Annotated in this window: 59 protein-coding genes and 1 other annotated feature (2 of these 60 running past the window's edge); of the genes, 45 read left to right on the forward strand and 14 right to left on the reverse strand. The window is 46.5% G+C overall.

Going from position 1 to position 57,671, the window contains the following annotated elements; genetic code table 11:
- The 15 genes from ftsA to BP97_RS0111895 all read left to right on the forward strand — a co-directional run.
- Window positions 1–134: the final stretch of a cell division protein FtsA gene (gene ftsA, locus BP97_RS0111825; RefSeq protein ID WP_028549288.1), read on the forward strand. It extends 1,117 nt beyond the left edge of the window; only the last 134 of its 1,251 coding nucleotides appear in the window; its start codon lies beyond the left edge, outside the window; it ends in the stop codon at window positions 132–134.
- Between the two features lie 45 nt (window positions 135–179).
- Complete coding sequence (ftsZ, locus tag BP97_RS0111830; protein ID WP_028549289.1) at window positions 180–1,319, forward strand: cell division protein FtsZ; 1,140 nt, start codon at window positions 180–182, stop codon at window positions 1,317–1,319.
- A 229-nt stretch (window positions 1,320–1,548) separates the two neighbouring features.
- Complete coding sequence (locus BP97_RS0111835; protein WP_028549290.1) at window positions 1,549–2,004, forward strand: flavodoxin; 456 nt, start codon at window positions 1,549–1,551, stop codon at window positions 2,002–2,004.
- A 118-nt stretch (window positions 2,005–2,122) separates the two neighbouring features.
- Window positions 2,123–3,040, forward strand: a complete 918-nt coding sequence (spoIIGA, locus tag BP97_RS0111840) for a sigma-E processing peptidase SpoIIGA (RefSeq protein ID WP_028549291.1) — start codon at window positions 2,123–2,125, stop codon at window positions 3,038–3,040.
- 74 nt (window positions 3,041–3,114) lie between these two features.
- Window positions 3,115–3,837 carry an RNA polymerase sporulation sigma factor SigE gene (gene sigE / locus BP97_RS0111845; protein ID WP_028549292.1) on the forward strand — a complete coding sequence of 241 codons (723 nt, stop codon included), beginning with the start codon at window positions 3,115–3,117 and terminating at the stop codon, window positions 3,835–3,837.
- A 172-nt stretch (window positions 3,838–4,009) separates the two neighbouring features.
- Window positions 4,010–4,792 (forward strand): RNA polymerase sporulation sigma factor SigG, encoded by a 783-nt coding sequence (sigG, locus tag BP97_RS0111850; protein WP_028549293.1) that lies wholly within the window; start codon window positions 4,010–4,012, stop codon window positions 4,790–4,792.
- 181 nt (window positions 4,793–4,973) lie between these two features.
- The gene (locus BP97_RS0111855) at window positions 4,974–5,276 is read left to right on the forward strand and encodes a YlmC/YmxH family sporulation protein (RefSeq protein WP_028549294.1); all 303 of its coding nucleotides are present in this window, start codon (window positions 4,974–4,976) and stop codon (window positions 5,274–5,276) included.
- Between the two features lie 176 nt (window positions 5,277–5,452).
- A complete protein-coding gene (gene pgeF, locus BP97_RS0111860) occupies window positions 5,453–6,310 on the forward strand; it encodes a peptidoglycan editing factor PgeF (protein WP_028549295.1) in 858 nt (285 codons plus the stop codon).
- Window positions 6,311–6,339: 29 nt separating this feature from the next.
- Window positions 6,340–7,023 carry a YggS family pyridoxal phosphate-dependent enzyme gene (locus BP97_RS0111865; RefSeq protein WP_028549296.1) on the forward strand — a complete coding sequence of 228 codons (684 nt, stop codon included), beginning with the start codon at window positions 6,340–6,342 and terminating at the stop codon, window positions 7,021–7,023.
- 97 nt (window positions 7,024–7,120) lie between these two features.
- Entirely contained in the window at window positions 7,121–7,555 is a 435-nt protein-coding gene (locus BP97_RS0111870; protein ID WP_028549297.1) for a cell division protein SepF, read from the forward strand.
- A gap of 20 nt (window positions 7,556–7,575) precedes the next feature.
- On the forward strand, window positions 7,576–7,845 hold the full coding sequence (locus BP97_RS0111875) for a YggT family protein (RefSeq protein WP_028549298.1): 270 nt from the start codon (window positions 7,576–7,578) through the stop codon (window positions 7,843–7,845).
- A 9-nt stretch (window positions 7,846–7,854) separates the two neighbouring features.
- Window positions 7,855–8,637 (forward strand): YlmH family RNA-binding protein, encoded by a 783-nt coding sequence (locus BP97_RS0111880; protein WP_028549299.1) that lies wholly within the window; start codon window positions 7,855–7,857, stop codon window positions 8,635–8,637.
- A 116-nt stretch (window positions 8,638–8,753) separates the two neighbouring features.
- Window positions 8,754–9,233: a DivIVA domain-containing protein gene (locus BP97_RS0111885; protein ID WP_028549300.1), complete on the forward strand. Its 480-nt coding sequence runs from the start codon at window positions 8,754–8,756 to the stop codon at window positions 9,231–9,233.
- An 84-nt stretch (window positions 9,234–9,317) separates the two neighbouring features.
- Window positions 9,318–9,573 (forward strand) — a binding site (T-box leader).
- A gap of 71 nt (window positions 9,574–9,644) precedes the next feature.
- Complete coding sequence (ileS, locus tag BP97_RS0111890) at window positions 9,645–12,419, forward strand: isoleucine--tRNA ligase (protein ID WP_028549301.1); 2,775 nt, start codon at window positions 9,645–9,647, stop codon at window positions 12,417–12,419.
- 76 nt (window positions 12,420–12,495) lie between these two features.
- Entirely contained in the window at window positions 12,496–12,816 is a 321-nt protein-coding gene (locus BP97_RS0111895) for a DUF5665 domain-containing protein (RefSeq protein WP_156043198.1), read from the forward strand.
- On the opposite strand, the gene BP97_RS0111900 is transcribed toward BP97_RS0111895, so the two are convergent.
- Window positions 12,813–13,571: a TraR/DksA C4-type zinc finger protein gene (locus BP97_RS0111900; protein ID WP_028549303.1), complete on the reverse strand. Its 759-nt coding sequence runs from the start codon at window positions 13,569–13,571 to the stop codon at window positions 12,813–12,815. The two genes, BP97_RS0111895 and BP97_RS0111900, sit on opposite strands and share 4 nt — an antisense overlap.
- Window positions 13,572–13,678: 107 nt before the next feature.
- Here BP97_RS0111900 and lspA point away from each other — a divergent pair, with 107 nt between their 5' ends.
- The 5 genes from lspA (at window position 13,679) to BP97_RS0111925 (ending at window position 17,271) form a co-directional block, all read left to right on the forward strand.
- Window positions 13,679–14,170, forward strand: coding sequence for a signal peptidase II (lspA, locus tag BP97_RS0111905; RefSeq protein ID WP_028549304.1), 492 nt, complete (start codon window positions 13,679–13,681; stop codon window positions 14,168–14,170).
- Between the two features lie 5 nt (window positions 14,171–14,175).
- Window positions 14,176–15,123 (forward strand): RluA family pseudouridine synthase, encoded by a 948-nt coding sequence (locus BP97_RS0111910; protein WP_051620522.1) that lies wholly within the window; start codon window positions 14,176–14,178, stop codon window positions 15,121–15,123.
- Window positions 15,124–15,137: 14 nt separating this feature from the next.
- Window positions 15,138–16,292, forward strand: coding sequence for an aminotransferase A (locus BP97_RS0111915; RefSeq protein ID WP_028549306.1), 1,155 nt, complete (start codon window positions 15,138–15,140; stop codon window positions 16,290–16,292).
- 176 nt (window positions 16,293–16,468) lie between these two features.
- Window positions 16,469–16,891 carry an SRPBCC family protein gene (locus BP97_RS0111920; RefSeq protein ID WP_028549307.1) on the forward strand — a complete coding sequence of 141 codons (423 nt, stop codon included), beginning with the start codon at window positions 16,469–16,471 and terminating at the stop codon, window positions 16,889–16,891.
- Window positions 16,888–17,271: an ArsR/SmtB family transcription factor gene (locus tag BP97_RS0111925; RefSeq protein ID WP_028549308.1), complete on the forward strand. Its 384-nt coding sequence runs from the start codon at window positions 16,888–16,890 to the stop codon at window positions 17,269–17,271. The genes BP97_RS0111920 and BP97_RS0111925 overlap by 4 nt, the downstream gene beginning before the upstream one ends.
- A gap of 76 nt (window positions 17,272–17,347) precedes the next feature.
- On the opposite strand, the gene BP97_RS0111935 is transcribed toward BP97_RS0111925, so the two are convergent.
- Both BP97_RS0111935 and dapD read right to left on the reverse strand, forming a co-directional pair.
- Window positions 17,348–18,508, reverse strand: coding sequence for an N-acetyldiaminopimelate deacetylase (locus BP97_RS0111935; protein WP_036745753.1), 1,161 nt, complete (start codon window positions 18,506–18,508; stop codon window positions 17,348–17,350).
- An 86-nt stretch (window positions 18,509–18,594) separates the two neighbouring features.
- The gene (gene dapD, locus BP97_RS0111940; RefSeq protein WP_028549310.1) at window positions 18,595–19,305 is read right to left on the reverse strand and encodes a 2,3,4,5-tetrahydropyridine-2,6-dicarboxylate N-acetyltransferase; all 711 of its coding nucleotides are present in this window, start codon (window positions 19,303–19,305) and stop codon (window positions 18,595–18,597) included.
- Window positions 19,306–19,703: 398 nt separating this feature from the next.
- Between dapD and pyrR the strand changes: the two genes are divergently transcribed.
- The 8 genes from pyrR to BP97_RS38790 all read left to right on the forward strand — a co-directional run bounded on the left by pyrR (window position 19,704) and on the right by BP97_RS38790 (window position 29,505).
- The gene (gene pyrR, locus BP97_RS0111945) at window positions 19,704–20,240 is read left to right on the forward strand and encodes a bifunctional pyr operon transcriptional regulator/uracil phosphoribosyltransferase PyrR (RefSeq protein ID WP_036745774.1); all 537 of its coding nucleotides are present in this window, start codon (window positions 19,704–19,706) and stop codon (window positions 20,238–20,240) included.
- A complete protein-coding gene (locus BP97_RS0111950) occupies window positions 20,237–21,145 on the forward strand; it encodes an aspartate carbamoyltransferase catalytic subunit (protein WP_028549312.1) in 909 nt (302 codons plus the stop codon). The genes pyrR and BP97_RS0111950 overlap by 4 nt, the downstream gene beginning before the upstream one ends.
- 92 nt (window positions 21,146–21,237) lie before the next feature.
- Window positions 21,238–22,524: a dihydroorotase gene (locus tag BP97_RS0111955; RefSeq protein WP_028549313.1), complete on the forward strand. Its 1,287-nt coding sequence runs from the start codon at window positions 21,238–21,240 to the stop codon at window positions 22,522–22,524.
- 93 nt (window positions 22,525–22,617) lie between these two features.
- Window positions 22,618–23,805, forward strand: a complete 1,188-nt coding sequence (locus tag BP97_RS0111960) for a carbamoyl phosphate synthase small subunit (protein ID WP_028549314.1) — start codon at window positions 22,618–22,620, stop codon at window positions 23,803–23,805.
- A complete protein-coding gene (gene carB, locus BP97_RS0111965; RefSeq protein ID WP_028549315.1) occupies window positions 23,792–27,007 on the forward strand; it encodes a carbamoyl-phosphate synthase large subunit in 3,216 nt (1,071 codons plus the stop codon). Before BP97_RS0111960 ends, carB begins: the two co-directional genes overlap by 14 nt.
- Before the next feature lie 141 nt (window positions 27,008–27,148).
- A complete protein-coding gene (gene pyrF / locus BP97_RS0111970; protein ID WP_036745775.1) occupies window positions 27,149–27,841 on the forward strand; it encodes an orotidine-5'-phosphate decarboxylase in 693 nt (230 codons plus the stop codon).
- A 42-nt stretch (window positions 27,842–27,883) separates the two neighbouring features.
- Entirely contained in the window at window positions 27,884–28,546 is a 663-nt protein-coding gene (pyrE, locus tag BP97_RS0111975) for an orotate phosphoribosyltransferase (protein ID WP_028549317.1), read from the forward strand.
- 170 nt (window positions 28,547–28,716) lie between these two features.
- The gene (locus BP97_RS38790) at window positions 28,717–29,505 is read left to right on the forward strand and encodes a DL-endopeptidase inhibitor IseA family protein (RefSeq protein WP_028549318.1); all 789 of its coding nucleotides are present in this window, start codon (window positions 28,717–28,719) and stop codon (window positions 29,503–29,505) included.
- 67 nt (window positions 29,506–29,572) lie between these two features.
- On the opposite strand, the gene mtnB is transcribed toward BP97_RS38790, so the two are convergent.
- The 7 genes from mtnB to BP97_RS0112015 form a co-directional block, all read right to left on the reverse strand.
- Window positions 29,573–30,214 (reverse strand): methylthioribulose 1-phosphate dehydratase, encoded by a 642-nt coding sequence (gene mtnB / locus BP97_RS0111985; RefSeq protein ID WP_028549319.1) that lies wholly within the window; start codon window positions 30,212–30,214, stop codon window positions 29,573–29,575.
- Entirely contained in the window at window positions 30,211–30,873 is a 663-nt protein-coding gene (locus BP97_RS0111990) for a 2-hydroxy-3-keto-5-methylthiopentenyl-1-phosphate phosphatase (RefSeq protein ID WP_028549320.1), read from the reverse strand. Before BP97_RS0111990 ends, mtnB begins: the two co-directional genes overlap by 4 nt.
- Complete coding sequence (locus BP97_RS0111995) at window positions 30,870–32,141, reverse strand: 2,3-diketo-5-methylthiopentyl-1-phosphate enolase (RefSeq protein ID WP_028549321.1); 1,272 nt, start codon at window positions 32,139–32,141, stop codon at window positions 30,870–30,872. The genes BP97_RS0111990 and BP97_RS0111995 overlap by 4 nt, the downstream gene beginning before the upstream one ends.
- Window positions 32,142–32,160: 19 nt before the next feature.
- On the reverse strand, window positions 32,161–33,027 hold the full coding sequence (proC, locus tag BP97_RS0112000) for a pyrroline-5-carboxylate reductase (protein WP_028549322.1): 867 nt from the start codon (window positions 33,025–33,027) through the stop codon (window positions 32,161–32,163).
- A gap of 37 nt (window positions 33,028–33,064) precedes the next feature.
- Window positions 33,065–34,333, reverse strand: a complete 1,269-nt coding sequence (locus tag BP97_RS0112005) for a glutamate-5-semialdehyde dehydrogenase (RefSeq protein WP_028549323.1) — start codon at window positions 34,331–34,333, stop codon at window positions 33,065–33,067.
- Between the two features lie 38 nt (window positions 34,334–34,371).
- Window positions 34,372–35,487 carry a glutamate 5-kinase gene (gene proB / locus BP97_RS0112010; RefSeq protein ID WP_028549324.1) on the reverse strand — a complete coding sequence of 372 codons (1,116 nt, stop codon included), beginning with the start codon at window positions 35,485–35,487 and terminating at the stop codon, window positions 34,372–34,374.
- 366 nt (window positions 35,488–35,853) lie between these two features.
- On the reverse strand, window positions 35,854–37,059 hold the full coding sequence (locus BP97_RS0112015) for a pyridoxal phosphate-dependent aminotransferase (RefSeq protein WP_028549325.1): 1,206 nt from the start codon (window positions 37,057–37,059) through the stop codon (window positions 35,854–35,856).
- A gap of 199 nt (window positions 37,060–37,258) precedes the next feature.
- Here BP97_RS0112015 and BP97_RS0112020 point away from each other — a divergent pair, with 199 nt between their 5' ends.
- The 4 genes from BP97_RS0112020 to BP97_RS0112035 all read left to right on the forward strand — a co-directional run bounded on the left by BP97_RS0112020 (window position 37,259) and on the right by BP97_RS0112035 (window position 40,106).
- Window positions 37,259–38,044 (forward strand): class I SAM-dependent methyltransferase, encoded by a 786-nt coding sequence (locus BP97_RS0112020; RefSeq protein WP_028549326.1) that lies wholly within the window; start codon window positions 37,259–37,261, stop codon window positions 38,042–38,044.
- A gap of 60 nt (window positions 38,045–38,104) precedes the next feature.
- Complete coding sequence (locus BP97_RS0112025; protein WP_028549327.1) at window positions 38,105–38,902, forward strand: carbon-nitrogen family hydrolase; 798 nt, start codon at window positions 38,105–38,107, stop codon at window positions 38,900–38,902.
- A 161-nt stretch (window positions 38,903–39,063) separates the two neighbouring features.
- Window positions 39,064–39,573 carry a GNAT family N-acetyltransferase gene (locus tag BP97_RS0112030; RefSeq protein WP_028549328.1) on the forward strand — a complete coding sequence of 170 codons (510 nt, stop codon included), beginning with the start codon at window positions 39,064–39,066 and terminating at the stop codon, window positions 39,571–39,573.
- Window positions 39,570–40,106 carry a GrpB family protein gene (locus tag BP97_RS0112035; RefSeq protein WP_028549329.1) on the forward strand — a complete coding sequence of 179 codons (537 nt, stop codon included), beginning with the start codon at window positions 39,570–39,572 and terminating at the stop codon, window positions 40,104–40,106. Before BP97_RS0112030 ends, BP97_RS0112035 begins: the two co-directional genes overlap by 4 nt.
- A 26-nt stretch (window positions 40,107–40,132) precedes the next feature.
- Here the strand turns inward: BP97_RS0112035 and BP97_RS0112040 are convergent, their stop codons facing one another.
- Entirely contained in the window at window positions 40,133–41,035 is a 903-nt protein-coding gene (locus BP97_RS0112040) for a LysR family transcriptional regulator (RefSeq protein ID WP_028549330.1), read from the reverse strand.
- Window positions 41,036–41,195: 160 nt separating this feature from the next.
- Between BP97_RS0112040 and leuC the strand changes: the two genes are divergently transcribed.
- The 4 genes from leuC (at window position 41,196) to BP97_RS0112060 (ending at window position 45,648) form a co-directional block, all read left to right on the forward strand.
- The gene (leuC, locus tag BP97_RS0112045) at window positions 41,196–42,614 is read left to right on the forward strand and encodes a 3-isopropylmalate dehydratase large subunit (protein ID WP_028549331.1); all 1,419 of its coding nucleotides are present in this window, start codon (window positions 41,196–41,198) and stop codon (window positions 42,612–42,614) included.
- 31 nt (window positions 42,615–42,645) lie between these two features.
- Window positions 42,646–43,251, forward strand: coding sequence for a 3-isopropylmalate dehydratase small subunit (gene leuD, locus BP97_RS0112050; RefSeq protein ID WP_028549332.1), 606 nt, complete (start codon window positions 42,646–42,648; stop codon window positions 43,249–43,251).
- Window positions 43,252–43,384: 133 nt separating this feature from the next.
- The gene (locus BP97_RS36015) at window positions 43,385–44,251 is read left to right on the forward strand and encodes a GNAT family N-acetyltransferase (protein ID WP_197035452.1); all 867 of its coding nucleotides are present in this window, start codon (window positions 43,385–43,387) and stop codon (window positions 44,249–44,251) included.
- Window positions 44,252–44,280: 29 nt separating this feature from the next.
- Window positions 44,281–45,648, forward strand: coding sequence for a UTP--glucose-1-phosphate uridylyltransferase (locus BP97_RS0112060; protein ID WP_051620524.1), 1,368 nt, complete (start codon window positions 44,281–44,283; stop codon window positions 45,646–45,648).
- Window positions 45,649–45,723: 75 nt separating this feature from the next.
- Here BP97_RS0112060 and BP97_RS0112065 read toward each other — a convergent pair whose 3' ends face one another.
- Both BP97_RS0112065 and BP97_RS0112070 read right to left on the reverse strand, forming a co-directional pair.
- Window positions 45,724–46,140, reverse strand: a complete 417-nt coding sequence (locus BP97_RS0112065) for a YjdF family protein (protein ID WP_028549334.1) — start codon at window positions 46,138–46,140, stop codon at window positions 45,724–45,726.
- A 179-nt stretch (window positions 46,141–46,319) separates the two neighbouring features.
- Window positions 46,320–47,225: a helix-turn-helix domain-containing protein gene (locus BP97_RS0112070; RefSeq protein WP_331281307.1), complete on the reverse strand. Its 906-nt coding sequence runs from the start codon at window positions 47,223–47,225 to the stop codon at window positions 46,320–46,322.
- 50 nt (window positions 47,226–47,275) lie between these two features.
- Here BP97_RS0112070 and BP97_RS0112075 point away from each other — a divergent pair, with 50 nt between their 5' ends.
- From BP97_RS0112075 to BP97_RS0112100, 6 genes are all read left to right on the forward strand, one after another.
- Window positions 47,276–48,046, forward strand: coding sequence for a sugar phosphate isomerase/epimerase family protein (locus tag BP97_RS0112075; protein WP_028549336.1), 771 nt, complete (start codon window positions 47,276–47,278; stop codon window positions 48,044–48,046).
- A 22-nt stretch (window positions 48,047–48,068) separates the two neighbouring features.
- Complete coding sequence (locus tag BP97_RS0112080) at window positions 48,069–49,088, forward strand: Gfo/Idh/MocA family protein (RefSeq protein ID WP_028549337.1); 1,020 nt, start codon at window positions 48,069–48,071, stop codon at window positions 49,086–49,088.
- A 230-nt stretch (window positions 49,089–49,318) separates the two neighbouring features.
- Window positions 49,319–50,191, forward strand: a complete 873-nt coding sequence (locus BP97_RS0112085) for a 3-hydroxyacyl-CoA dehydrogenase family protein (protein WP_028549338.1) — start codon at window positions 49,319–49,321, stop codon at window positions 50,189–50,191.
- On the forward strand, window positions 50,188–51,402 hold the full coding sequence (locus tag BP97_RS0112090) for an acetate/propionate family kinase (RefSeq protein WP_028549339.1): 1,215 nt from the start codon (window positions 50,188–50,190) through the stop codon (window positions 51,400–51,402). The genes BP97_RS0112085 and BP97_RS0112090 overlap by 4 nt, the downstream gene beginning before the upstream one ends.
- 37 nt (window positions 51,403–51,439) lie before the next feature.
- On the forward strand, window positions 51,440–52,738 hold the full coding sequence (gene asnS, locus BP97_RS0112095; RefSeq protein ID WP_028549340.1) for an asparagine--tRNA ligase: 1,299 nt from the start codon (window positions 51,440–51,442) through the stop codon (window positions 52,736–52,738).
- Window positions 52,739–52,808: 70 nt separating this feature from the next.
- Entirely contained in the window at window positions 52,809–53,474 is a 666-nt protein-coding gene (locus BP97_RS0112100; protein ID WP_028549341.1) for a DnaD domain-containing protein, read from the forward strand.
- A 97-nt stretch (window positions 53,475–53,571) separates the two neighbouring features.
- Here BP97_RS0112100 and BP97_RS38795 read toward each other — a convergent pair whose 3' ends face one another.
- Complete coding sequence (locus BP97_RS38795) at window positions 53,572–55,305, reverse strand: PdaC/SigV domain-containing protein (protein ID WP_051620525.1); 1,734 nt, start codon at window positions 55,303–55,305, stop codon at window positions 53,572–53,574.
- Between the two features lie 370 nt (window positions 55,306–55,675).
- On the opposite strand from BP97_RS38795, the gene BP97_RS0112115 reads away from it, so the two are divergent.
- The 3 genes in view from BP97_RS0112115 to BP97_RS0112125 are tightly spaced (at most 5 nt apart) and all read left to right on the forward strand, a layout consistent with a single transcriptional unit that may run on beyond the window.
- Complete coding sequence (locus BP97_RS0112115) at window positions 55,676–56,500, forward strand: ABC transporter ATP-binding protein (protein WP_081824076.1); 825 nt, start codon at window positions 55,676–55,678, stop codon at window positions 56,498–56,500.
- Window positions 56,460–57,578 carry an efflux RND transporter periplasmic adaptor subunit gene (locus tag BP97_RS0112120; RefSeq protein ID WP_028549343.1) on the forward strand — a complete coding sequence of 373 codons (1,119 nt, stop codon included), beginning with the start codon at window positions 56,460–56,462 and terminating at the stop codon, window positions 57,576–57,578. The genes BP97_RS0112115 and BP97_RS0112120 overlap by 41 nt, the downstream gene beginning before the upstream one ends.
- 5 nt (window positions 57,579–57,583) lie before the next feature.
- Window positions 57,584–57,671: the 5' end (the start) of an ABC transporter permease gene (locus BP97_RS0112125; protein ID WP_028549344.1), read on the forward strand. It continues 2,846 nt past the right edge of the window; the window shows 88 of its 2,934 coding nt (coding positions 1–88); it begins with the start codon at window positions 57,584–57,586; its stop codon lies off the right edge, out of view.

Consider the following 57,671-nt stretch of genomic DNA (forward strand, 5'->3'; position numbering starts at 1 on the left):
AGTATTTAAAAATTGCCAAACAAACGAGTGTAGTAAAAAAATCCGTCTCGAATCCAAAAAAATCAACCGCTACCAGCGAACAAAGGCCTTCGGTCATGGAACGATTTAAAAATTGGTTGAGTGAGTTTATTTAAGGTACACATGACTTTTTAGGCTTAATGAGGGGGAAAATGAAGGCTATGTTTGAATTTGATATGGACATGGATAGTCTTGCCAAGATAAAGGTAATCGGAGCTGGCGGCGGCGGAAGCAATGCTGTCAACCGAATGATTGACAACGGAGTAAAAGGCGTAGAGTTTATTACCGTGAATACGGATGCTCAAGCACTTCACTTATCCAAATCGGATCAAAAGATGCAAATCGGCGATAAGCTGACACGCGGTTTGGGAGCAGGAGCCAATCCTGAGGTTGGTAAAAAAGCGGCTGAAGAATCAAGAGAATTGATTTTCAATACACTTAAAGGCGCCGATATGGTATTCGTCACTGCAGGTATGGGAGGCGGTACAGGAACAGGAGCGGCTCCGGTTATCGCTGAAATTGCCAAAGAGTGCGGAGCTTTAACGGTTGGCGTTGTAACTAGACCGTTCACATTTGAGGGACGTAAACGTGCTTTGCAGGCGGAGCAAGGGATTGCTGCTCTGAAGGAAAAGGTGGATACGCTGATCGTTATTCCTAACGACCGTTTGCTTGAAATCGTCGATAAGAAAACGCCAATGCTTGAAGCGTTCCGCGTAGCAGATAACGTACTTCGCCAAGGTGTACAAGGGATTTCTGACTTGATCGCTGTACCTGGTCTAATCAACCTCGATTTCGCTGACGTAAAAACGATCATGACAGAGCGTGGCTCTGCGCTGATGGGTATTGGTTTAGCAACCGGTGAGAACAGAGCAGCCGAAGCGGCCAAGAAAGCGATCCAAAGCCCGTTGTTGGAAACTTCCATTGACGGAGCTAGAGGCGTTCTCATGAACATTACGGGTGGAGCCAATCTGTCTTTGTACGAAGTTAACGAAGCTGCCGATATCGTGGCATCCGCTTCCGACTTGGAAGTAAACATGATCTTCGGAGCAGTGATTGACGAGAAGTTCAAGGATGAAATTCAAGTTACGGTCATTGCAACCGGGTTTGAACATAAACCGGAGACTCAACAGCAGATTCGCAAGCCAATGGGTAACAATGCGACGACATCTAATGAAGCTTCAGCTAATGACAATCGCGGTGGTTTAAATAATCTACGTCCATTTGGTGGACAAGCATCCAGCGATCAACTGGATATTCCAACCTTCCTTCGCAATCGCGGCAAAAACAGTTTTGATAAATAATCCATAATCTTTGTACTTATAAAATTATGAATGTAAGAAGCCCCTTAACCATTTGCTAATGGATCGAGGGGCTTTTGTTGTGTTTACAGGTTAGATAAATGATAAAAAGTGAGGAAACTATTGACAACAATTATGAGAATGATTATCATTTACAACGATGGATTAAGTGATAATAAGAATCATTATCATTCAATCTATAATAATCTACAGATCTGCGGAGGGAATGGGAATGTCAAAAATAGTAATGATTTTTGCAAGCATGACAGGAAATACAGAGGATATTGCAGATGCAATAGCTGATGGAATACGTGAAGCCGAGGGAGAGCTAGTACTGAAAAACGTGATGGATTCTAGTGGAAATGAGCTGTCAGACTATGATGGAATATTGCTAGGTGCTTACACTTGGGGAGATGGTGACCTTCCTGACGAGTTTCTTGATTTCTATGACGAGATGGATGAACTTGATTTGAAAGGTAAGGTAGCTGCCGTATTTGGTTCATGCGACTCTTCCTATTCGGAGTATGGGGCTGCAGTAGACACTTTAATTGCTAAGTTGCAGGAGCTTGGAGCGGAAGTTGTGTTGGATGGTCTAAAGATTGAACTCTCTCCTTCTCAAGCGGAGAAGGAAACGTGCAAGCAGTTCGGGATTCAATTTGTAGAGAAGTTTATAAATTCCATAACTTGACAAAAAAAGTTACACCTAATCGGCAAGTTTAGACAGACTTTGGAATAAGCTTACTATATACTTGTCTCATTCGTATAAAGCTAGTTCTAATAGAGAGACCGCCGGGAGGTTAGGGGAAATGATTGTATATGTCGATATCATTTTCCTGGTCAACATGTTGATCGATGCGGTCCTTCTTATAGCTACGGCGAAAATGAGAAGGCTGCAGTTCCGTTGGTGGAGGCTGCTGTGCTCTGCCGCTATTGGAGGGGCTTACGTCGTACTTTTGTTTTTTCCGCCGTTATCGTTTTTGTTTACGTTTGCCGTTAAATTTCTATTGTCTTTAATCATGATTTTGACGGCTTACGGCTATGGCGGGCTTCAGCATTTTTGGCGGAATGTCGGAGCATTTTACATTATTAACTTTGTAGCCGCTGGGGCGATAGTAGGTGTGCATTACTTTTGGATGTCGTCCGGCGAGGTCATAAACGGTATTTTATTTACGCAATCTGGCGGTGTAGAGCATAGGCTGCAAGTAGGTCTGTTGTTTATGATTGTGGTTCTGTTCTTTGCGATTTGGTTATTCCGCCATGTTCAGCAAGCTTCCAAACGAAAGGAAGAGCTGGCCTCTTTTTTTGCAAAAGTGGACGTGCATATCGATCAGTTCGAATCCAGCTGTACCGGATTGATAGATACGGGAAATCAGTTGTATGATCCGTTGACGAAAACACCGGTCATGGTTATGGAGCTTTCCCAGTGGAAAGAGAAAATTCCGGAATCATGGAAGCAACGGATTGAACGGGCTGAGGTAGACCAAATTGTGAGCGCTATTGGAACCGACGAATTTGAATGGCAGGACCGGCTGAGGCTTGTTCCTTACCGTGGAGTTAATCGAAGCACGCAATTCATGCTGGCGATTAAACCGGATCGTGTAGTCATTACCCATAATGACAAGCAATTTGAAGCGCTTAAAGTACTGATAGGCTTAGATGGCGGCAAATTAAGCGCAGACAACGCCTATCAAGCTATTATTCATCCGAATTTGCTGCAAAATTAATGATTATGCTTATCACGATCTAGGCGTACAGCTTAGAGAAACCAAACCGCAAAATGCTAAGGAGGAACGCGATTATGCTCTTGAAGTTGAAGCTCATTCTGCAAATCTATTATTTCCGTCTTTTGCTGTTTCTTGGATTGAAAGGGGAGGAGATCTACTACATAGGCGGAAGTGAAGCGCTGCCGCCTCCACTCACACGCGAAGAGGAAGAATATTTGCTGGAAAAGCTTCCTTCAGGGGATGCCGCGATCCGAGCTATGCTGATTGAACGGAATTTGCGACTTGTCGTCTATATAGCGAGGAAGTTTGAGAATACAGGCATTAACATTGAGGATCTCGTATCCATTGGAGCTATAGGTTTGATTAAGGCAGTCAATACATTTGACCCTGAGAAGAAAATCAAGCTGGCTACCTACGCTTCCCGATGTATCGAGAATGAAATATTGATGTATTTGCGCCGCAACAGCAAAATCCGAACCGAGGTTTCCTTCGACGAACCGCTTAACATTGACTGGGATGGCAACGAGCTGCTGTTGTCGGACGTACTGGGGACGGAGAACGATACGATCTACCGTAATATCGAAGAACAAGTAGACCGGAAGCTGCTGCATAAAGCGCTGGATAAGCTGACGGAACGTGAGCGCACCATTATGGAGCTAAGATTCGGGCTTCAGGACGGGGAAGAGAAGACGCAGAAGGATGTAGCCGACATGTTGGGGATTTCTCAATCCTACATCTCGAGGTTGGAAAAGCGCATCATTAAAAGGCTGCGTAAGGAATTTAACAAAATGGTTTAAACTGGAAAAAAAGTTTTTTTGATCGGTTTGAAAGCGAATCCGTGCTTGATCTGATTGGAGTTGAATGTCTTTACGCATTTCCATTGGGTCGATGGAGGACAGGGGACAGCGCATAAAAAAGTATCGCGAGGAGATAATTAACAGTAATGTTTCTCCTTGGGAGGTAATCACGGTGACCCGAAACAAAGTCGAGATTTGCGGTGTCGATACTGCAAAGCTACCTGTTTTGACCAACGCGGAAATGCGTGAATTATTCGTTCAACTGCAAACAAATAATGAACGAGCTGCAAGAGAGAAATTGGTAAACGGCAATTTGCGGTTGGTGCTTAGCGTCATTCAACGGTTTAACAATCGTGGTGAATATGTGGATGATCTGTTTCAAGTAGGCTGTATCGGACTGATGAAGGCAATTGATAACTTTGATCTAAGCCAAAATGTAAAATTCTCAACGTATGCCGTACCGATGATCATTGGTGAAATCCGCCGCTATTTACGTGACAACAACCCGATTCGTGTATCGCGTTCTCTGCGTGACATTGCATATAAGGCGCTGCAGGTCCGTGACAGCTTGACGAATCAAAACTCGCGAGAACCAACAATTTATGAAATTTCCGAAGCGCTTAATGTGCCGAAGGAAGATGTAGTATTTGCATTGGATGCCATCCAGGACCCGGTATCGTTGTTTGAACCGATCTATCATGACGGCGGAGATCCTATTTATGTGATGGACCAAATTAGCGATGACCGCAATAAAGATATTTCTTGGATTGAAGGTATTGCCTTACGGGAAGCGATGCGTAAGCTCAATGACCGTGAAAAAATGATTTTGTCCATGCGTTTTTTCGATGGAAAAACCCAGATGGAAGTAGCCGATGAAATCGGCATTTCTCAAGCACAGGTATCCCGTCTTGAAAAGTCGGCGATATCTCAAATGCAAAAGCATGTTAAAAACTAACCCGCGCCCCATCGCGCGATGACCTAAAAGATTAGACCGACTCGTTCAAGCTGTGAGAGTGGGTCTTTTTTTCATGAAGATGGACATTTTGCCCAAGTCTCACATATAGTATCTATAAGAGGCAGGTAAAGCGAGGGTTTCCTTTTGTTAAGAATCCATGAGAATACGTGGTGGTTGCAGCGTGAAAATATCAGATTTTCAAACCAAGGACGTAATCAATATTGTGGACGGTAAGAAGCTCGGTCAAATAAGCGACTTGGAGCTGGATCTCCGGCAAGGAAGGATCGAGTCTATCGTTGTTCCGAGCAGCGGCCGATTATTCGGGTGGTTCGGAGGTTCCACAGATGTCGTCATTCCATGGAAGAACATTGTGAAAATTGGGATGGATGTCGTGCTGGTGAAGCTGGATGATGTTCGGAGCTATCGGCAGCAGGATGAAGTGGAGACGACGACGTACGAGTACAATCGGCAGTATCGAGGGTAAGCATCAAGTGTCCCGGTGAAGGCACACGAACGAGAGCATTCCGCAGGTTTGCGGTATTGTTCATCGGTAAGTGTGCTGTTTTGTCGTTGTAATTGTTTTGAGGTTTTATTCCATTTTCGTGTATACTGGTAGGGAGAGTTTGGGAATCGGAATCGAGGACGAAGGGAGTTGCAGGGATGGAACCATTTGTGCTGCAAAAAGTGGAAAACGGATGCGAGCTATTTTTTATAAAGCATTGGATGGATCAGGCCATAGGCTTAACGGTAGGGTTTACTTCCCGCCTCGGTGGAGTAAGTAAGAAAGAGTTCGGCTCTCTGAATTGCGGACTGCATGTTATGGATGTGCCTGAGGATGTAATCAAAAACCGTTCTCGATTGGCGGAAGCCTTAAATATGAAGCTCGAAGATTGCACTTATGCCGAGCAGGTTCATGGGAATGAGGTTCAGGTTGTAACAAGACAGCTTGCGGGTGCAGGCGTGGACTCAAGAGAGGGTGCGATACAAGCTAAAGATGCTTTTATTACGAATGAACCCGGTCTCTTTCTTCATGCACTATTCGCAGATTGTGTGCCGCTATTATTTTTTGATCCGGTGCAACGGGCAGTCGGTTTGGCGCATGCCGGCTGGAAAGGAACGGTATTGCAAATTGCCCGTAAAACATTAGAAGCAATGGAATCCCAATACGGTACGAAAGCGGCAGATGTTCTTGCAGCAATCGGTCCCTCCATCCATTCATGCTGCTACGAAGTGGATGAAAATGTCATATCACAAATCGTTCAGACGATGGACGAGTTAGGAATTGAAAATAAAAACGACGATAAATCGGCCTGGATATATGAAAATAAAGATAACGGGAAATATAACTTAAGCTTGCAACAAATGAACCGACAAATTATGATAAAAGCAGGAATTTTGCCGTCTCATATCGAAATAAGTAGTTTATGCACGAGTTGTCGCACCGATCTCTTCTTTTCTCACCGTAAGGAAGGCGGGAAAACAGGCAGAATGGCTGCGTGGATTGGGTTGCATGAATAGGCGGATAGAAATTGAGGTGACTTCACGTTTTGCAATTGACGCAAACTATACCATATGTAGAAGACAGAATAGCCAAATCTTGCGTCCGCGCCGGACGTGATCGTAATGAGGTTCATATTATTGCGGTAACCAAATATGTATCATTGGAAACCACAGGGCAGGTACTCCAGCAAGGGCTTCATCATATCGGAGAAAATCGGTGGCAGGATGCCCAGGCAAAATGGGAAGCGTTCGGAAATCAAGGAACATGGCATTTCATTGGTCATCTGCAAACCAACAAGGTGAAGGATGTCTTGGGCAAATTCGCTTATATTCATTCGTTGGACAGGCTCTCGCTTGCCAAGGAAGTGGATAAGAAGGCGGGTGCTATGGGGATTACCGCACAATGCTTTATCCAATTGAATGTTTCTGGGGAAGAGACGAAGTACGGATTGCCGCCTGAAGAGCTCCATTCATTTATCGAAGAGATTCGAGGAATGGAAAACATTCGTATTGTGGGTCTCATGACTATGGCCCCGTATGAAGCAGAACCTGAGGCGACTCGTCCTGTATTCAGACGACTTAAGGAATTAAGGGATGAGTTGAACCGAGAGGGAGCACTTGGCTACGAGGTACCGCATTTGTCTATGGGGATGTCTAACGATTTTGAGGTTGCTATCGAAGAAGGAGCAACTTGGGTTCGTTTGGGATCTGTATTGGTGGGTAAAGAATAGCAGAGCCATGCATGCGAAGAAAGTTTCATAAACGTGGAACTTATTAATTGCTTTCGAAGTTAGTTTCACTAGAGTGAAACTTGAAGGAGGAGAGGACATGAGCGTCATGAACAAATTCATGAACTTCTTGGGACTACAGGATGAAGAAGAAGTAGTAGAGCGTGAGCGGGTTGTGGAGCAGCAACCGGAAGAACCTGAAACCAATCCGACTGAGCAACGTAGAAATAAGAATAACGTCGTGAGTATACATTCGCAAAAGAATGTTAGAGTGATGCTTACCGAACCCAAATCTTATGAGGACACTCAGGAGATCGCTGATCATCTGCGGTCCCGCCGTCCGGTTGTCGTCAATTTGCATTTGGTTCGGCCTGATCAGGCGACTCGTATCGTAGACTTTATTAGCGGTACGGTGTATGCGCTCAACGGCTCGATATCCAAGATCGGACCAAACATTTTTTTGTGTACGCCGGATACGGTTGAAATTCACGGCTCCATCTCGGAAATACTGGGTCATGAAGGGTACTCACAATAACTGAAAACGGGGTGAACAGCTTGTATTCCACAATTGACGGATACATTTACACGCTCATAGAAATTTATACATATATGCTGATCGCCTATGTGCTGCTTTCTTGGCTTCCTAGTGCAAGAGAAAGCTTTGTCGGTGAAATTTTAGGCAAGCTATGCGAGCCATACTTGTCTATCTTTAGACGATTTATTCCCCCGATTGGCGGAATGATCGACATTTCACCGATTATCGCTTTGATTGCACTTCGATTCATAGGCGAAGGCATTCGTGCAATTGTGAACTTTTTTGTATAGGTGATGGCTTTGAATGTAGACCAAATTTATTCTCACTTCCACCCTGATGAGCATCGTTTCGTTGATAAGGCTACCGAATGGGTTGAGCGGGCTCAACAGCACACGGTGAAGCTTACGGATTTCTTGGATCCAAGACAGGCGTTCATTCTATCCACATTGGTTAACCGCACTACGGATGTGCAGGTGCGATTCGATGGGGGGCATGAACATTCTGAGCGGCGGCGGGCACTGGTTGCACCCGATTATAGGATGCTTGACGAAGAGGATATGAGGGTCAGCTTAATCTCAGTGACGGCCTTGGATGATAAGCTGAAGGAACTGGATCACAGTGACTATATGGGCTCTATATTGGCTCTGGGCATTAAAAGGGACAAAATCGGAGATATTCACGTTTCGGATTCGGGCTGTCATTTTCTTGTGGCAGCCGAAGTTGCGGATTATATGCGTCTCAATCTTCAGCAGGTGCACCGGGTTCATGTTCAAACGGAGCTCTTGCCTATAGAGCAGCTGCAAGCAGCAGATACGAAGCTTATAGAAGTCGGCTTGTCTGTCGCATCCTTACGACTGGATGGCATTGTAAGTGATGTGTATCATTTAAGCCGGGCAAAAATATTAGTCCCAATCAAGGCGGGCCGGTGTAAAGTGAATTGGAAGCAGGAAGAAGATCCGAGCAAGCCGCTCAAGGCAGGCGACGTCGTTTCCCTGCAAGGGTTCGGAAGGTTTAAAGTATTGGAAGTCGAAGGATTAACCAAAAAAGGCAGATTTCGCGTTAAAATCGGCAAATATGTATAGATTGCCGATTTTTTTTATGGAGAATGAAGGAAATTGCAGCCTACTGTCGAATATAGCAATACGCGTCTGACATAGAACAATTTCGGGATGTTGCAGAATATTCAGGAGGTGCAGCAATGGCGTTAACACCGTTGGATATACATAATAAAGAATTTGGCCGTTCTTTCCGCGGTTACGATGAAGACCAAGTCAATGAATTTTTGGATCAAGTAATTAAAGATTATGAAGCGCTTATTCGTGAAAATAAGGATTTGCAAAACCAACTGGCGACTATTCAAGAGAGACTGGATCATTTCTCCAACATCGAGGAGACGTTGAGTAAAACGATCATTATAGCTCAGGAAGCCGCTGATGAGGTTAAATCCAATTCTAAAAAGGAAGCGCAGTTGATTATAAAAGAAGCGGAAAAAAACGCGGATCGTATTATCAACGAATCTTTGTCAAAATCCCGAAAAATAGCAGTGGAGATCGAGGAACTGAAAAAGCAGGCTTCCATTTACCGCACTCGTTTCCGCACATTGCTTGAAGCTCAGCTGGAGCTGCTCGGCAAGGAAGACTGGAGCTCTTTGGAACGAATGGAGATCGAGCATACATAGTCTGCGTGGATAGTACGACGTACGAGTTAGTTGACTCTGACTTATATTTTCGTTATACTCCGTTATGAGCAAAATTAAATGACAGCAAAAACGATGACTGGGACGAGTACTTTACGTATGCGCGATCAGCGAGTCGGGATATTGGTGGGAGCCCGGCCTCTGCAGTGAAGGAATATCACCCATGAGCGTCTCTTGAATTCTGAGTAAAGCAGATCGGGTGATTCCGTTATAGATCAATGAGTGAAGGCTATGAAGCAGTCGGAAATAAGGGGAACCTTATTTCAATGATTGTCAACATGGTCTTAATCAGGGTGGTACCGCGAGACTCCTCGTCCCTATGGGATGAGGGTCTTTTTTTGTTGGAATGGAGAGCCACACCAAGTTATTTTGACGAAGGGATTGAATGTTACAATGGATTATGGAAAAACATTAAACCTATTGCAAACGGAGTTTCCGATGCGCGGTAATCTGCCTCAAGCCGAGCCCAAAATGCTGGAGCATTGGAATGAGATGGACATTTATCGGATGGTTCAAGAGAGCCGTAAAGGAAAGCCTAAGTTTATTTTGCATGATGGCCCTCCATATGCGAACGGGGACATCCATATCGGACATGCCATGAACAAAGTTTTGAAGGATATCATTGTCCGCTTTAAGACGATGCAGGGCTTTGACGCTCCTTATGTTCCAGGCTGGGATACGCATGGTTTGCCGATCGAGCAAGCGATTGCTAACGGAGGTAAAGTAGATCGTAAAAAAATGAGCGTTCACGAATTCCGTGAGTATTGCAAAGAGTACGCTCTTCAATGGGTAGAAAGACAAAAAAGCCAATTCAAACGCTTGGCGGTAAGGGCCGATTGGGACAACCCTTATATTACATTGCAACCTAAATACGAAGCTCAGCAAATTCGCGTCTTCGGGCAAATGGTGAACAAAGGATATATTTACAAAGGTCTGAAGCCGGTTTACTGGTCTCCATCCTCGGAGAGCGCATTAGCTGAAGCTGAGATTGAATACCAAGACAAACAGTCTACTTCCATTTATGTAGCGTTTCAAGTACAAGACGGCAAAGGCAAGCTTCCAGAGGATGCTTCCATTGTGATCTGGACGACTACTCCATGGACTCTGCCGGCGAACTTGGGCATCAGCTTGCACCCGGATTTTGACTATGCGATTGTACTCGCTGACGGCAAAAAATATGTGCTTGCATTGGGCCTAGTGGAAGCGGCATCCAAAGAAATCGGCTGGACGGATGTTCAAGTGCTCTCTCAGATTAAAGGCAGTGAGTTGGAGCATGTGCTGTGCAAGCATCCTTTCTACGACCGCACTTCACTTGTTATGGTTGGGGAGCACGTTACACTTGATGCAGGTACGGGATGTGTACATACGGCTCCGGGACACGGGGAAGACGACTTCGCGATCGGTCAGCGCTACAACCTAGGTGTGTTGTGTCCTGTAGATGATCAAGGTCATTTTACGGCTGAAGCTCCTGGCTTTGAGGGCATGTTCTATGAGAAAGGCGGCAAGCTTATTACCGAGATGCTGAAAGAATCCGGGCATTTGCTTCATATGACCACGATTCAGCATCAATACCCGCATGACTGGCGGACCAAGAAGCCGGTTATTTACCGTGCTACGGAGCAATGGTTTGCTTCGGTGGATAAATTCCGTCAAGAAATGCTGGATGAAATCAAGCGGATTAAATGGACTCCGAATTGGGGCGAGGTTCGCCTTCATAATATGATTGCTGATCGTGGAGATTGGTGTATTTCACGTCAACGGGTATGGGGAGTTCCGATTCCGATCTTTTATTGCCGCAGCTGTAACGAGCCGATTGTCAACAACGAAACGATCGAGCACGTTGCACAAATTTTCGAGAAGGACGGCTCCAACGCTTGGTTCCAACTCGATGAGAAAGAGCTGCTGCCTAGCGGCACGGTATGTCCGAAGTGTGGGCATGATCATTTCCGTAAAGAAACCGATATTATGGATGTTTGGTTCGACTCTGGCTCCAGCCATGTAGCGGTTCTTGAAACACGCGATGAGCTGCAATGGCCAGCAGACTTGTACCTTGAAGGTTCAGATCAATATCGCGGCTGGTACAACTCTTCCCTTATTACAGGTGTTGCAGTAAAAGGGCAAGCGCCGTATAAAGGTATTTTGAGCCATGGCTTTACGCTTGATGGAGAAGGCCGTAAAATGTCCAAGTCGCTTGGTAATACCGTTGATCCTAACAAGGTTTGTGAGAAGCTTGGCGCTGATATTTTGCGCTTGTGGGTATCCTCCGTCGATTATCAATCGGATGTTCGGATTTCCGATAATATTTTGAATCAAATTACGGAGGTATATCGTAAAGTCCGTAACACGCTGCGCTTCTTGCTTGGCAATCTTTATGACTATAACCCAAGCACCGATCGCGTAGCTGTGGAAAATATGAATGAGCTTGATCGTTTTGCCGTAATCCGCTTAAATAGAATGATTGAGCGAGTCACTAAGGCTTATGATTCATATGATTTCCATGTTGTGTACCAAACCGTTCATCATTTCTGCGCAGTGGAGATGAGCGCGTTTTATCTCGACATTATCAAAGATCGGTTATATGCCAGCGCCCCAAGTGATGCAGGTCGCAAAGCGGCGCAAACCGTATTATATGATGCTTTGACGGCAATAACTAAATTGATTGCGCCTATTTTGCCCCATACTTCAGATGAAGTTTGGAAGTACATCCCTGGCGTTGAGCTGGCAAGCGTGCAATTGAGCGAACTTCCTGAAGTGAATAAAGCTTTGTTCAACGAGGCTATGGAAAGCAAGTGGGAGCAGTTCATTGGAATCCGTGATGATGTGTTAAAATCGTTGGAAGAGGCGCGTAAGGAGAAAGTGATCGGGAATTCCTTAGGAGCTGCTGTACACTTGTACCCTGATGCTGAGACCCATAAGCTGCTTCAAGGCTTCGCGCAATTGGATCAATTGTTCATTGTCTCTGCTGTTAAATTGCATGAGCCTAACGAACAGGCGCCTGAAGGTGCGCATTCCTTTAAAGGTCTTTCCGTTCAAGTCATTGTGGCTGAGCGAGATAAATGTGAGCGCTGCTGGATTGTTACGCCTGAGGTTGGTCACGATGAGGAGCATTCGACTCTATGCAAAAGATGTGCCAGTGTTATTAAGCTAACTACTGGAACCGGAGCTTAACCATAGTAGAGCACTCCGGCAGAAGATTAAAAATCCTTTTGCCGGGCCGCTCATTATGAGGATTAGGGGGAGCAGGATGGTCGATCAAAATAAGCTAAACGATAGTAAGGCTCTTGAAAGTATTCAAAAACAATTGAATCACTTGGCAAATAAAATGGAACAAACGCAAATTGCCGATTATGTCCAACTGTTAAATAGTCCTAGAAAATTAATTTTCGCGAATTTATTATCTGGTATTTCCCGTGGCGTCGGCATCGCAATTGGTTTTACGATATTTGCTACGACTATCCTGTACTTTCTAAAAATGTTAGGTGCGTTGAACTTACCGATTATCGGCGATTATATCGCGGATATCGTCCAACATGTGCAGTATCAGCTGGAAGGACGGGGCTATTAATAATATCCATCGTCCGAAGCATCCTGTTCAGGCTCAAGCAGACCTTCGCCTTCACCGTTATTCATATAATCTTGATAGGCCCTGTTCCTGACGACTGTGACATGCTGACCGTACATATCCGTAGCTAAAAAGCTCTCAAAGGATTCAACGTAACCAACATGCTCGTCGGCTTCGATTTCCATGTCATTATAATTATCAGAAACATTAGGATCTTCAGCCATTGCTGGTGTATTGGATGTACCCCAGCTTTCGACGATTTGCCAGGCATCTTCTCCGTCGAATTGATTTTGCTCGGAATGCTCATCCAAGCTTGTCCGACCAAAAGGCGGTTCAAGAAATTGTTCTTCTACAGGACGATGGTCTTCTGAATCGCAAGGATCGGGAACGTGCTCAACGCAGTATAATGTGGTTGGAATGGCTTGTAGTCGTTCGAAAGAAATGGGTGCTCCACAAGCATCGCAAAAGCCATAACGGCCGTTATCTATTCGTTGTAGTGCTTCCTTAACATCTGTAAGATGGCGTTCCCGGTTTTCGTTCAATGCGATGTCCTTGCTTCGTTCGAACAATTCTGAACCCAAATCGGCGGGGTGATTGTCATTAGTAGACAGCTCTCCTGTTTGATTTCTCAGCGATTCATTCAGACCGAAATGTTCGTTTGCTTGCCAATGATCCTCAAGCCACTGCTTCTCTTCCTGCAGAGTATGTTTAATTTCTTGCAGCTGCTGAGAATTCAATGTGTTCGGGTGATCCGGCATAGGGCCGCCTCCTTTAAGAAATTGCGTTGCTTCTATTTTTAACGGTTCTTGAGCTTTTTACATAGGAAAATCATTGTATTACAGGAAGCGAATAAGGAGATGAAACATTGATTTATTACATCTACGCATTAATTGTGCTTCTTTTGGACCAAGCAACCAAATGGGTTATTGTAAATAAGCTGCTGCTAGGTGAGTCCAGGTCGGTTATCGGCGAGTTTTTTCAAATTACTTCCCATCGCAATCGCGGCGCTGCGTTCGGCATTTTGCAAAACCAGAGATGGTTCTTTATCGTAATCACCTTGGTGGTTGCTGCTGCCGTTATCTGGTATTTGCAAAAGACACGCAAGGAAGGACGCAAGCTGTTGCCATTTGCTCTGAGTTTACTGCTCGGAGGGGCACTCGGTAACTTTATCGACCGCGCTCTGTTCGGTGAAGTGGTAGACTTTTTGCAATTCCGTTTTCAATTCAATTGGTTCGGATCCCATGTAGACTATACCTATCCGATCTTTAATATTGCGGATTCAGCCATTGTTGTCGGGGTGGCACTGATTTTCATTGATTCACTAATCAGCTGGAATAAAGAAAGGAGAGGCGCATAAACAACATGACAGTTTCGGATCAAGAACAACTGGAGCAAACGATGGAATGGATCGTAGGAGCTGAAGAGCGTGGCGAACGGGTTGATAAATTTATCACCGAATCATTAGAAGAAGACGTATCCCGTACGCAGGTGCAGCAATGGATTAAAGAAGGGCATCTCACAGTCAATGGAGGCCAGATAAAGGCGAATTACAAGCTAGCAGAAGGTGACCGTCTGTTTCTTACTATTCCTGAACCGGAGGAATTAAACCTTGAGCCTGAAGCAATTCCGCTTGAGGTTGTATACGAAGACTCCGATGTTATCGTTGTGAACAAATCTAGAGGTCTTGTCGTTCATCCTGCTCCCGGGCACTATTCCGGCACTCTGGTTAATGCGCTAATGTATCACTGCAAGGACTTATCCGGTATTAATGGAGTCATGAGACCAGGGATCGTCCACCGAATTGATAAAGATACTTCAGGTCTTCTGATGGCAGCCAAAAATGATTTGGCGCATGTTTCATTAGCCGCTCAGTTGAAAGAGCATTCCGTTAATCGAAAATATTTGGCCGTTGTACACGGTAATGTAGCTCATGATCATGGTACGATAGACGCTCCAATCGGAAGAGACCCGCACGACCGGAAGCTCTATACGGTAACTGAAAAAAACAGCAAGCATGCAGTGACTCATTTTGTCGTGCTGGAGCGATTCGGCGATTTCACTTTGATGGAGCTAAAGCTGGAGACCGGCCGTACCCATCAAATTCGGGTCCACATGAAATTTATCGGACATCCTTTGGCCGGAGATCCGGCATACGGACCTGCAAGAAGCCAGCATGTTACCATCGAGGGACAAGCGCTGCATGCGGCTGTTCTTGGCTTTGTGCATCCACGGACGGGCGAGCATTTACAGTTTGAAGCAGAGCTGCCTGAAGATATGCAGCACTTGCTGCATGTGTTAAAAAATCGATAAGGACGGACTGAAGCATGGAACATTTGATTAATCCCAAAGTAAAAGACATCCAAATATCAGGTATCCGTAAAATATCCAATCTGGTTAGCACTTATAAGGATGCTGTAACCTTGACGATCGGGCAGCCGGATTTTCCGACTCCAGATCATATTATGAAGGCTGCCAAGGCGGCTATCGATGCTCATAAGACAACCTATACGCCTAACCCCGGTATGTTGGAGCTTCGACAAGCGGTAGCTCAATTTGTGGATCATAAGTACGGGTTGAAATATCGTCCGGAAACGGAAGTGATCGTAACGACGGGCGCTAGCCAAGCGCTCGATATTACACTTCGCACCATTCTGGAAGCGGGCAGTGAGGTTATTTTACCCGGACCTATCTATCCGGGGTATGAGCCACTAGTACGCTTGTGCGGTGGCGAGCCTGTGTATGTCGACACACGTGCCAATGGATTCAAGCTTACCGCAGACCTTTTGGAGCCGCATATTACGGAGAAAACGCGCTGCATCATTCTGTGCTACCCTTCGAACCCTACGGGTCGAGTGTTGAACCCACAGGAGCTGGCGGATATTGCGCGGCTGCTTGAGGACAAATCTATTTTTGTCATTTCAGATGAAATCTACAGTGAGCTTATTTATGATCAGCCGCATACTTCTCTTGCATCGTTTCAGGCAATGCGTGAGAAGACGATTGTCATCAACGGTTTGTCAAAGTCACATTCCATGACCGGTTGGCGAATTGGTTTCACCTTTGCACCAGAATATTTGTCGCAGCACATGGTCAAAGTACACCAGTACAATGTCACTTGTGCGAGCTCTATCAGTCAGTATGCTGCATTAGAAGCATTGACTAATGGGATCGATGATGCACTTCCAATGAAGGAAGCTTATATTGAACGTCGTGATTTCGTGTATGACCGTCTAGTCCAAATGGGCTTTGAGCTGGATAAGCCGGAAGGGGCGTTTTATTTATTCCCGTCGATTGAACGTTTCAAGCTGAGTTCAATGGATTTCACGATGAAGCTGCTGGATGAACAGAAAGTAGCCGTCGTTCCGGGCGATGCCTTTTCTATTTATGGAGAAGGGTACATTCGAATTTCTTATGCGTATGGTATGGATTTGCTTGAAAAAGCTATGGATCGCTTGGAGACCTTTGTTAAGAAGCTGTAAGTGAATATGAACACGGAAGGACCGAGAAACCAAGTTTCCTCGGTTCTTTTTATTTAAGAGAATATGAAAGCCTTAGTCACGGGCAAAATAAGGTTGTTGACATGAAACCATTTGGTTTCATATAATATAAAATGAAACCAAATGGTTTCGCAAATAAGTTGTTGGAGGAATTATAAATGAGCCAGAATACACTTCCTGATATTCGTCAAACGTTAACATTGAATGCACCTATTCAAAAAGTATGGGACGCTGTTGCAACAGCCGATGGCATCGCAGCTTGGTTTATGCCTAATAATTTTCAGCCTATTGAAGGCTATGAGTTTCATTTGAACGCTGGTCCTTTTGGAGATTCACCTTGTAAAGTAACTGAGCTTGATCCTCCAAACCGACTTTCTTTCCAATGGGGAAAAGACTGGACACTTACATTTGAATTAATTGATAAGGGTAGTAAAACGGAATTCACTTTAATTCATTCCGGATGGGATGCTGACAAAGTGACTGAATTCGACCAACCACATACAGCTGTTAGAGACAACATGTCCCGTGGTTGGGAAGGAATCCAGAAGAAACTGGCAGCTTATGTTGAAGGAGCGCAATGAGCTCCTCCACTCAAAAGCACGATGTTTTTCAAGCCATAGCGGATCCCACTCGACGCAAGCTGCTTAAGCTGCTGGTTGATGAGGAAATGCCGGTTACAGTCATTAGCGGTCATTTTCCAATGAGCAGAACGGCCGTTTCCAAGCACCTGCGGATTTTATCAGATGCAGGTCTTGTGAAGGAAAGAAAGGTCGGCCGCGAAACTAGGTATCGTTTGGATACAGAACCGCTTCAGGAACTAAAGAGGTGGTTAAGCTTCTATGAACGCTATTGGGAAAATAAAATGGCTGCTCTGAAGCGTTACGTGGAGACGGATGAAGGACAAGGCGGAACAGTTCCGCTAGAATGGTTGGAGAATAAGAAGATTTCGGAAGAAGAATAATGCGTTATATACAGAAGCTCCTTCGCCTGCTTTATGAGGTCGAAGGAGCTTTACTTGTTGGTAGCTTCGGATTTGCTTAGCTGCCCGATTCCGATTTCCATTCCACATAGCTGCTGATCGTTTGGATGGCAAGATCGATGGCTTGCTCGTTCGGTTCGATTTTAGCGTGATGAAGTCCGTATGGAGTATCCACGCCAAGCCAGAACATGAATCCAGGGATGTTTTCGAGGAAATAACCGAAGTCTTCTCCGGTCATTGCTTCTGTACATTCAATTAACTGCATGTCGCTGTGGTTGCGAACCCAATTCATGAATTCTACCGTAACGTCTGCATGATTGAATACTTGGCGATAATTAGCACCGTAGTCAATATTGACTTTGCAATTATAAGAAGTCTCCATACCCGCTGTTAAAGCTTCGATGCGTGATTTTATTAATGTCATCGTTTCAGCGGATAAAGTACGTATCGTGCCTTCCAGGCGAGCTTTTTCGGCAATAATGTTTTGCTTTGTGCCACCGTCGATTTTCCCGATAGTAATAACGGCAGAATCCAGGGGATTCACATTGCGGGATATAATCGATTGCAGCTGGGATACAAGCTGACACGCCGTAATGACCATATCGTTAGACAGATGTGGATAGGCTGCATGCCCGCCTTTACCGATCAAGTCAATGAACAGCTCAGAGGTGTTGGCGAACAAAATTCCCGGTCTTGTCGCAATGGTTCCTACGGGATATTCGGGAGCGACATGTAGCGCGATAATCTGATCCGGCATCCAGTCTTGAAGTTCTTCGCTCTCGAGCATAGGCTTTGCTCCGCCGGGTCCTTCTTCCGCAGGTTGAAAAATAAAGGTAATATCGTCACGTATCGGATTGTTGACAAAATGGGTGAGAACCCCCAAACCGATAGACATATGGACATCATGACCGCATGCGTGCATATAGCCTTCATGGGTGGATCGGAATTCATAGCTTGTGTCCTCAACGATGGGCAAGCCGTCCATATCTGCACGATAGCCGAAACGGCGGGCAGGAGCCGTACCTTTGACATTCACCAGAATGCCGGTGCGCCAAGTACGGATTTCATAGCGATCTTCAGGAAGGGTTTTGATGTAATCAAGTAAGTACTGTTGAGTTTTGAACTCCGCGAAGCCAGCCTCAGGGATTTGATGGAGCTCTCTGCGAATGGCTACAAAAGGGCTTGGATTGTCGACAATGCTTTTGCTAGATGCAGTCATGAGAAACGGCCTCCTTAGTTATTTGTGTACCATGATAAACAAAAAGCCCGGCGAGAATCGCCGAGCCCTTTGCCAGGCACATTGGTTTACAGCGTGCGCAGGTCTTGCAAAATTTCGGTTTTGGACTTGGTTTTAGCGTCAACGGTTTTGATTACGCGAGCAGGAGCTCCAGCAACGACCGTGTTCTCAGGTACATCAACAGTAACAACCGCTCCAGCCGCAACGACAGAGCCTTTACCTATACGTACGCCTTCAAGGATAACGGCATTAGCACCTACAAGTACATCATCTTCGATGACAACCGGTTGAGCAGAAGGAGGCTCAATAACGCCAGCTACAACAGAACCTGCACCGATATGGCACATTGCGCCGATTTTAGCGCGTCCGCCAACAACAACGTTCATGTCGATCATAGTACCTGCACCGATGGAAGCGCCGATGTTGATGGAAGCGCCCATCATGATGATAGCATTATCGCCGATTGCCACTTTATCACGGATAATAGCGCCTGGCTCGATACGAGCGTTGATGTTTTTCAGATCAAGCATAGGAATCGCCGAGTTACGACGGTCGTTCTCTACAACATAATCTTCAATTTTCGCCTGGTTCTCGTCGATAACGCGTTTTACTTCTGTCCATTCGCCGAACAGAACACCGCTTTTACCGGAGATGAAGGATTGGATGCTAGCTCCAAAATCGATGGATTCCAAATCGCCCTTCACATATACTTTCACTGGGGTTTTTTTCGTGCTGGTTTTAATAAAATTAATAACTTCATCTGTGTTCATTTCTAACATGCTAATTCCAACTCCTTATGTAAAATAACGTGCGCCGGATCGATATCAGACACAACGAAATCATTCCTTTCCTTTATAGCATAAATGAGATGTTCTAGCAATGTATCTGTCGACATACATCGACAGTTGCTATTGACAGAGACAGTTGATCATGAGATAATACTCCCAACTGAATAGCACCTTTAATCTCAGTCCCGAGAGGCTGGCAAGGTGAACGAATGGAATAAACGGTAACTAGGACAGTTCCGTAGTCTGCGCGTACAGACTCCGTATGTCCTTGGCCGCTTATATCCTTGTGTCCGCAAACCTTGCCTAATAAGCAAGGTTTTTTGTTTTGCCAATCACTTACTGAAACCAGGAGGTCGAAGACCTTGGCGCAAGAAGCGGAGCATGTGTTAATGGACGAGACGGGAATGCGCCGCGCGTTAACCCGGATCGCTCATGAAATATTAGAGAGAAATAAAGGCTTCGAGAATTGTATGTTAATCGGAGTCCGAACCCGAGGCATTTATCTGGCAAGAAGAATTGCCGAACGCATCATGGAAATCGAGAACGTACCCGTGCCTATTGGTGAGATCGATGTAACCCGATATCGGGATGACCGATCCGGCAGATTCGAACGGGCTGTTAACAGCAGTGATGCAGAAGCAGCGGGAATGGACATTCATAATAAAAAGTTGATCCTGTTCGATGATGTGCTCTTCACTGGAAGAACAGTAAGAGCGGCAATGGATGCTTTAATGGATCTGGGAAGGCCGCAGATGATTCAATTGGCTGTTCTTGTGGATCGAGGCCATCGCGAATTACCGATCCGACCTGATTACGTTGGAAAGAACATCCCGACCTCACGACTCGAATCCATCGAGGTACTATTGAATGAAGTGGATGGCACAGATCAAGTTGTAATTACCCAGCATAGGAGGCAAAACGGATGACACAGTTGAAGGTTGCATCAGAGAGACATTTGTTAGGCACCAAAGGGATGAGTGCCGAAGAAATCACTTCGATATTGGATCGCGCCGCATATTGGGAGCAGTACCCGGTGAAGCTGGCGAATCACATGCAAGGCCGTTTTGTAGCCAACATGTTTTTTGAAAATAGCACGAGAACCCGGTTCTCGTTTGAAGTTGCTGAGAAGCGACTGGGAGCCGAAGTCTTGAACTTCGCGGCAGCCGTCTCTAGCGTTCAAAAAGGGGAATCGATTTACGATACCGTCAAAACACTTGAGTCCATGGGCATTGATGCGGGAGTCATCCGGATGAAGCCGAACGGCCTGCTCGCTGAGCTGGCTGAGAAAATCAAAGTGCCGCTGATCAATGCAGGCGACGGCAGCAATGAGCACCCGACCCAAGCTTTACTTGATCTTTTCACGATGCGCAAGCACTTCGGTCATCTCAAAGGATTGAATGTATCGATCATCGGAGATATACAGCACAGCCGCGTTGCACGCTCGAACCTGTGGGCGCTGCAAGCAATGGGAGCTAAAGTGAGTCTGTGTGCGCCACCGAGCATGCAAGCTCCGGAGTTGGCTGCACATGCACCGTACATTACGATGGAAGAAGCAATTAAAGCGGATGTGGTCATGATGCTGAGAGTTCAGCTGGAGCGTCATGAGGAGAGCACATTCAAATCGACGGAAGATTACCGTGAAGCTTACGGATTGACTGTTAAGAGAGAAGCTACGATGGCACCTCATGCGATCATTATGCATCCGGCTCCGGTAAATAGGAATGTAGAGATCGATGATGAGCTGGTGGAATGCGAGCGATCGAAGATTTTTACCCAAATGGGTCATGGAGTACCTATCCGTATGGCAGTTATCGAGAGAGCATTAAGCTAATCGCTGAGGACTTGCCGGCTTGCTATCACTCATGTGAATGAATCCAATTGCTGGACACACTATAGGTAATAACGAACTACTGGGAGGGCATTATGGGAATCTGGATCTTAAACGCTCAAGTCGTTGCTTCCGGCAACGAGCTGACGAAACAACATATCTTAGTAGAAGGCAATGTGATCGAAAAGATCGTAGACGCGGCAAAAGAACAGCCGGATACGGCAGGACACACGGTAATTGATGCGGCCGGGAAGCTGGTGACACCTGGATTAATCGATATGCACGTTCACTTGCGCGAACCAGGGTTTGAACATAAAGAAACCATTGCTACAGGTACTCGCTCCGCGGCTAGAGGAGGCTACACAACGATTGCTTGTATGCCGAATACACGGCCGGTTATCGATACAGTCGAAACGGTTAAATACGTGCTGGACAAGGCTGCAACGGAAGGCGTTGTTCGAGTGCTGCCTTACGGCTGCATTACGAAAAATGAGCTCGGTCGCGAGCTGACGGATTTTGACGCTTTGAAAGAAGCTGGAGTCATCGGGTACACGGACGACGGTGTGGGCGTACAAAGCGCTCAAATGATGAAGGATGCAATGGCTAAGGCAGCTTCAATTGGAATGCCGGTTATCGCACACTGTGAGGATAACACCTTGGTGGAAGGCGCTTGGGTAAGCGAAGGCGCATTTTCCAAAAAGCATGGATTGAAAGGAATTCCTAACGAATCGGAAGCTATCCATGTCGGCCGTGATGTGCTGCTGGCGGAAGCAACTGGCGTTCATTATCATGTTTGTCACGTGAGCACGGAGCAATCAGTTCGCCTAATTCGTCACGCGAAGCAGTTCGGTATTAAAGTGACCGCGGAAGTGTGTCCGCATCACTTGCTGCTATCCGATGAAGACATCCCGGGTATGGATGCCAACTGGAAGATGAATCCTCCACTGCGCACACCGAGAGACGTTCAAGCATGTATCGAAGGCTTGCTGGATGGCACGATCGATATTATCGTAACGGACCATGCTCCCCACAGCGAAGAGGAAAAAGCACGTGGCGTTGATCTGGCACCGTTCGGTATCGTAGGATTCGAGACGGCTTTCCCGCTCTTGTATACTAAATTTGTCGCTACAGGGCAATGGACACTGCAGTTCCTGGTTGAGAAAATGACATCCCTTCCAGCGCAAGTGTTCGGATTACCACTCGGAACTCTTGAAGTCGGTAAAGAAGCGGATATCGCAATCATTGATCTGGATGCAGAAAAAGAGGTTAATCCGGAAGAGTTCGCATCCAAAGGTCGCAATACACCGTTCACAGGATGGAAGCTTAAAGGCTGGCCGACATTAACTATATTCGGCGGCAAAGTGGTTTGGTCTGAAGCGTAGATTCTCGATCAGAGATGCTACCAAAGTACTTAAGTAATTCATCGTTCATTTTTAACATATAGGATTCTTTACACTGAGAAGGAGTTGAAGACGATGCAGGCAAGATTGGTATTGGAAGACGGTACGATTTTTACCGGTAAAGCATTTGGTAGTGAAGGCGAATCGACAGGTGAGGTCGTTTTTAATACAGGGATTACAGGATATCAAGAGGTTCTTTCGGACCCATCATATTGCGGACAAATCGTAACGATGACTTATCCGCTTATCGGAAACTACGGGATTACACGGGATGATTTCGAGTCCATTCGCCCGTTCGTTCACGGCTTTGTTGTGCGCGAGCATGAAACAGTTCCAAGTAACTGGAGAGCAGAGTACTCGGTTGACAGCTTGCTGAAGGAGTACGGCATTCTTGGAATCAGCGGTGTAGATACACGGATGCTGACTCGTCTTATCCGCCACCACGGGGTAATGAAAGGCTTGCTTACAACTTCCAATAAATCGGCTGCCGAGCTGCTGGAGCAATTGAAGGCAACTCCGCTGATGACAGATCAAGTAGCTCGTGTTTCAACGAAGAGCGTATTCGGCTGCCCAGGCTCCAAAGAGCGCGTTGTAGTTGTTGATTTCGGTGCGAAAAGCGGGATTATTCGCGATCTGACGAGCCGCGGCTGCGACGTAGTTGTAGTACCTCAAGACGCTACAGCGGATCAAATCCGTCGCTTGGCTCCAGACGGCATTATGCTGTCCAACGGCCCTGGGGACCCGAAAGATGTGCCACATGCTGCAAAAATGATTTCCGAAATTCTCGGAGAGTTCCCTATCTTCGGAATTTGCTTGGGACACCAACTGCTTGCACTTGCGTGTGGTGCAGATACAGAAAAGCTTAAGTTCGGTCACCGCGGTGGTAACCACCCTGTAAAAGATCTTAAGACTAACCGCTGCTACATTACATCACAAAACCACGGTTATACGGTTAAAGAAGAGTCCATCGCTAACACAGAGTTGGAAGTTACACATATTAACAACAATGACCACACTATCGAAGGCTTAAAACATAAGAAGCATGCGGCGTTCTCGGTGCAATACCATCCGGAAGCGGCACCGGGTCCTTACGACTCCAGCTACTTGTTCGATGACTTCGTTCAAATGATTCGTGACTTCAAAACATCGAAGCCGCAATTGCCAAGACAAGCGCAAATTTCGGCAGCTTCCAAGCTTGGCGCTCAACCTGCGGGCTCCGCTGCCCCTGCATCGAAAGGAGAATTGCACTATGCCAAAAAATAATAGCTTGAAAAAAATACTCGTTATCGGTTCAGGTCCAATCGTTATCGGTCAAGCGGCTGAGTTTGACTATGCTGGTACACAGGCTTGCCAGGCCTTGAAAGAAGAAGGAATGGAGGTCGTATTGATCAACAGCAACCCGGCTACGATCATGACCGACACAAATATGGCGGATAAAGTGTATATCGAGCCAATTACACTTGATTTCGTAACACAAATTATTCGTCAAGAACGTCCTGATGGTTTGCTGCCTACGCTTGGCGGCCAAACAGGCTTGAACATGGCGGTTGAGTTAGCGCGTGCAGGAGTATTGGAACGCGAAAATGTGAAACTGCTTGGTACGCAATTGACTGCAATCGAGAAAGCGGAAGACCGTGACTTGTTCCGTGACTTGATGAGAGAGCTGGAGCAGCCGGTTCCGGACAGCACGATCGTTACTACGATTCAAGAGGCTGTTGACTTTGCTAATGAGATCGGTTATCCGATTATCGTACGTCCTGCTTACACATTGGGTGGTACTGGCGGCGGTATCTGCGCAAACGAAGAGGAACTGCTGGAGACAGTAGCGTCCGGTATTCGTTACAGCCCAATCGGGCAGTGCTTGATCGAGAAGAGCATTGCAGGCATGAAAGAAGTCGAGTATGAGGTTATGCGTGATGCCAACGATAACTGTATCGTTGTTTGTAACATGGAAAACTTCGATCCGGTTGGCGTTCACACAGGAGACAGTATCGTTGTGGCACCTAGCCAAACGTTGTCCGACCGTGAATACCAAATGCTTCGTTCCGCTTCACTCAAAATTATTCGCGCCTTGAACATCGAGGGCGGATGTAACGTACAATTTGCGCTGGATCCATTCAGCTACCAATACTACGTCATTGAAGTTAACCCTCGTGTAAGCCGCTCTTCGGCTCTGGCTTCCAAAGCAACTGGTTATCCAATTGCTAAAATGGCTGCTAAAATCGCTATCGGTTACACATTGGATGAAATCATTAACCCGGTTACAGGCCAAACCTACGCTTGCTTTGAGCCTACACTGGATTACATCGTATCGAAAATTCCTCGCTGGCCTTTCGATAAATTTACTGCGGCGAACCGTAAGCTGGGTACGCAAATGAAAGCTACCGGAGAAGTTATGGCCATTGGCCGTACGTTCGAGGAATCGATCCATAAAGCGATCCGCTCGCTTGAAATCGGTGTTCACCGCCTGTACTTAAAAGAAACGGACTTATTAGATAAAGAAACGCTGGAAGCGCGTCTGATCAAACCGGATGACGAGCGCATGTTCTTAATCGCAGAAGCATACCGCCGCGGTTATACACTTCAGCAAATTCAAGATTTGACTAAGATTGACTGGTGGTTCCTTAGCAAGCTCGAAGGACTTATTCAATTCGAAGAGCAGCTGGCTCAACCTGAATTGACGCAAGAGCTGCTGTACGAAGCGAAGCGCAAAGGCTTCACAGATCGTGCCATTGCTGAAGTTCGCCGTAATGCGGATAAAGGATTAAACTTCACACAGGAAGCGGACATTCGCTCTTATCGCCTGAGCTTGAACCTGAAGCCGGTCTACAAAATGGTTGACACTTGCGCAGCTGAGTTTGAAGCTACGACTCCTTACTACTACTCGACTTATGAGACAGAAGATGAAGTGAAAGAAACAACTAAGGAAAAAGTAGTTGTTCTAGGCTCTGGTCCTATCCGTATCGGACAAGGTATCGAGTTTGACTACTCGACAGTACATGCGGTATGGGCAATTCAGGCTGCTGGCTATGAAGCTGTCATTATTAATAACAATCCTGAGACGGTTTCGACAGACTTTAATACATCCGACCGTCTGTACTTCGAGCCTCTGTTCTTCGAAGATGTCATGAACGTAATCGAGCGTGAAAAGCCGATCGGCGTTATCGTTCAATTCGGTGGACAAACTGCTATCAACTTGGCTGCTCCTTTGGCTAAAGCGGGCGTAAAAATCTTAGGAACCGATCTGGAAAACATCGATGCTGCCGAAGACCGCAAAAAGTTCGAAGCCCTTCTTCGCGGCTTGGACATTGCACAACCTCCTGGCGGTACTGTAACTTCGGTAGACCAAGCAGTAGGCATGGCTTCCAAGTTCGGTTACCCGGTACTCGTTCGTCCGTCCTACGTATTGGGTGGTCGCGCGATGGAAATCGTATATTCCGACGAAGATTTGCTGAGCTACATGGAATATGCCGTGAAAATCAATCCGGAGCATCCGGTACTGATTGACCGTTATATGCTGGGTAAAGAGGTAGAGGTTGACGCGATCTGCGATAAGGAAACCGTATTGATCCCAGGCATTATGGAGCATGTTGAGCGAGCAGGCGTTCACTCCGGCGACTCCATAGCAGTATATCCGCCGCAAACGATCTCTGAAGAGATCAAGCAGCAAATTATCGACATCACGACTAAAATTGCTAGAGGGCTTGAAGTAGTAGGTCTGGTTAACATCCAGTTCGTCATTTATCAAGACCAAGCTTATGTAATTGAAGTGAATCCGCGTTCTTCCAGAACGGTTCCTTTCTTGAGTAAAGTAACAAAAATTCCGATGGCTAACTTGGCAACACGCCTTATCATGGGTGAGAAGCTTGCTGATCTTGGTTACGAAACCGGATTGTGGCCTGAAGACGATTATGTATCTGTCAAAGTTCCTGTATTCTCATTTGCTAAACTACGCCGTGTAGATACGACGCTGGGACCTGAAATGAAGTCCACAGGTGAAGTTATGGGACGCGATCATACATTCGCAAAAGCTCTTTATAAAGGTTTGATTGGCTCCGGAATGAAAATTCCGCCGACAGGCGCAATCATTGCTACTGTAGCCGATAAAGATAAAGAGGAAGCAATTGAGATTTTGACTGGCTTCTATAATCTTGGCTATAAAATCGTCGCTACAGGCGGAACAGCTAAGGCTCTTGAAGAAGCAGGTCTGCATGTAACACATGTGAACAAGCTGAGCGAAGGTTCTCCAAACATTCTCGATTTGATTCGCAACGGTGAAGCCCACTTTGTCGTCAATACATTGACTAAAGGTAAAACGCCTGAGCGTGACGGATTCCGTATCCGCCGTGAAGCTGTTGAGAACGGAGTTGTCTGCATGACTTCACTCGATACGGTAAGAGCATTGTGGCATATGCTTGAAGCGATTAACTTCCAATCGAGACCGATGCCTGCTCACCACGCATAATAGATAACTAAATGATTAGCACAGTGGCCCGGGCGACATAGCGGGATGCTGTGCTAATCCCTTGATTAGGTGTTCACAGGCGCCAAAACCAATAGGGAGGCAAATGACGTGCCAGTACAAACGAATGTAGCGGAAAGAATTATGGTAGCGCTGGATTATCCTGGCGCGGCTGAAGCTCGGCAGCTGATCGAAGCTTTAAAAGGTATTCCATGTTATATGAAAGTGGGAATGCAGCTGTTTTATAGTGCAGGACCACAATTTGTAGCAAGCTTGAAGGAGCAGGGCTACAAAGTGTTTTTAGATGTAAAAATGCACGATATTCCTAATACGGTTAAAGGTGGATCCGAGAGTGTGACTCGCCTTGGAGTTGATATGTTCAACGTCCATGCTGCAGGAGGCAAACAAATGATGGAGGCGGCACTTGAGGGCGTGGATAAAGCGCTCAATGGTGGCACTAGCAAACCTATCGTCATCGGTGTAACCCAACTGACAAGCACCAGTCTAGCAGTGATGAACGAAGAGATTGGTATAGCGGGCAGCGTAGAAGAAGCCGTTATTCGTTATGCTCAACTGGCTCAAAGTGCAGGTTTGCATGGGGTTGTTGCTTCGCCGCTAGAAGTTACGAGGATTAAAGAGGCCTGCGGTACCGAATTCGTTACTGTGACTCCGGGCATTCGTCCTGCTGGAGCTGCTATAGGCGATCAATCGCGCGTAATGACTCCTGCAGAAGCTTTTGCACAAGGAACGGACTTCGTAGTTATTGGACGTCCGATAACAGCAGCAGAGGATCCTAGGAGCGCTCTGGAAGCGATCATTCAATCCGTTAGTCAATAGCAATCATTTCAACAAAACGCTAATAAAGGAGACTTGCCATATATGAGTACAAATACGATTAGAACCAATACATTATTAGCAGAACAGATAGCAGATGCTCTTCTCCGTATAAAAGCCGTTACCCTTCGTCCAAACCAGCCTTTCACTTGGGCTTCCGGTATGAAATCACCTATTTATTGCGACAACCGTTTAACGATTTCTTATCCTGAAATTCGTGAGCTGATCGCTGAAGGCTTTATCGCCTTAATACGTGAGAACTTCCCTGATGTTGAAGTGATCGCTGGAGCAGCGACAGGTGGTATTCCGCATGCGGCTTGGGTAGCTCAAAAGCTGAATCTTCCTATGGTATACGTTAGGGATAAAGCGAAAGGGCACGGAAAAGAGAATTTGATCGAAGGGGTTATCCGTCCAGGTCAAAAGACAGTCGTTATTGAAGACTTGATCTCTACCGGAGGCAGCTCGCTGAAAGTGGCACTTGCTGTAAATGAAGCAGGAGCGCATGCTCAGGGTGTGTTGGGGATTTTCTCTTATCAATTTGAAAAAGCGAATGAGGCGTTTGGAAGCGCAGGTATTCCTTTTGAAACATTGACGAACTATACGACCCTTGTTGATGTAGCGTTAAAACAAGGCAGCATTCAGCAGCAGGATATCGAACTGTTGAAAGCATGGCGCTTGAACCCAAGCGAATACGGTAAACAATCGTAGTCATAGCATTAGAAGTCAACCTTCACCCTTCTTTCTTTAAGAGAGGAGATTGAAGGTTTTTTGTTGTTGCCATAATACTTGTCAACATTTACAAACCGACGGTTGGTATTTATAATGAATGGTATAAATAGGAAAGTGGTTTATTATTAACACATTGAGGGAGGATGGCTATGTTTTCAAGCGACAAGTTGAAAGGTTTTTTATTAGGTACAGCGGTGGCAAGTATAGTACTTCTGTCAACATCCGCGTATGCAGGACCGGTTACCCAGACGATTTCAGCAGCCTACAGCAATATTAAGCTTTATGTAAATGGACAGCAAATCATACCAAAGGACTCCGATGGTGTTGTTGTAGAGCCTTTTATATACGATGGTACGACGTATTTGCCCGTAAGAGCGGTAGCTGAGGCATTGAAGCAGACGGTGAACTGGGATCAGGCATCTAACAGTATTTATATTGGCAGAGCACCCGAAGGAAATCACAAAGCGGAATATTTGTCGGATCAACAAGCTATGGAGCTATTATCCAAATCCAACAGAGCAATGAAGGTGAGCGGAGGAGGAACCATAGATGGGAAATCTTCCTGTCAATATGAGGCCATACCCAATGATCCATATTTCCGTAGTTATTCCTGTGGATTTAAGACGAAGAGTGATGTGAAGCAATATTTGGAGGAAGTGTTTACCCCGGCTTTTACAGCAAACTTTATGGAGCAGCTTAAGTTCATTGAGATCAACGGAAGATTAGCTCAACAGATTGCTGACGGAGGAACGATCTATGATTGGAGCCGTGCAGAAATTCAAGAAAAACAGCAAAAAGGGCTTACGGCAGAGGTTGAAGTTGCCGTACCTGTGAGCGAGGGATTCGAAGTTCCTGTTGATGGAGACAAGTCAATGATAAGTAAGCTTAATTACGAATATGTCCAAGGTCAAGGCTGGAGAATGTCTCATGCAAGATAATTGGGTAAGGTCTGGTTAAAATAAAAGCGGCAATGCCCGAAAGGGGCAAAGCCGCTTTTTTAAATATTTATTTTTTCAAAAGCTCCCAACGATACACATATTCGAATAAATATTCGAATGCCTCTAGATTGCGCTTAGCCTCAAAAGCGTTAGCTCCCCAAGCATAAATCCCGTGCTTGCGCAGCATAATCCCTGGTACCCGAGGGACGATAGCATCTTGAACCAATTCTGCAATTTTAGGAATGTCTGCATAGTTCGGAAGGATAGGGACTTCAATCTTTGCGTCTTCCTCCCATATGTTGAACGCCTTGATCAGCTCCACGCCTTCTACAGGAATGGATTTGCGTTCCCAGAACAGCTCGGATACCAAGTTATTGAACACGGTATGGACGTGAAAAATAGCTCCGCAGCCGGTTGCTTTGTAGATTTCGCAATGGATCAGAGTTTCAGCGGAAGGCTTAAGACCTGTCGCATCGGTTGGCTGTCCTTTTTCATTTACCAGCAGAAAGTCTGACGGTGTATTGACGGACTTATCTTTGCCACTCGCTGTGATAGCAAAAGTAAACTGGTCCGGCGTAAAGTCGCCTACACGGATGGACAGGTTGCCGCTAGTTGCAGGAAACCAGCCTTTAGCCGCCAAAATCGTTTTAACTTCTTTCAGCTCGGCAAATGCCTGCTGCTTTTCTTCCAATTTCAAGGTAGCGCTCACTTTACTTTCAACTCCTCAAGCTGCTTAATAATGTCGTGAAAGTCGTTAAATGCGTAATAGTTCAGACCGAGGTCTCTGCACAAATCTACAAGAATGGAACGTGCAAATACGGTGTCGACCAGTTTGGCGCCTTCAAAGTCGGTAACGCTATCTCCGATCAGAACACGGTGGTACTTGTCCGAAGAGTATCCGCGGATGATCGCTGTTTTACACATTCCGCAATCATTGTGACATTGATCATCGCAGGAATGGGGCCATAAAATCTCGATATGGCTTCCGCTAAAATCGCTGCCATTGCAATAAATATGATCGGTTGGAATGGAGAAAGCGGATAGGACCGGATAAACAAAAAAGTCGATTCCTCCACTTGTTACGAAAAATTCGATGTCATTCTGTTTGCAGTGTTCAAGCAGTTCCTTAAATCCAGGTCGTATGACGACATTATTAATGGCGTAATCAACAACCTCCTGTTTACGAGAGGTCGGTAACAATGCGAACATCTTGCCAACACCTTCGCGAATCGAGATGGACTTCGAGAGAACTTGCTCTACAAGTTGATCCCAACCTGGCGGCTGAAAATGCTTCATGATGGCGACGATATTGTCGTTAACGGTGATGGTGCCGTCAAAATCGCAAAAGATGACTGTTTTCTTACTCATTCTTTTATCCCCCAGGCATCTATAGCTGCCTTCAGTTCAGGATGATTCTCAGCATAAGTTCGGAGCGGCACTCCAGCTTGGCAGGCAGCAATGGCTTGACGGAAGGCTTGTCCTCCGGCAATTGTACCCATAGGATGCCCGTGAATCCCACCGCCCGCGTTAACGATGACTTGCTCGCCGAAATCCTTGAGAATTAAAGGCACGAGACCTGGATGAATCCCTGCGGACGGTACTGGGAAGCTGGTCTTTAAGCTCAAAGATCCATTGGCAGAACCATCAGCGCTGTATACGTAATCGGATGCTTGCTGAGTCAACAGCACTTCTTTGATGGCCATGTTCTCTTCTCTCGGCATGACGACGGAGCCGTATGGGGAAGGGAACAGTACTAGATCAGCTCCAGCAAGCCGCATCAGCTTACCTAACAGCACATTGGCCGAAATACCGTAGTGAGGTGACGGATAAAAGGCTCCTGCCATAGCGGGATGGGCCATAATCGGCACATTGATCTCAGGATGACGGCTAAGCTCGCTCAGTACATCGAAGCCGTAAGAGAGCACGTTGAACAGCAGCGCATTAGCTCCTGCATTAATGGCTTTACGGGCTTGATCCAGCAGACTAAAGGTCGGTCCCGTTAAGTTCGTTGCATACAGAAGCTTTTGCCCGGTTTCGCGTTCCGCCTGCTGGGCAGCCTGGATGCAAGCCTCAACCCGTTTTTCAATCGGCGTTAGCGGGTTTTCGAACAAAATCTCGTCATCCTTTACCAGATCGACGCCGCTTGCAGCCTGCAAGTAAAATTGCTCGCGCAGCGTACTCAAATCGTGTCCGATGACGGATTTAAAAATACTCATTAATAAAGGACGGTCATGAACACCCAGCAAATCGCGGACGCCATACATGCCGAATTTAGGACCAGAAAAAGCAGAGAGGAACGATTCAGAGAAGGATAGATCAATCAGCTTTACACGTCCATCCATCGACAGCTTACCGAATACTGTAACGAGCAGGGCAGGGATATCCTGGCTGAAGTTGGCATCCGGATAAGCAATGGAAATATCGGCATAACGCTCTGAGATAGGAGCGTTGGGACCGGGTTCATGTACTTTAACATCGACGACTTTGCCGAGGTGACGTTCCATTTCAGCTTTTTTAGCTTCGGGCAAGTCCGTCCAGCTGCCAACTGTAAGGCCGACAGCAATGCCTTGAGCTTTCTTGGCGAAATCGGCTTTTTCGTCGTAGCAGCGGTATGTTGCAACACAGTATGAATTCAACACAACGGTACACCTACTTTTATTTAGATTGAACGGCTGCTGCCTGGGATGTAATCGCTTCTCCAAGCTCGCCTGCGCGTTCTGCGGCACGCAGAACGGCTTTGGCAACGCCCGTAGAGAAATCGTGCTGATCGAGCGTCTCAAGCGCGGCTTGAGTAGTTCCGTTTGGTGAAGTGACCTTACGGCGCAAATCAGCCGGTTCTTCTCCAGTGAGCTTAACCATATTGGCAGCCCCGAGAACGGTTTGTACTGTAAGATCTCTTGCTGCTTCAGGGGACAACCCTCCCCGAATTCCACCTTCGATCATTGCTTCCATCATGTAATAGATGTATGCCGGACCGCTTCCGGAAACTCCGGTCACAATGTCAAGCTTCGACTCATCGACTACAGAGACGATACCCGTAGAAGCAAACATTTCAACAGCAAGCTGCTGCTGAGCTTTTGACACTTGGGAAGAGAAGCTAATTCCCGTTGCCCCAAGTCCAATGGAGCTGGATGTATTGGGCATCGTACGGGCAATCGCTTGACCGGGTGAACCGAGTACGGCTTCAATAGTTGCTATCGAAAGCCCGGCGATAACGGAAACTAGCAGCTGGGAAGGCTTGAGCAGTGGAGCTAGTGCTTTCAGGCCATCAATTGCATCCTTCGGCTTGAAAGCGACTACGATAACATCTGCTTCCGTAGTGGCACGATTTTTGTCAGTGCTATCTGTTGCAAAGCTGATTCCATAGCTTTCATGGAGCTTTTTAAGCCGATCCATATCTTGTCTGTTCATCATAGTAATGCGGGAGGCATCGGCGTCTTTCTGGGAGGTTAACCCGCGAACGATCGCTTCTGCCATAGAGCCTGCACCTATAAAAGTAATTTTAGCGCTAGTTAATGACATAGTGGAAGTCTCCTTCTGTTAAGGAAGTTTGTTATAATTAGCCGCGAATTTGTCCGCTGCCCTGAATGCGATATTTGCTGGAGGTCAGCTCAGGAAGTCCCATAGGACCACGGGCGTGAAGCTTTTGCGTGCTGATGCCGATTTCCGCTCCGAAGCCGAATTCGAAGCCATCCGTGAAACGTGTCGAAGCATTGTGGTATACGGCAGCAGCATCCACTTCATTCAGGAAGCGGGAAGCATGCTCTAGGTTTTCTGTTACGATGCACTCAGAATGCTTCGTTCCATGCAGTCGAATGTGCTCGAGCGCTTCGTCAATTCCTTGGACTACGCGTACATTCAAGATGTAATCATTATATTCGGTATCCCAATCCTCGTCGGCTGCGGATTTCATGCTGGATACGAGCTGTAGGGCGGATGCGCTGCCGCGAAGCTCAACGTTTTGATTTGCAAATTGCTCCGCAATAGAAGCGAGGTGCTTCTGAGCAAAGCTCTCGTGAATGAGCAATGTTTCCATAGAGTTACATACGGAAGGACGCTGTACTTTGGCATTAAGGGCAATATTTAGCGCCATATCATATTGTGCGGTTTCATCCACATAAGTATGACAAATGCCGGCACCTGTTTCAATGACAGGCACAGTAGCATTTTTGACGACGTTCTGAATAAGGGAAGCACCGCCCCTAGGAATAAGAACATCCAACAAGCCGTTTAGCTTGAGCATTTCATCCACCGAAGAACGGTTTGGATCGAGGATGAGCTGAACGGCATTCGGTGGAACATCCGAACGACTGAGCGCTTCGTGCATGATCTCTACGATCCGCTTGTTGGAGTGCAGTGCCGCCGAGCCACCTCGCAGAACTACGGCGTTGCCAGTCTTAAGACAAAGACCCGCTGCGTCCACGGTAACATTCGGGCGGGCCTCGTAGATGATGCCGATGACGCCGATAGGAACCCGGATTTTACGGATATGCAGTCCGTTAGGACGAGTGAATTCCTCAAGTACATGACCAACAGGATCCTCTAACTCGACAACCTCGCGTAGGCCTTGGGCGATACCATCTATGCGCTGCTCGTTAAGAGCGATACGATCTAGCAGTGACTCATTGGTACCGTTTTGTCTGCCTTCACGCAAATCTGTTGCATTAGCTTCGATTATGGATTGTGCTTCAGCTACAAGCGCATCAGCTATTAAGAGCAGCGCGCGGTTCTTTTGATCTGTTGTTAATAAGCTTAGCTGTGGTGATGCAAGCTTAGCTAGCGTCGCTTTTTGAACGACTTCACTTGCTGTTGCAGATTGAATTGTCATATTCTTTCCTCCTTAATATCGAGTACGATTCTACAAGGTTAAACCTGTTTATGAACAGATAAGGTAATCCATTCATCGCGATGGATCACTTCCATCCGATGAACCTCAATCCGTTTCTGAACTTCTTCGGTGCTAAGACCGGCTACAGCCTGCAGCTGCCAATTGGCATAATTGACAACTCCGCGACCAATGGTCTGCTGATCCAAATTGACGACCTCAACGACATCCCCGGGGTGGAAGTCGCCGGACACTTCCTTAACGCCGGCAGGCAATAAGCTTCTGCCCCCGACAACAAGAGCGGTTTCAGCTCCCTGATCCACTGTAATACGTCCCTGCGGCATGGAATGAAAGCCAAGCCATTGCTTTTTCATAGGCAGGTTGTGGGCGCTGGTTACGAAGTAAGTCCCGCGGCCGTTCTCCTCGACGGCTGCCGCCAGATCTCCTTCTTCAATAACGCGCCCGATGAATACAGGAATGCCTCCTCGCGTGGCAATACGCGCAGCTTCGATCTTGGACCGCATGCCACCGGTACCGACGGAGGAACCTGAGCCTCCAGCGATCCGATAAAGATCTTCGCCAATTTCGGTAACGCGATCGAGTCTCTTGGCATTTGGATTGCTGCGCGGATTGTCGCTGTACAGTCCATCGATATCGGTCAGGATGACAAGCTGCCGCGCACGAACCAGATTCGCAACCAAGGCGGAGAGCATATCGTTATCCCCGAATTTAAGCTCGTCGACAACTACCGTATCGTTCTCGTTAATGATGGGGATGATGCGATGGCGCAGCAGCTCTTCAATAGTCATGGAGGCGTTATGGATTCGCTGACGATTGGAAAAATCGGAGCGGGTGAGCAAGATCTGCGCTACTCCAATACCGTGGGCGGCAAATGCCTCATGATAGGCTTGCATCAGCAGCGCTTGCCCGACTGAAGCGGAGGCTTGCTTCTCATGCAGCACCTTCGGACGGCTTATGTATCCCATCTCGCGAAACCCTGCGGCTACAGCTCCGGAGGTTACAAGCAGTACTTGGAAGCCTTGTCGATGAAGACGTGACAGCTCAGAGGAAAAAAACACTATTTTCTCACGGTTCAGTCCTCCTTCATCGGATGTGAGAGAGCTGCTGCCAATTTTGATTACGATCGTTTGCTGCATAGATGGATCACTTCTTTCTACCTGAATACAATCCTCAAGTTTCTTGTGATTCTCGAAAAGATAAAAACACAAAAAGCTCCCGTCCTCTAAGGACGGAAGCTTTTAACTTCCGCGGTACCACCTTAATTGATGATAAACATCCAACTTTGACAGCCTTATTAACGGCAAGGTCAACAGCCGTCCAACTCATCGTTGGCCGTTCCGGGGCGGGTTCGGATAGTGTTCACGGTAAATTCTCTCAGCCGGTGGAATTTACTCTCTGAGCGTGAATGGACTTCTTACTATTCCCATCATCACGTTTAATTTAATATTCATTCTAGCATAGCATGCTGAGAATGGTTTTGTAAAGATTGATCAGCCTGTCTCTTACCCGAACAAGTTCAATTTGGCGATACGTTCTACTGCCTCCTGCAAACGGGCCTCTGGTGTTAGTAAGCCAAGACGAACGTAGCCTTCTCCGCTCTCACCGAATCCGATCCCGGGGGCGACGACGATTTTGGCTTCCTCCAGAAGCAAGTCAGCAAGGGAGGATGACGTATGACCCTTCGGTACAGGGAGCCATGTAAAGAAGGAGCCCTGTGAACGGGTAGCTTTCCAGCCGATTTGATCAAGCGAGGAGTAGAGAGCATCTCTACGGCTTTGATACATAGCAAGCAGATCGCTAACACAGTCCTGCGGTCCGGTTAAGGCAGCCGCTGCAGCTTCTTGAATGCCTCCGAATAAGCTGCAGTAATAGTGGTCTTGTATCATATTGATCAAGCGAACAATTTCTTTATTGCCAAGTGCGAAGCCAACTCTCCAGCCAGCCATATTGTACGTCTTGGATAAGGTGTAGAACTCGACTCCGACTTCTTTGGCGCCTGGCAGCTGAAGGAAGCTGATCGGCTTCTCCCCGTCGAGGCCAAGAGCACCATAGGCAAAATCGCTCGCTACGACGATACCGTTTTTCTCGGCGAAACGGATTGTTTCCTCATAAAAGGATGCCGGAGCGTTAACGGCTGTCGGGTTATTAGGATAATTGATGAACATAAGCTTTGCTTTGTTCAAATCGTCTACCGGAATTGAGCTGTAATCAGGGAGGAAAGCATTCGATTCGCGTAGCGGCATGAACGACATGCGTGCTCCGGACAAAGCGACACCCGACCAGTAATCTGGATAGCCTGGATCAGGCACTAGGCACACATCCCCGGGATTTAGAAGACATTGGCTGATTTCGACCAGACCCGTTTTACCGCCGAAAAGAATCGCGACCTCGGTTTCCGGATCGAGATCCACTCCATAGTCTTCCTTATAACGTTGAGCTACGGCTTGCTTCAAAAACAAGTAGCCATTAAACGGCGGGTAGCGATGATATTGCGGATTTTCAGCCGCTTCCTGAAGTTTTTTAACAATATGGGATGGCGTAGGCTGATCAGGATTGCCTTGGCCTAGATTAATGACATCGTGTCCTGCGGCAATTTGCAAATTTGCTTTCCCAACCAGTTTAGCGAAAAATTGTGTGGGCAGCTCCTGCATACGCTGAGCAGGCTGGATCGGAAAAGCAGAAACGTTGGATGAAGAAGAAGCACTCACTATGGTCACACTCCATGTATATTTTCTATATTATTGTCGTTCCAACGGACTAGCATTAATGTATCATGAATCCAAAACGGTGTATAGAACACCGATCGTTTTACTTTTCTTTTTAAAGTGGAGGTGGTAGAATAAGGGATTAGGTTTCACCTTGCGGCATATAGTTTCATTATATGAAACAATTATGGAGGGATTCGAAATGCCGTTGAATTTTCATGATCGAAATAATCGTTCCATGTATACGGGTCGAACTGCCGATTTGGGTTGGCAGCAGCTCATAGAAAGAGAAGTGAATATCAAAGGAGTTAGAGCGGCGGATATCGGCTGCGGGGGCGGAATCTACACGGAAGCTCTAGCCAAACTAGGAGCAGCATCGGTAGTCGGTATCGATTTTTCCTCAGCCATGCTGGAGGGGGCTGCTGCAAGCGTTCATCGTTCTGAGGTGACTTTTCAGCAAGGGAATGCTTTGGAGACAGGACTAGCTGACGAAGCTGTGGACCTCATCTTGGAACGGGCCTTAATCCATCATTTAACAGAGAGTGAATTGAAGGATTGTTTTCACGAAGCCAACCGGATACTATCGAAGGAGGGCACTCTGATTGTTCAAGATCGTACACCAGAGGATTGCTTACTTGAGGGGAACAAGGAACATCTGCGGGGGTATTTATTTGAGCAGTACCCACAATTAAAGGAGAAGGAAACGGGACGGAGACATGCAGCTGAACGTGTCATCCAAATCTTGAACCAGTCCGGTTTCAGAGAGATTGAAGAGTTTCCTCTTTGGGAAATCAGACAGCACTACGATACTTTCACAGCCTATCGCGATGATTTACAGCATCGTACGGGACGCTCGATACTGCATGAGTTAACGGATGAAGAGCTGAACAGGCTAACCGACTATATTCAGAAGCAAACTGGCTTCCAAGATAATGATCCCGTAGTTGAAAAGGACCGTTGGACGATCTGGATCGCTAAGAAGCATTGAAGTTCAGGCAAGCTTCGTCTATGATAGAATGTACTTAAGCAAAGATGAAAGGTGAAGGGTATGACTCAAAAACGTTGGAATATTGCTCTGCTGCAAATGGATGTAGCAATTGGTGAACCAGAGCGCAACTTCGCCAAGCTGGAGGCTATGCTTAACGAAGCTGTTGAAGGCGGACCGAAGCCGGATGTTATTTTATTTCCTGAAATGTGGAATACCGGCTATGCGCTGGAACAAATCCACGATCTAGCTGACAATAACGGCGAGCGTACGATTGCCATGCTATCGGAGTTCAGCCGCAAGCATAACGTGAATGTGATAGGCGGTTCAATTGCCGAGAAGAAGGGCGAGGACATCTTAAACACGATTTACGCTTTTGACCGGGACGGTAATCAGGTAGCCGATTATTCCAAAATTCACTTGTTCCGTTTGATGGACGAGGAAAAGTATTTAAAAGAAGGCGGACGCATCGGGCAGCTTCAATTGGACGGTGTACCTGCCGGGATGATGATTTGCTACGATATCCGTTTCCCGGAGCTGAGCCGAAAGCTCGCTCTAGGTGGAGCTCAAATCATGTTCGTGCCTGCCGAATGGCCTAATCCGCGTTTGCATCACTGGCGTACTCTTTTAACCGCAAGAGCGATCGAGAACCAAATGTTCGTCGTTTCTTGTAACCGTGTAGGGATTAGCGGTACGACTGAGTTTTTTGGGCATTCGATGATCATCGATCCGTGGGGGGAAATATTGGTTGAGGGCAATGAATCCGAAGCCATCCTGCGTACTGAAATCGATCTCGAGCTTGTGAGCCAGGTTCGCAGCAAAATTCCGGTTTTCGAGGATCGCCGGCCGGCATTATACTAGTATATGCTTATGAAAGCAGCCATAGGGCTGCTTTTTTATTTTTCCGGATAAACCTGTCGTGATGAGAGTTTGGTTATAGCCAAATATTCCGAAGGAATTGGAGCTGTGAAGGTGTAATGTAGGTGTAGGTGTAGATACGCCACAGTCAGGGGGAAAACAAGATGACAATCATGGAGCTAGAGCCTATTTCATATGAAGAAAAGTCTGTACTTCGGCATATTATGGAGCTCTACCAATATGATATGAGTGAATTTGAAGATAATATTGATGTTAATTCATATGGCCTTTATGGATATAAATACATCGATAATTACTGGACGGAGGAAGGGCGTTCCGCCTATTTCGTGAAAGTTGAAGGGAAAATAGCGGGTTTTGCACTGGTGCGTGAGCATGAGCCGTTACCGGATGGCACTCCGTGTTACTCGATCGCAGAATTTTTTATAATGCGGGCTTATCGGAAAAAGGGGATCGGTTATCAGACTGCACAACAGATTTTTTCCAAGTTTCAAGGGAGATGGAGTCTGTCCTATCTGAAGAGAAACGTAGTGTCGGAAAGGTTTTGGCGTAAAGTGATTGGTGAATGCTCATATGGTGAAATTACGGAAACGGAACATCAAGAGCTTCCTTCATTTACGTTTTACACATGCATGCCAGGGAGGAGTTATAAGTGAGGAGAACGGAAGTGGCAGTTTGGACTCCAGAATGGGCCGCAAAGTATGCTGAGGCAAAAGAGATTATGGTTGGCATTTTTGGGAGGGAGCTGATTCGGATTCATCATATCGGAAGCACCTCGGTTCCCTGTATCGGCTATGCCAAGCCTATTATTGATATATTAATAGAAGTTCGTGATATCGAGAGCGTCCTTTCATTTAATGAGGCGATGCAACAGGAGGGCTTCATTCCTAAAGGTGAAAACGGGATTGTTGGCAGACGGTACTTTACTAAGGGCGGGGATGAAAGAACACACCACGTTCATATATTCGAAGCGGGTCATCCCTCCGCTGCTACTCATTTGGACTTCAAGGCTTATATGATGGAACACCCCCAGGATGCAGCGGCTTATGGTCAGCTGAAGCTACGGTTAGCGAAGCAATTTCCTGAGAGCGTTCTTCAATATCAAGAAGGGAAGCAGTCGATGCTGGAGAGCCTCGTACAGAAGGCAGCCATATGGGGGGCAGAGCAGCGTCAGTCCGGTAACATTTGATTGCTATATAATGTAAGCCATTTCATTTACTGCTGTTCAACGACTTCCCGGAAAGTGCTCATGAAAGCTTCCACAGCTTTGGATATGTAGCGTCCCTTGCGGTAAGCGATAACTAGCGTACGGGTTGGATGTTGGGATAAGGAGAAGTAAGCCGGGGCCATCTCGCTCCATGCGCCTCGCGTAATCATGTGCGGTACGAAGGCAATACCCATACCGGCGCCGACCAGAGATTGCACCGTTTCGATGTTGCTGCTCTCGAAAACGATGTTCGGCTTAAAGCCCGCATTCAGGCATAGCTCTATTGCAATTTGCCGGAAGCCTTGGCCTTTTTTCAATGCGATAAAAGGCTCGCTTGCCAATTCTTCGATCTGTATCGTCTGCTTGCCGTCCGCTGAAGCTTTGACTAGACGGTGATTTGATGGCAGGGCGAGCATAATTTCCTCTTCGATTAGCGGTTCGTAGGTTAGCGATTCATCCATTAGCGGTAGGGAAAGCAAGCTGATGTCGATTTGGCCGCTGGCCGTGAGATGCTCCAAATTGGCGGTCGTTTCTTCGACAAGCATGATCTCGATCTCCGGATAGCGTGCCTGGAAGACTGGGAGCACAAGAGGCAGCACATGAGCACCTGTAATCGGAAGGCTGCCTACGATCAGCTTGCCCTTACGCATTTGGGAGATGTCTTCCATCTCACGCTTCAGCTGCTCGACCATATCAAGAATTGCCTGAGCCTTTTCGACGAACAGGGATCCGGCATAGGTTACCTCAACCGAGTTGGTTGTCCGTTGAAACAGAAGGACGCCGATTTCTTTTTCCAGCTTGGATAATTGCTGACTAAGCGACGGTTGAGCGATATGCAGTTTTTCGGCTGCGCGGGAGAAGTTTTTTTCTATAGCGATCTGCAGCGCGTACTGCAGCTGTCTTAGTTCCATAGGGAGAGGTCTCCTTTTTTATTTACTTTATCGACTTCAATGTGATAGTTTATACCTATCAAGCTTATAGATATTATATCTTGGATCAATGAAATAAGAAATGCTAAACTATGTGACATGAGATGAATTGATTCGCATTCATGACAATGAGGTGAAACTGATGGCAAAAACTATGTTCGAGAAAATTTGGGACAATCACGTAATTCATCAGGAAGCAGGCAAACCTAGCATTATTTATATCGACCTGCAACTGGTGCACGAAGTAACGTCTCCACAAGCTTTTGAAGGGCTTCGCTTGTCCGGCCGCAAAGTGCGCCGTCCGGATTTGACATTCGCAACGATGGACCACAACGTTCCTACCAAAGATCGTTTCAACATTTCCGATCCGATCTCCAAACAGCAAATCGACACTTTGTCGCAGAACTGTAAAGATTTCGGCGTTACCTTGTTTGACTTGGACAGCATCGACCAAGGCGTTGTTCACGTTATGGGTCCTGAGCTTGGTTTGACTCACCCTGGTAAAACGATCGTGTGCGGCGACAGCCATACTTCCACTCACGGTGCTTTCGGCGCTTTGGCGTTCGGTATCGGTACTAGTGAAGTAGAACACGTTTTGGCTACCCAATGCTTGCAGCAATCGAAAGCTAAAACATTGGAAGTTCGCATCAACGGCAAGCTGAACCCGGGCGTAACAGCAAAAGACTTGATCTTGGGCGTTATCGCTAAATATGGTACAGACTTTGCTACTGGCTACGTAATCGAATACACAGGTGATGCAATCCGTAACCTGTCTATGGAAGAGCGTATGACTGTATGTAACATGTCCATCGAAGCTGGCGCAAGAGCAGGCTTGATTGCACCGGACGAAACGACTTTCAACTACTTGCGTGGACGCGAATATGTGCCTCAAGGCGCTGCATTTGAAGAAGCCGTAGCTGGCTGGAAACAATTGACTACTGATGAAGGCGCAGTGTATGACCGTGTGGTTGATTTTGACGCTGACAGCCTGATTCCACAAGTAACCTGGGGAACTAGCCCTGGTATGGGTACAGATGTTACTGCGCTTGTGCCAGATCCTCAAAGCTTCTCAACAGAGAACGAACGTAAAGCCGCTGAAAAAGCGATCGAATATATGGGTATCACTCCAGGAACTCCTATGACGGACTTGGCAGTTGATTATGTGTTTATCGGTTCCTGTACGAATGGCCGCATAGAGGACCTTCGCGCTGCAGCGAAAGTTGCACAAGGACATCAAGTGTCCCCGAATGTGACCGCAATCGTAGTTCCTGGTTCCGGACGTGTTAAAATTCAAGCGGAAAAAGAAGGCTTGGATAAAATCTTCACCGAAGCTGGCTTTGAATGGCGCGATGCAGGCTGCAGCATGTGCTTGGCGATGAATCCGGACGTGTTGAAGCCGGGACAACGCTGCGCATCGACATCCAACCGTAACTTTGAAGGTCGTCAAGGACGTGATGGACGTACGCACCTTGTATCCCCTGCTATGGCCGTTGCGGCAGCAGTCAAAGGACATTTCTATGATGTTCGCGAGTGGGACTTCAAAGTAAAGCAAGAAGCTTAATTCAATTTATTTGAGTGAGGAGAATAACGACATGGAAGCTTTTAACAAGCATACAGGCCTCGTAGGTCCAGTTGACCGCGTAAACGTAGATACAGATGCTATTATTCCTAAGCAATTTTTGAAACGGATTGAACGTTCCGGTTTCGGTCAATTTCTATTCTTTGAATGGCGTTTTGACAAGCAAGGCGAGGTTATTAAAGAGTTCTCCTTGAACCAACCGCGCTACCAAGGTGCTTCCGTACTGATCTCCCGCGCCAACTTCGGCTGTGGATCTTCCCGTGAGCACGCTCCTTGGGCGATCCAAGATTATGGTTTCAAAGTTATCATTGCTCCGTCTTATGCGGATATTTTCTATAACAACTGCTTTAAAAACGGTATTTTGCCAATCAAGCTGAGCGAAGAGCAAGTGGAAGATTTGTTCCAACGTACAGCTAAGACAGAAGGCTACCAGCTGACTGTTGATCTGGAAAATAAACAAATTACGGACGATCAAGGTCTGAGCATTGATTTTGATCTGGATGAGCACCGTCGTCAGTTCTTGCTGCAAGGCTTGGACGATATCGGTTTGACTCTTCAGCATGCAGACGCAATTTCTGCGTATGAAGCTTCTCACCAAGCTCGTTTGGCTTATAAATAAGCTTCATATGTATCAATTTTTCGCGGCTTTTGCTCCTTTTGGAGTGAAGGCCGCTTTTTTTTATCTATTGTTGATTTATATAACTTGTGATAACATGGATAAAATTTACTTTTTTATGAGAGGTGGAGGGGCGATGAGAATGTATCATTTTGACAGCGCGTCGCTTTTTCTTGATAAAGTATCGCCTGTGCTCGAGAAGCATGAAGCGGTGAACAATCTGCTTCTGGGTCTCCTTCATTTGGTTGCTAAAAGTGAAGCGCAGGGAATAACGTCAACAGATCAACAAATGGTTGCAGTCGAAAACAGGGAGGGCGTTATAGAGTTGGTAGTACTCATTAACGCTAAGAATGCGGTCCTGTATGGTGATGGGCTGGAGAAGGAACAAGCTGTGAAGGCTGCTGTTGCCGAACTGACAGAGAAAGGCGTGCAAGTTCCAGGCGTTGTAGGTCCGACGGAGATTGCGCAATTATTTGCTTTGGAGTGGGCTAGGAAGAATGCTTTGGAACCAAAGCTCAAAATGAATCAATGTATTTATCAGCTCGACCAAGTAAATTCCATCCACTATAGTCGTGGCCAATTGAAAGTGGCTGCATTGCGTGATCATGAACGGGTTGCAAGCTGGATCAAGGAATTCGCAGATTCTATAAACGAGAAGGTCTCTATGGAAGAAGCATCTCATAAAGCACTTGGATTTATTAGAGATAGCTCCGTATATTTATGGGATGACGATGGGGCAGTAAGCATGGTCAAAACGACACGCCCTACAAAACACGGCATCGTATTAAGCTATGTATACACACCGCCGCAATATCGCAATCAGGGCTATGCATCCTCCTGTGTAGCAGCATTGAGCCAACGTATGTTGGATGAAGGATATGCCTTTTGCAGCTTGTACACTGACCTCGCCAATCCGACCTCTAATCATATTTATACTCAAATAGGCTACCGTCCTATCCAGGATTCGGTGATGTATCGGTTCACAGAAAAGCCGAAAGATTAACGTTAGGTTAGGGGGAAGTATTTCGCCGAATGGAAACTCGTAAGGAAGAAGCACAAGCATTGCTGAGTCAATACCACCAAGAACATTTACTTCAATTCTATGATGAATTAAATGATTCATCCAAAGGGAAGCTGCTCGATCAAATTGAACAGCTTGATTTAGAAGCGGTTTGCAAGGTATGGAGACGTATGCCGGACTCCCAGGTGGAATTATTGGATGGCAGACAATTGTCCTCGATTCCTGCTTGCAGCTGGGACGAGTTTACGGATGAAGAGCAAGGGAAGTATGCTGCTGCAGGCTGGGAGTTGCTTCAGCAAGGGAAAGTGGGAGCGATCGTAGTAGCTGGAGGTCATGGCAGCCGATTGGGGCATGAGGGACCGAAAGGCACTTTTAATATTGGTCTGCCTTCAGATAAATCGCTGTTTCAATTGCAGGCGGAGCGACTGATCAACCTGTCGGAAAGAGCAGGCAAGCCTATCGCATGGTATATAATGACTAGCCCAGATAATCACATACAAACAGTTAACTTCTTTGAGGACCATCATTATTTTGGTTATGGACGGGAGCATTGTACATTCTTTCAGCAGGGGATGATGCCGGCTATAGATGAGAGAGGGAAGATTCTTCTCGCAACCAAAGATGAGATTTGCTTAGCTCCCAGCGGTAACGGAGATTGCTTTGCGGCACTTAAACGAACAGGAGCATTGGCGGATATTAAGCGTCGGGGCTTGGAATGGCTGTTCTACTATAATGTGGACAATGCGCTGGTGAAAGTGGCAGACCCTTTGTTTATTGGTGTTGCGGCCTGTCATCCGTACCCGGTGGCAGCCAAAGCTGTAGATAAATCGTATCCCGAGGAGCCTGTGGGAGTATTATGCTATCGTAACGGCCGTCCGGCTGTAGTTGAGTACACGGTGATTCCGGATGAAATCATGTACGAGAAGGATGATCGGGGCCGACTTATGTATCATCTCGGTAATATTTCGATGCAGCTCTTCAGGTTTGACTTCATTGAGAAGGTTGCAGGAGTAGATCTTCCCTTTGCAATGGCACATAAAAAAATCAAATGCATCGATTCTTTTGGTAAGCTTATGGAACCGAATATACCGAACGCTTACAAAATGGAGCAATTTATATTTGATTTCTTTCCACTGTCAGAACAAATTACGGTGCTGAAGGTGAAACGTGAGGAAGAATTTGCCCCTGTGAAAAATAAAGAGGGCGAAGATAGTCCAGCATCCGCCAGAGAGCTTGTACTCTCCCTCCATCATAAATGGCTTCTGGAATCAGGGGTTTCCAAGGAAAGACTGAGCCACCGCCGTATCGAAATATCTCCTTTGGTATCGTATGCGGGAGAAGGATTGACGCCGGACAAAGTAAGAACACTAGGTATTTGAAAAGGCTGCCTTAAGGAACCGATAGAGTGAGCTAATGTCCCACTGTATCTGAACCGAACAGGCAGCCTTTCGTTGTTACTTTCCGCGATGCTTAAGCTTCGCCTTTTGCACTTTCAATGCATATTTACGTTCCTTTAATTCCTCTTGCAGGCGCTTGGAATCGCTCTTACGTTCCAATTTTCGATGTTCATACTCCATACTGATGACCTGCTGTGCGTAGGTGGACGCGCCCTTCTGCTGAACCTCACGCGCGGCAATGCGTGACATCCGTTTCGGATTGATCCGTCGTTGCTCACGTGGCGATGTTTGCAGCGTTTGGGTTGTAGTGCCCAGCAGCCGCTGCATGTCATGATGGATAAAATCGAGAATCTCAGCATCCTTCGGCTCTTTGCCAAAAAAATGCTTGACCGCTCTCAAACGGCCATCGGTTTCCTCTTCAATGACTCCTACCCAGAATTGGAGATGTTCATCAAAAAATACAGTAAGCTTCATCTAAGCTTCCCCCTCTAAATATATTCTAGAGTGGTGGACATCCCGAGGGGGGAAGGCTACTTACACAAGGGCTATACCCTGTGCGCCCGGACTACCAACCGGACCGTGTTTCTACACTCCTAAGTGAAGTATATAGCAATCAATGATGGGCTTACAAGATGGAAGTCCATCTAATTGTTTTAAGTTTGGGTATGAGTATGTGCCTGATCTCCCGCCGTTTGCTGGAGCCGGAACGCTTTGGGCGAAATTCCGTATTTCTCGCGGAACACGCGGTGAAAATAAGAATAGCTTCCGAAGCCGGACGTTTCGGCAATTTGCTCTAACGTCATATCGCTATAGTTCATCCGCTCAATAGATGTAGAGAGACGGATTTCCAAAGTATACTGGATCATGGTTTTGCCGAAGCATTCTTTAAAGAGATGTACGGCACGAGATACGCTAAGTCCAACATGTTGAGCTACATCCTCCACCTTAAAAGGCAGAATCGCATGCTCTTCAATAAAGCTTTTCATCCTTGAAGCCAAAAAGGAGCTTCCGTGCAGTGTGCGCGTTTCAGTGACGGCCCGGTCGATATGCAAGCAAAGCGCGCGGAGCAAATAGTCCGATAGCTCTTTGTTCTCATCTTCTATCCGACGTTTCTCCAGAATGATTTGCCGCCAGAGAGTCAACAGCCTTTCGGTTGATGCGATCCGGACCTTTTGCGGTTTTTTGCTTTTCTTCCACCAGGACTCCAGCCATTCTCCCTTGCACATAATGTAATAATCTCCGCTTGAAATGACCGTTTGACCTAATTTATTCGTATGTTCATCGATCCGCAGGTCGTACACATCCCCGGGCTGGTAGAGCAATAGATCGCCGGTCTCAACCTCTGTCATCGTACCGTTAACCCAAGCCTGACAGAAGCCCTCGGTTTGCAGGCGAATTAAGTAATGCCTCACGCTTTCTTTATGTCCAGTTTGAAATTTTTGCGAATGATAGGAATAGCCGCATGATAGAATTTGAGAGAGCATCATAGGACCCTTTCTTATATTAATAGCAAAATAGTTCATGTTGTAAGCACATCGTTCATAGTCATTATAGGGCATTTGGGATTAAAATGATATCAAATAGATCAATTCCTCTGGAGGATGAGTATATGAAAAGAATGGGTATTGGCGTTCAGCTGTATACAGTTCGCGAAGATTTATCAAAAGATTTCACAGGAACGCTTCGCCATGTGGCTGAGCTTGGATATGAAGGTGTCGAGTTTGCAGGATATGGCGGTATGCCCGCTGAGGAATTGAAGCAGCTGCTCGATGAGCTGAACTTAAAGCCTATCGGAGCGCATGTCAGCTTGCAGAATATGCGCGCAGATTTGGACAAAGAAATCGATTATTTGGTGACAATAGGGGCTCCTTACCTGATCTGCCCTTTTGTGGCTGCCGAGGATCGTGCAGATGCAGAAAGCTGGAAAAACTTATTTGGTTTCCTGGGAGAGGCTGCCCGCAAGGCGAAGGAAAAAGGCTTGAAGTTTGCTTATCATAACCATGCATTCGAGTTCGAAACGAAAATAGAAGGTCAATACGTTTTCGATGCGTTGTATGCTTCCGCACCGGAGGATATTCTGGTAGAGATGGATGCAGGCTGGGTGCAGTATGCTGGCTTGGATACGCTTCAATATATCGCGGATTATGCGGGTAGATTACCACTGCTGCACTTGAAGGATTTCAAAGGCATGATCAATAACCAAATCAATACGGTTGAGCTTGGTCTAGGCGAAATAGAATTGCCGACAGTTATTAATGCCGCTTCCGATGCAGGAGTTGAATGGCTTATCGTCGAGCAGGACCGTTGCCAAAATCCTCCGTTAGAGAGTATTGCCACCAGCTTGAAGTGGCTTCAACAAAATTATTTGAACCAATTTTAAATCATAAGGAGCCGAAAAAGACATGAGTAAATTAAGAGTTGCCGTAGTAGGCTGCGGCGCCATTTCCATAAGAAGACATATTCCAGAATATGAAGCAAACCCGAATGTAGAGCTTGTTGCTTTCGTTGACATCATTAAAGAACGTGCAGACAAATACGCCGAGAAGCATGGGGCTAAGTCTTTTACCGATTACAATGAAATGCTCAAAGAAATTAAACCTGATGCCGTTAGCGTATGTACTCCGAACGTCCTGCATGCTCCAGTCTCTATTGCCGCTGCAAATGCAGGTGCTCACGTATTGGTAGAGAAACCGATGGCTGTAACGGAAGCGGAAGGCTTGGCCATGATCGATGCAGCTCATAAGAACGGGGTTTACCTGATGGTAGGACATAACCAGCGTTTGATGCCTCCTCATATGAAAGCCAAGGAAATCTTGCAAACAGGTAAGCTGGGTAAGGTGCTTACGTTCCGTACTTCGTTCGGCCATCCAGGTCCTGAAGGCTGGAGTGTAGACGGAAGAGAAAGCTGGTTTTTCCGTAAGGAAGAAGCGATTATGGGCGCGATGGGTGACTTGGGCGTACATAAATCCGATCTCATTCGCTGGCTTCTTGAGGATGAGGTTGTTGATGTCGCTGCTTTCGTTAACACACTTCATAAAGAAGGTACGGATGTGGATGATAACGCTACCTGCGTGCTCCGGATGAAGAGTGGGACGATTGGTACGCTTGTTGCCAGCTGGACTTACTATAAAGGCGGGGATAACAGCACGATTCTCTGGTGCGAGAACGGCGTGATGAAAATAGGTACGGATTCAGACGATCAAGTGATTGTAGAGCTCCGTAACGGCTCCGTTGAGAAATATAAGGTTGGGGCAATGGCCACCAATGAAAAGCAAACAACGAGTGGAGTCATCGATGAATTTGTTCGCTGCGTGACGACGAATACACCTCCTAGCATCTCTGGGGAAGAAGGATTGAAGTCGTTAAATGTGATTCTGGCGGCTTTTGCATCGCAAGATACGAAGCAAGTCATTAGTCTTTAATTTTATGAAAAGCAAACGAGTCCTAGGCTGCATCCGCGGCGGAGGGCTCGTTTTTTGTTCCCAAAACCACGGTAAGGATGCCATCTCTTCACAACAATGCCACAAGAAGTTTTATCATTTAAGGTCTGAGGAGTGTATAATAAGCTCAAGCAGGTTAACAGGCCTGTTTTAATTAACCACGGGTAAAATAATGAACTAATGCAAATGAAAGCGGTTAAGGGGGAAACGGCATGCAGTGCGGTAAAGTCGGTGTTATCGGTGCCGGAACGATGGGCCAAGGCATCGCTGAGATGCTGGCAGCACAAGGAATGGACGTACTTTTAGTCGATCGTACGTTGGAGAAACTGGAGCAAGCGTTAGAGCAGATTGAACTTAGTCTCGACAAGCAGCTGGAGAAATGGGCTATTACTACTGCTGAGAAAAAGCTTATTTTATCCAGAATTCATAAAGATACCGTTATGTATAGTCTTGCGGATTGCAATCTGGTAATCGAATCGATTAGCGAAGACCTGGATCAGAAAAAGCAGCTGTTTCAAAGATTGGATGAGATTTGTCCAGCAACGACCATTTTGGCTAGCAACACATCAACATTAAGCTTGACCGAGATTGCAGCAGTAACTAGACGACCGGATCGAGTTATTGGTATTCATTTTCTACACCCTGTATCAAAAATCCGTTTGGTGGAGATTATTAGAGGATTAAAAACTTCGGAGGATACGTTTACTTTTACGAAACTTTTCGTTGAAAATACAATACAAAGAACGGGGATTCAGGTTTACGAATCGCCTGGTTTTGTCACGACTCGGCTGATCTGCGTTCTGATTAACGAAGCGATGCATACGCTCTCAGAACGTGTTGCAAGTGCGGAGGATATCGATACGGCAATGCGTATGGGATATGATTTTCACTATGGCCCTCTGGAAACGGCAGATCGAATGGGGTTGGACGCGCTTTTGATCGCTATGGAAAGAATGTTCCGTGAGTTCGGCGACGTGAAGTACCGTCCTGCAGTGCTATTGAAGCAAATGGTTCGTGCAGGTCAGCTTGGCGCGAAAACTGGACAGGGCTTTTTCCGCTATGATAAGGATGGTGACCGACTGTGAAAGTGCTCGTCATAAATGCAGGAAGCTCTTCTCTGAAATTTCAGCTTTACAATATGGATAATGAATCGGTTTTGGCAAAAGGTAAGGTTGAGCGCATTGGAATGGATTCCGCGATTGTCTGCTATGAGCCTGCTAACAGCTCGGAAGTACGAGAGGTTGCAGAGATCCTGGAGCATACGACAGCCATTCGTAAAGTGTTGGAAATGCTAGTGCACCCCAAGTATGGAGTTCTTGAATCCATTCAGGAGATTGAAGCTGTAGGCCACAGGGTTGTCCATGGTGGAGAAACATTCACTGGATCGGTTATTGTAGATGAAGACGTGAAACGCGAGATTAGAACATTATTTGATCTTGCACCGCTGCATAACCCGGCTCATATGTTGGGAATCAACGCAGTGGAAGCCAATATGCCCGATGTAACTCAGGTTGTTGCCTTCGATACTGCATTCCATCAGACGATGCCGCAAGGATCTTACTTATATCCAATTCCTATGGTGCTTTACAAAAAGCACAAGATCCGCAGATACGGCTTTCACGGCATTTCCCATGCCTATGTGAGCGAAAGAGCGGCCGCACTGCTGCAGAAGCCATTGGAGCAAATCAAGCTGATCTCGTGCCATATCGGCAATGGAGCAAGCTGCACAGCCGTGCTGAACGGCCAATCGTTTGATACAAGCATGGGCTTGACACCCCTTGAAGGTTTAATGATGGGGACACGAAGTGGGGACATCGATCCAGCCATCGTGCCTTTTGCAATGGGGAAAGAGGATTTGACGTTAAGCGAAGTCAATTCAATGCTTAATAAACATAGCGGACTTATGGCAATCTCGGGTATTAGCAGCGATATGAGGGAAATACTGGAGGCTATGGAGGAGGGTGACCGAAGCGCCACGCTTGCCTTCGAAATGTATGAGTACCGTCTGAGAAAATATATCGGTTCTTATGCAGCTGCGATGAACGGGGTAGATGCATTGGTATTCACAGCGGGGGTCGGAGAAAATTCCGCCGCACTGCGTCAGGCGGTGTGCCGCAATTTGACATATCTTGGGCTTGAACTGGATGAAAGGGCGAATGCTCAGCGTTCTAACGAGGATCGGGTCATTTCAACTGAGCTATCCCAGGTACAGGTTCTTGTCATTCCGACTAATGAGGAATTAGTTATAGCCCGTGATACACATCAACTCCTATTGAATCGCAGAAATGTAGTATAATAGTTGTGACTCTCATATAGGAAGGATGATCCATTTAATGAGCCGTAATTTATCCATGATTCGCGATGTCGATCAACATAAAGATCAAGCTGTGACGATCGGCTGCTGGCTGCATAATAAGCGTTCAAGCGGAAAAATTCAATTTTTGCAGCTGCGTGACGGCTCTGGGTTTATTCAGGCGGTAGTCGTGAAGAGCGATGTACCGAACGAAGTCTGGGATGCCGCAGGTAAGCTTACTCAGGAAAGCTCGCTATATGTGACCGGAACGGTGCGGGAAGATACACGCAGCAAAAGCGGATATGAGCTGACGGTGACTGGCATTGAGATTATTCAGGTTTCTAGCGATTACCCAATAACGCCCAAAGAGCATGGTGTCGATTATTTAATGGATCACCGTCATTTATGGATACGCTCGCCGCGGCAGCGGGCGATTCTCGTCATACGTGCACAAATCATAAGAGCGATTCAACAATTTTTCGATGAACGGGGCTTTCATCTGGTCGATCCTCCGATTTTGACGCCGTCGTCATGCGAAGGGACAACGAACCTGTTTCACACGAAATATTTTGATGAAGACGCCTTTTTGACACAAAGCGGACAGCTCTATATGGAAGCGGCCGCGATGGCTCTAGGACGTGTTTATTCTTTCGGGCCGACGTTTCGTGCAGAGAAGTCAAAGACTAGACGTCATTTGATTGAATTCTGGATGATTGAGCCTGAAATGGCCTTCATCACGCATGAAGAAAATCTGGAAGTACAGGAGCAGTTCGTTTCGCATATTATACAATCCGTTTTGGACAATTGCGGCAAGGAACTGGAAGTACTGGAGCGTGACACGACCAAGCTTAAGAACATTCAAGCTCCGTTTCCACGGATTACATATGACGAAGCGATCAGCTTTCTGCAGGCGAACGGGCACGAAATCGAATGGGGCGAAGACTTCGGTGCTCCGCACGAAACGGCGATTGCCGAGAAGTACGATAAGCCGGTGTTCATCACCCACTACCCGACGGAGATTAAAGCGTTCTACATGAAACCGGATCCGAATCGACCGGAGGTTGTTCTGTGTGCGGACATGATTGCTCCTGAAGGCTATGGTGAAATTATCGGGGGCAGCCAGCGGATTGACGATCCAGAGCTGATGGAGGAGCGTTTCACGGAGCACGAACTATCCAGAGAAGCCTATCAATGGTATCTCGATTTGCGTAAATACGGTACAGTGCCTCACTCAGGCTTTGGCCTCGGCTTAGAGCGCACGGTTGCCTGGATTTGCGGCTTGGATCATGTACGGGAGACTATTCCTTTTCCAAGGCTGTTGTACCGCTTGTACCCTTAAGCTTTTTGATTAATAAGTGAAATCAGTTCGGAGAACGGTTAAGTGTTTTTTTGCATGGAGAGGTGATCGGATGAAACAGCAAAGCAAGGAAAACAGTGAGCTGCTGGCCGCGTTTGTGGCCGGTTGGCGTGAAGGCAGCGTAGGGGTTCCCTATTTGTTGTTGAAGCATTACCATCAATGGAAGCTGTCAGAAGTTGAAGTCATGCTGATGATTCATGTGATGGCTTTTATGGAGAAGGAACGCAAGGATTTTCCGACGCTTGAGGAACTGCAGGCTCGTATGACGGTTCCAGGTGAGAAAGTCATTGCTGCACTGCAAAAGCTGTTGAAAGAAGGGCTGTTATCTATCGATGACAGTGTGGATCCGGTAAGCGGCATTCAGTTCGAAAAATATAACTTTAATCCTCTACTAGAGCGGCTCGCAAGCTGCTGGTATGAGGAAATGCAGAAGAGTAAGAAGTCGTCGGAGCCGGTTGTACGCAAAGATATATTTTCCATCTTCGAAAAAGAGTTCGGGCGTCCTTTGACCCCTATGGAGCTGGAATCCATCACGGGGTGGCTCGACAAGGATTCTTACCCGGAGGAATTGATTCTCGCAGGGCTCAAGGAAGCAGTATTTGCTGGGAAAGTTCACTTTCGATACATTGATCGGATATTGCTCGAATGGAGCCGTAATAGGATAACAACAGTAGAGCAGGCGAAGGAGCATTCACAGAAGTTCCGCTCGATGCGCTAGATCATTGTGACGGCTTATGGACTTATGTCCGTAGCTGGAACATAACAAAAAAACTTTCTGGACCAGAGTCCGGAAAGTTTTTTTTCGTCTGCCGCGATTATTTCTGGCTAATAACCAGTGTATCGGCTTCGGTTGTCACTTCAGCTTTTAAAATTTGATCGAAAAAGGCGGTTGGAACATACAAAGATCCTTGATCATTGATAAAAGGCGCGGCGCCTAAAGAAATGGGTGCCATTTTATTGTAGGTATATTGATCCGTCCCGACTGTAACTGCTGTCCATTGAGCGCCTCTCGACACTTCAGCTTGCTGCTTGTCAGCATTCCATTTCAGCGTATATCCCAAGCTTTCTGCAACGGTGCGCAGTGGAGCAAAGGTAGCTCCATCCTTATTCGTCAGCAGTGGAATTTCTTGGTCATTAACGATCAGCTTAGTTGGCTTGGTCGCGTTCGGGCTTGTGCTATCGCTTGGAAGAGCGATACGGAACTCTGGCGACCCGGAAGAATAAGGAGCAATCTCGTATTGACCGAACACAATAACGGCGTCACTTTTCTCGATATAGAACGACTGGGTATCAGAGATACCTTTAAATCCATCCTGAAAATATTTTTCAGGTGTTTTAGCAATTTCCGCTTGTATTTGCTTGTTGATCAATTCTTTGTATTGGTCTCCGAACAAGGAGCTTAATTCGATTTTTTCGGCTTGCTCGTTATTTAACACATTATAATTATCGATTCTAGTCATACCGTGTGCGCCACCAGTAAAGGTGTAAGTGGTCATTTGGATGGACAGTCGATTATTATTGCTGCTGCCTCCGTCCGATTTCAGCTCATATTTGATGAACAACTCATAAGGCCTAACCTCAAATCCGGCTTGCTTCGCTTGCTCAGCATCTTTTTTAGCTTGTTCCTTCATGCTTGCCAAGTCTTTGTCGGCATGGCTAGCAATCAGGTCGTTAAGCTCAGCTTGATACTTAGTATCCTTCATTCCGCTGATGATTGGTATGTTCATATCGACCTTAAGTTGATCGGTTTGCTCCTGTACCGGTGTGGAGGTCACCTTAACGGAATCTTTGCTCGAAGCTGCTTGCGATATAGTGATAGGGAATTCAGGGCTGCCTGCGGCGTATGGAGCGATCTCATACTCGCTAAATACAATGACCGCTTTTCCATTTTCAATAAAAAATGTTTGGTCATCACTAATGCCTTTGAAATCGTCCGGGAAATAATTTTCCGGTGCTTTAGCAATTTCCGCTTTGATTTGTGAGTTAATCACATCTTTGTAATTTTCGCCGAACAAGCTGTTCAGTGTAATGGCAGCTGCTTGATCACGATCGGCTACGTTGTAAGTATCGATACGCGTCATACCGTGCGCCCCACCAGTATAGATGTAGGAGTATACTTTAATGGAGAGTGTATTGTTCGCGTTGGTTTTAACCTCGTATTTCATATCTAGCGAATAGGGTCTAAACTCGTACCCGTGTTGTTTCGCGTCCTCAGCGCCTTCTTTAGCTTGTGTTTTCAATGATTCCAAGTCTTTAGCAGTTGTTTCTGCGATCTGATTATTTAGCTTGGTTTGATAAGCAGTATCTTTCAAGCCGCTGATAACCGGAAAGCTTATTTTAGTGGTTATTTCATCGGTTTGTTCTTGCTCTGTTGTAGCTGTAACTTGAATATTGGAGTTCGCTATAGGTGCAGAAATGGGTACGGCGGTTACGGTACCGGAGACAGGGACTGGTGTTACAGCAGCAGCTGCCAAAGAACTGTTTGCGTAAGAAGCAAACAAATAACATCCTGCGATACCTAGCGTCAATAATTTAAAGGGTGTTTTCATAGTAAGTACCTCCTGTGGCTGATCATGTTTAATGTAAATCTTATTGCTATTATAGCTAACCTGAATTTTCCTTTGGTTACGGAGAAGTTACAATTCTCGCAAAGTGTATGGAACGGTTCATATAGAGAATAAGCGAGAGTTCATAATAAACCTATATTACACCATTCCTAATGTGGCGAAACCATTTAATAAACCCTAGTATTCATGCGAACGCTGCCAAAATAAAGCGATTTGATCTTCTATTTAAGTTAATACGAACTTTTTTGATGACAAATTGTAACTTTTTCATCGTTTCTTTCGTCTATAATTTGGAAGTACTGGTTTTGATAGATACATAGAATGATTGTTGAGAACAGGTAGGAGGGTCGCAATGCTTGGTTGGCTTCGCCAAAAAAACAAAATTCAACCTGAGGATGCTAATGGGGAAGCGGGAGCTCAGCAGCCCATGGATCTGTCGCCCGAATTGGCGGCTGAATCCTTGGAAGTTTCAGCCGCCGCAGTGGAGCCGGTAGATTACAGCACCCCCTTGCTTACGGTTCAAGGCGTTGAAAGATCATTTCCGGTTGGGGGCCAGCAGCTGCATGTGCTGAAGGGAATTCACATGTCTCTTTATCATAGGCAGCTCGTCATGTTAAAAGGGCGCTCAGGTTCAGGTAAAACGACGCTGCTGAACTTGATAGGGGGACTGGATCAGCCTAACAAGGGGGAAATTGTGTTTAAAGACCATCCTTTTCATTTGTGCAGCGATGATCAGCGTACACAAATAAGGCGCAAAGAAATAGGATTTATTTTCCAGTCGTTTGCATTAATGCCGCTGTTGTCCGCCTGGGAGAATGTGGAGCTGGCACTTAGAATGGCTGATGTTCCACGCTCCGAATGGAAGCAGCGTGCAGCTCACTGCTTGGAGCTTGTCGGATTGACCAAACGGATGCATCATAGGCCCTTCGAGCTCTCTGGTGGAGAGCAGCAGCGTGTTGCAATTGCTAAAGCCATTGCCCATAGGCCTAGTCTGCTGCTAGCCGACGAGCCGACTGCAGAGCTTGATTCACAGATGGGGGCTCAGGTCATGGCGGTTTTCCGGGAAATTATCAATACCGAGAAAGTGACCATATGTATGACAACACATGATCCAACAATTATGGAGGTTGCCGACCATGTATTTGAAATGGTGGATGGGAAATTTATTAACTCATAAGAGAAAGGCCAAACCACTGCTAGCAGTTTGTATGGCAGCTGTTTTAACCGTAAGCTCCGGCTGCTCGCTCTTGCCAAAGGAGGCGGAAGAAGAGACGCTTCCTACGATTACTCCTCCAAAGCTCTCCAAGAAACCGGAGTACGTTGTAAAGACGGAAACATTGGAGACTAAGGTGCGTGGTTCCGGCAAGCTGATGGGGACAAAGGAAGAGGATTTATACTTTACCGATGAAGACAGCCGAAGAATCAAGGCCATCTATGTGAAGAGCGGAGACAAGGTCGAGCAGGGTCAGGTGATTGCAGAGCTTGACGTTACCGAGCAGGAAAGTCAGCTCAAGCAAAAGCGTCTGCAGACTCGAAGAGATGAGCTGACGATGATAGAGACCTTGCGTAAAGCCGATGAGATGAGTGCCGAGGATCTGGAGAAAGCTAAAATCGATTTTGAGCTAAAGCGCGAAGATTTGAACAAGCTGGAAAGCACTATCGCAAAGGCGAAGCTGACAGCTCCATACTCGGGGACGATTGTGTCTGTGTATGTGCAAAAAGGTGATACGGCCAAAGCTTACGATGCCATTGCAACCATTGCAGATTTATCACAATTAGCGGTGGTAGCCAGTCTGAACAATGAGGATTTGAAAAAGGTTGCTGTCGGTATGGAGGCAGTAGTCGATATTAACTCCGCCGGTCAGCATAAAGGCAAAGTCATTCAATTGCCTAACCCTAGTGCCGATACGAATAATGGCAATAACAATAACGGCAATTTTGGAGGCATGAACGGGAATAATCAGCAGAAGAAGCCGGACTCCATCGATAATTATATGGTAGTCGAGCTAGATCCGTTTCCGCAAGGCTTGAACCGAGGTACGTTCCTCAGTGTATCCGTCATAACTTCTCGTAAGGAGAAGGCTGTGACCATACCATTAGCTACTCTTAGGTCCTATTCCGGGCGCAATTATGTTCAAGTGGTCGATGATCAAGGGAACAAAAAGGAAGTGGATGTCGAGATCGGCCAGCAAACCTCAACGGATGTGGAGATCCTTAAAGGACTTACGCCGGGGCAGAAAGTAGTGGGCCGCTAATGTCAATGCCGATGCTGCGTTTTTTGTTCCGTAAAATGTGGAATACGCGCTGGTTGACGCTAAGCTCTCTGGTCGGGCTGATCATGGCTGTGG

Origin of the sequence: Paenibacillus sp. UNC451MF (assembly GCF_000686845.1) — a bacterium.
GTDB lineage: Bacteria > Bacillota > Bacilli > Paenibacillales > NBRC-103111 > Paenibacillus_S.

Bases quoted from the DNA above. Each gene is read 5' to 3' on its own strand.
- proC (WP_028549322.1), bottom strand. From the start codon at position 33,027: ATGTCATTAACTAGCGCTAAAATTACTTTTATAGGTGCAGGCTCTATG.
- pyrR (WP_036745774.1), top strand. From the start codon at position 19,704: ATGGACGAGACGGGAATGCGCCGCGCGTTAACCCGGATCGCTCATGAA.
- pgeF (WP_028549295.1), top strand. From the start codon at position 5,453: ATGGAACCATTTGTGCTGCAAAAAGTGGAAAACGGATGCGAGCTATTT.
- leuC (WP_028549331.1), top strand. From the start codon at position 41,196: ATGGCAAAAACTATGTTCGAGAAAATTTGGGACAATCACGTAATTCAT.
- pyrE (WP_028549317.1), top strand. From the start codon at position 27,884: ATGAGTACAAATACGATTAGAACCAATACATTATTAGCAGAACAGATA.
- BP97_RS0111835 (WP_028549290.1), top strand. From the start codon at position 1,549: ATGTCAAAAATAGTAATGATTTTTGCAAGCATGACAGGAAATACAGAG.
- BP97_RS0112020 (WP_028549326.1), top strand. From the start codon at position 37,259: ATGCCGTTGAATTTTCATGATCGAAATAATCGTTCCATGTATACGGGT.
- BP97_RS36015 (WP_197035452.1), top strand. From the start codon at position 43,385: ATGAGAATGTATCATTTTGACAGCGCGTCGCTTTTTCTTGATAAAGTA.
- BP97_RS0111900 (WP_028549303.1), bottom strand. From the start codon at position 13,571: ATGCCGGATCACCCGAACACATTGAATTCTCAGCAGCTGCAAGAAATT.
- BP97_RS0112100 (WP_028549341.1), top strand. From the start codon at position 52,809: ATGAAACAGCAAAGCAAGGAAAACAGTGAGCTGCTGGCCGCGTTTGTG.
- BP97_RS38790 (WP_028549318.1), top strand. From the start codon at position 28,717: ATGTTTTCAAGCGACAAGTTGAAAGGTTTTTTATTAGGTACAGCGGTG.
- leuD (WP_028549332.1), top strand. From the start codon at position 42,646: ATGGAAGCTTTTAACAAGCATACAGGCCTCGTAGGTCCAGTTGACCGC.
- BP97_RS0111960 (WP_028549314.1), top strand. From the start codon at position 22,618: ATGCAGGCAAGATTGGTATTGGAAGACGGTACGATTTTTACCGGTAAA.
- ftsZ (WP_028549289.1), top strand. From the start codon at position 180: ATGTTTGAATTTGATATGGACATGGATAGTCTTGCCAAGATAAAGGTA.
- BP97_RS0111925 (WP_028549308.1), top strand. From the start codon at position 16,888: ATGAGCTCCTCCACTCAAAAGCACGATGTTTTTCAAGCCATAGCGGAT.
- proB (WP_028549324.1), bottom strand. From the start codon at position 35,487: ATGCAGCAAACGATCGTAATCAAAATTGGCAGCAGCTCTCTCACATCC.
- BP97_RS0112065 (WP_028549334.1), bottom strand. From the start codon at position 46,140: ATGAAGCTTACTGTATTTTTTGATGAACATCTCCAATTCTGGGTAGGA.
- ileS (WP_028549301.1), top strand. From the start codon at position 9,645: ATGGATTATGGAAAAACATTAAACCTATTGCAAACGGAGTTTCCGATG.
- BP97_RS0111990 (WP_028549320.1), bottom strand. From the start codon at position 30,873: ATGAGTAAGAAAACAGTCATCTTTTGCGATTTTGACGGCACCATCACC.
- pyrF (WP_036745775.1), top strand. From the start codon at position 27,149: ATGGTAGCGCTGGATTATCCTGGCGCGGCTGAAGCTCGGCAGCTGATC.
- asnS (WP_028549340.1), top strand. From the start codon at position 51,440: ATGAGCCGTAATTTATCCATGATTCGCGATGTCGATCAACATAAAGAT.
- BP97_RS0112120 (WP_028549343.1), top strand. From the start codon at position 56,460: ATGTATTTGAAATGGTGGATGGGAAATTTATTAACTCATAAGAGAAAG.
- BP97_RS0111950 (WP_028549312.1), top strand. From the start codon at position 20,237: ATGACACAGTTGAAGGTTGCATCAGAGAGACATTTGTTAGGCACCAAA.
- BP97_RS0111935 (WP_036745753.1), bottom strand. From the start codon at position 18,508: ATGACTGCATCTAGCAAAAGCATTGTCGACAATCCAAGCCCTTTTGTA.
- BP97_RS0112030 (WP_028549328.1), top strand. From the start codon at position 39,064: ATGACAATCATGGAGCTAGAGCCTATTTCATATGAAGAAAAGTCTGTA.
- carB (WP_028549315.1), top strand. From the start codon at position 23,792: ATGCCAAAAAATAATAGCTTGAAAAAAATACTCGTTATCGGTTCAGGT.
- BP97_RS0112085 (WP_028549338.1), top strand. From the start codon at position 49,319: ATGCAGTGCGGTAAAGTCGGTGTTATCGGTGCCGGAACGATGGGCCAA.
- BP97_RS0112025 (WP_028549327.1), top strand. From the start codon at position 38,105: ATGACTCAAAAACGTTGGAATATTGCTCTGCTGCAAATGGATGTAGCA.
- BP97_RS0111955 (WP_028549313.1), top strand. From the start codon at position 21,238: ATGGGAATCTGGATCTTAAACGCTCAAGTCGTTGCTTCCGGCAACGAG.
- dapD (WP_028549310.1), bottom strand. From the start codon at position 19,305: ATGTTAGAAATGAACACAGATGAAGTTATTAATTTTATTAAAACCAGC.
- BP97_RS0111870 (WP_028549297.1), top strand. From the start codon at position 7,121: ATGAGCGTCATGAACAAATTCATGAACTTCTTGGGACTACAGGATGAA.
- BP97_RS0111915 (WP_028549306.1), top strand. From the start codon at position 15,138: ATGGAACATTTGATTAATCCCAAAGTAAAAGACATCCAAATATCAGGT.
- BP97_RS0112115 (WP_081824076.1), top strand. From the start codon at position 55,676: ATGCTTGGTTGGCTTCGCCAAAAAAACAAAATTCAACCTGAGGATGCT.
- BP97_RS0111910 (WP_051620522.1), top strand. From the start codon at position 14,176: ATGACAGTTTCGGATCAAGAACAACTGGAGCAAACGATGGAATGGATC.
- BP97_RS0111885 (WP_028549300.1), top strand. From the start codon at position 8,754: ATGGCGTTAACACCGTTGGATATACATAATAAAGAATTTGGCCGTTCT.
- BP97_RS0112075 (WP_028549336.1), top strand. From the start codon at position 47,276: ATGAAAAGAATGGGTATTGGCGTTCAGCTGTATACAGTTCGCGAAGAT.
- BP97_RS0112060 (WP_051620524.1), top strand. From the start codon at position 44,281: ATGGAAACTCGTAAGGAAGAAGCACAAGCATTGCTGAGTCAATACCAC.
- BP97_RS0112080 (WP_028549337.1), top strand. From the start codon at position 48,069: ATGAGTAAATTAAGAGTTGCCGTAGTAGGCTGCGGCGCCATTTCCATA.
- BP97_RS0112040 (WP_028549330.1), bottom strand. From the start codon at position 41,035: ATGGAACTAAGACAGCTGCAGTACGCGCTGCAGATCGCTATAGAAAAA.
- BP97_RS0111895 (WP_156043198.1), top strand. From the start codon at position 12,496: ATGGTCGATCAAAATAAGCTAAACGATAGTAAGGCTCTTGAAAGTATT.
- BP97_RS38795 (WP_051620525.1), bottom strand. From the start codon at position 55,305: ATGAAAACACCCTTTAAATTATTGACGCTAGGTATCGCAGGATGTTAT.
- spoIIGA (WP_028549291.1), top strand. From the start codon at position 2,123: ATGATTGTATATGTCGATATCATTTTCCTGGTCAACATGTTGATCGAT.
- BP97_RS0112070 (WP_331281307.1), bottom strand. From the start codon at position 47,225: ATGCCCTATAATGACTATGAACGATGTGCTTACAACATGAACTATTTT.
- BP97_RS0111920 (WP_028549307.1), top strand. From the start codon at position 16,469: ATGAGCCAGAATACACTTCCTGATATTCGTCAAACGTTAACATTGAAT.
- BP97_RS0112005 (WP_028549323.1), bottom strand. From the start codon at position 34,333: ATGACAATTCAATCTGCAACAGCAAGTGAAGTCGTTCAAAAAGCGACG.
- sigE (WP_028549292.1), top strand. From the start codon at position 3,115: ATGCTCTTGAAGTTGAAGCTCATTCTGCAAATCTATTATTTCCGTCTT.